At 64.7% G+C, this 57,671-nt stretch carries 44 protein-coding genes and 1 tRNA gene (1 of these 45 running past the window's edge); 25 read left to right on the top strand and 20 right to left on the bottom strand.

Features of this window, described 5'->3' with window-relative positions; all coding sequences use genetic code 11:
- Positions 1-281 precede the first annotated feature (281 nt).
- The 7 genes from D8M36_RS09335 to D8M36_RS09365 all read left to right on the top strand — a co-directional run bounded on the left by D8M36_RS09335 (position 282) and on the right by D8M36_RS09365 (position 14,877).
- A complete protein-coding gene (locus D8M36_RS09335) occupies positions 282-593 on the top strand; it encodes a hypothetical protein (RefSeq protein ID WP_126848466.1) in 312 nt (103 codons plus the stop codon).
- Positions 590-1,891, top strand: coding sequence for a hypothetical protein (locus D8M36_RS09340; RefSeq protein WP_074299423.1), 1,302 nt, complete (start codon positions 590-592; stop codon positions 1,889-1,891). Before D8M36_RS09335 ends, D8M36_RS09340 begins: the two co-directional genes overlap by 4 nt.
- Positions 1,888-2,637, top strand: a complete 750-nt coding sequence (locus D8M36_RS09345; protein WP_074299425.1) for a hypothetical protein — start codon at positions 1,888-1,890, stop codon at positions 2,635-2,637. Before D8M36_RS09340 ends, D8M36_RS09345 begins: the two co-directional genes overlap by 4 nt.
- Positions 2,634-6,659, top strand: a complete 4,026-nt coding sequence (eccCa, locus tag D8M36_RS09350; RefSeq protein WP_126848468.1) for a type VII secretion protein EccCa — start codon at positions 2,634-2,636, stop codon at positions 6,657-6,659. Before D8M36_RS09345 ends, eccCa begins: the two co-directional genes overlap by 4 nt.
- 11 nt (positions 6,660-6,670) lie before the next feature.
- Entirely contained in the window at positions 6,671-7,900 is a 1,230-nt protein-coding gene (locus tag D8M36_RS09355; protein ID WP_126848470.1) for a DUF6177 family protein, read from the top strand.
- Positions 7,901-8,470: 570 nt separating this feature from the next.
- Positions 8,471-11,284, top strand: coding sequence for a PD-(D/E)XK nuclease family protein (locus D8M36_RS09360; RefSeq protein ID WP_126848472.1), 2,814 nt, complete (start codon positions 8,471-8,473; stop codon positions 11,282-11,284).
- Positions 11,281-14,877 carry a UvrD-helicase domain-containing protein gene (locus tag D8M36_RS09365; protein WP_126848473.1) on the top strand — a complete coding sequence of 1,199 codons (3,597 nt, stop codon included), beginning with the start codon at positions 11,281-11,283 and terminating at the stop codon, positions 14,875-14,877. The genes D8M36_RS09360 and D8M36_RS09365 overlap by 4 nt, the downstream gene beginning before the upstream one ends.
- Here D8M36_RS09365 and D8M36_RS09370 read toward each other — a convergent pair.
- Entirely contained in the window at positions 14,874-16,847 is a 1,974-nt protein-coding gene (locus D8M36_RS09370) for a glycogen debranching N-terminal domain-containing protein (RefSeq protein ID WP_126848475.1), read from the bottom strand. The two genes, D8M36_RS09365 and D8M36_RS09370, sit on opposite strands and share 4 nt — an antisense overlap.
- A gap of 90 nt (positions 16,848-16,937) precedes the next feature.
- Positions 16,938-17,963, bottom strand: coding sequence for a hypothetical protein (locus tag D8M36_RS09375; RefSeq protein ID WP_126848476.1), 1,026 nt, complete (start codon positions 17,961-17,963; stop codon positions 16,938-16,940).
- A gap of 78 nt (positions 17,964-18,041) precedes the next feature.
- Here D8M36_RS09375 and D8M36_RS09380 point away from each other — a divergent pair, with 78 nt between their 5' ends.
- The 4 genes from D8M36_RS09380 to D8M36_RS09395 all read left to right on the top strand — a co-directional run bounded on the left by D8M36_RS09380 (position 18,042) and on the right by D8M36_RS09395 (position 24,212).
- A complete protein-coding gene (locus tag D8M36_RS09380; RefSeq protein WP_238638443.1) occupies positions 18,042-21,476 on the top strand; it encodes a DEAD/DEAH box helicase in 3,435 nt (1,144 codons plus the stop codon).
- The gene (locus tag D8M36_RS09385) at positions 21,473-22,327 is read left to right on the top strand and encodes an ADP-dependent NAD(P)H-hydrate dehydratase (protein WP_065247063.1); all 855 of its coding nucleotides are present in this window, start codon (positions 21,473-21,475) and stop codon (positions 22,325-22,327) included. Before D8M36_RS09380 ends, D8M36_RS09385 begins: the two co-directional genes overlap by 4 nt.
- An 82-nt stretch (positions 22,328-22,409) precedes the next feature.
- Positions 22,410-23,426 (top strand): TerC/Alx family metal homeostasis membrane protein, encoded by a 1,017-nt coding sequence (locus tag D8M36_RS09390; protein ID WP_065247064.1) that lies wholly within the window; start codon positions 22,410-22,412, stop codon positions 23,424-23,426.
- A gap of 54 nt (positions 23,427-23,480) precedes the next feature.
- Positions 23,481-24,212 carry a VIT1/CCC1 transporter family protein gene (locus D8M36_RS09395; RefSeq protein WP_070457836.1) on the top strand — a complete coding sequence of 244 codons (732 nt, stop codon included), beginning with the start codon at positions 23,481-23,483 and terminating at the stop codon, positions 24,210-24,212.
- Positions 24,213-24,245: 33 nt separating this feature from the next.
- Here the strand turns inward: D8M36_RS09395 and D8M36_RS09400 are convergent, their stop codons facing one another.
- Positions 24,246-25,178, bottom strand: a complete 933-nt coding sequence (locus D8M36_RS09400; protein WP_070457837.1) for a GlxA family transcriptional regulator — start codon at positions 25,176-25,178, stop codon at positions 24,246-24,248.
- 321 nt (positions 25,179-25,499) lie between these two features.
- On the opposite strand from D8M36_RS09400, the gene D8M36_RS09405 reads away from it, so the two are divergent.
- Positions 25,500-25,943 (top strand): nuclear transport factor 2 family protein, encoded by a 444-nt coding sequence (locus D8M36_RS09405; protein ID WP_065247067.1) that lies wholly within the window; start codon positions 25,500-25,502, stop codon positions 25,941-25,943.
- 60 nt (positions 25,944-26,003) lie between these two features.
- On the opposite strand, the gene gluQRS is transcribed toward D8M36_RS09405, so the two are convergent.
- The 3 genes from gluQRS to D8M36_RS09420 are packed head-to-tail and all read right to left on the bottom strand — an operon-like array spanning position 26,004 to position 28,312.
- Entirely contained in the window at positions 26,004-27,017 is a 1,014-nt protein-coding gene (gluQRS, locus tag D8M36_RS09410) for a tRNA glutamyl-Q(34) synthetase GluQRS (RefSeq protein ID WP_065247068.1), read from the bottom strand.
- A complete protein-coding gene (locus tag D8M36_RS09415) occupies positions 27,004-27,576 on the bottom strand; it encodes a GNAT family N-acetyltransferase (protein WP_065247069.1) in 573 nt (190 codons plus the stop codon). The genes gluQRS and D8M36_RS09415 overlap by 14 nt, the downstream gene beginning before the upstream one ends.
- Complete coding sequence (locus D8M36_RS09420; protein WP_126848480.1) at positions 27,569-28,312, bottom strand: hypothetical protein; 744 nt, start codon at positions 28,310-28,312, stop codon at positions 27,569-27,571. The genes D8M36_RS09415 and D8M36_RS09420 overlap by 8 nt, the downstream gene beginning before the upstream one ends.
- 174 nt (positions 28,313-28,486) lie before the next feature.
- On the opposite strand from D8M36_RS09420, the gene D8M36_RS09425 reads away from it, so the two are divergent.
- On the top strand, positions 28,487-29,023 hold the full coding sequence (locus tag D8M36_RS09425; RefSeq protein ID WP_065247071.1) for a peptidylprolyl isomerase: 537 nt from the start codon (positions 28,487-28,489) through the stop codon (positions 29,021-29,023).
- A gap of 20 nt (positions 29,024-29,043) precedes the next feature.
- Entirely contained in the window at positions 29,044-29,994 is a 951-nt protein-coding gene (locus D8M36_RS09430; RefSeq protein ID WP_126848482.1) for a rhomboid family intramembrane serine protease, read from the top strand.
- Positions 29,995-30,141: 147 nt separating this feature from the next.
- Here D8M36_RS09430 and D8M36_RS09435 read toward each other — a convergent pair whose 3' ends face one another.
- From D8M36_RS09435 to D8M36_RS09445, 3 genes are all read right to left on the bottom strand, one after another.
- Positions 30,142-30,579, bottom strand: a complete 438-nt coding sequence (locus D8M36_RS09435) for a hypothetical protein (RefSeq protein WP_126848484.1) — start codon at positions 30,577-30,579, stop codon at positions 30,142-30,144.
- A 115-nt stretch (positions 30,580-30,694) separates the two neighbouring features.
- Positions 30,695-31,534 (bottom strand): aldo/keto reductase, encoded by an 840-nt coding sequence (locus D8M36_RS09440; protein ID WP_065247074.1) that lies wholly within the window; start codon positions 31,532-31,534, stop codon positions 30,695-30,697.
- A gap of 59 nt (positions 31,535-31,593) precedes the next feature.
- On the bottom strand, positions 31,594-32,469 hold the full coding sequence (locus D8M36_RS09445; RefSeq protein WP_126848486.1) for an aldo/keto reductase: 876 nt from the start codon (positions 32,467-32,469) through the stop codon (positions 31,594-31,596).
- 99 nt (positions 32,470-32,568) lie between these two features.
- Between D8M36_RS09445 and D8M36_RS09450 the strand changes: the two genes are divergently transcribed.
- On the top strand, positions 32,569-34,206 hold the full coding sequence (locus D8M36_RS09450) for an LssY C-terminal domain-containing protein (protein WP_238638444.1): 1,638 nt from the start codon (positions 32,569-32,571) through the stop codon (positions 34,204-34,206).
- A 3-nt stretch (positions 34,207-34,209) separates the two neighbouring features.
- Here the strand turns inward: D8M36_RS09450 and nhaA (D8M36_RS09455) are convergent, their stop codons facing one another.
- The 3 genes from nhaA (D8M36_RS09455) to D8M36_RS09465 form a co-directional block, all read right to left on the bottom strand.
- The gene (gene nhaA / locus D8M36_RS09455; protein WP_126848488.1) at positions 34,210-35,553 is read right to left on the bottom strand and encodes a Na+/H+ antiporter NhaA; all 1,344 of its coding nucleotides are present in this window, start codon (positions 35,551-35,553) and stop codon (positions 34,210-34,212) included.
- 175 nt (positions 35,554-35,728) lie between these two features.
- Entirely contained in the window at positions 35,729-37,111 is a 1,383-nt protein-coding gene (gene nhaA / locus D8M36_RS09460) for a Na+/H+ antiporter NhaA (protein WP_126848490.1), read from the bottom strand.
- Positions 37,112-37,162: 51 nt separating this feature from the next.
- On the bottom strand, positions 37,163-38,503 hold the full coding sequence (locus D8M36_RS09465) for a M20/M25/M40 family metallo-hydrolase (RefSeq protein WP_126848492.1): 1,341 nt from the start codon (positions 38,501-38,503) through the stop codon (positions 37,163-37,165).
- A 117-nt stretch (positions 38,504-38,620) separates the two neighbouring features.
- On the opposite strand from D8M36_RS09465, the gene D8M36_RS09470 reads away from it, so the two are divergent.
- Positions 38,621-39,781 carry a glycerate kinase gene (locus D8M36_RS09470; RefSeq protein WP_274542652.1) on the top strand — a complete coding sequence of 387 codons (1,161 nt, stop codon included), beginning with the start codon at positions 38,621-38,623 and terminating at the stop codon, positions 39,779-39,781.
- Here D8M36_RS09470 and D8M36_RS09475 read toward each other — a convergent pair.
- Genes D8M36_RS09475 through D8M36_RS10495 form a run of 4 tightly spaced genes read right to left on the bottom strand, consistent with a single transcriptional unit; the run spans position 39,778 to position 44,197 of the window.
- The gene (locus tag D8M36_RS09475; RefSeq protein ID WP_126848496.1) at positions 39,778-41,583 is read right to left on the bottom strand and encodes an ABC transporter ATP-binding protein; all 1,806 of its coding nucleotides are present in this window, start codon (positions 41,581-41,583) and stop codon (positions 39,778-39,780) included. The two genes, D8M36_RS09470 and D8M36_RS09475, sit on opposite strands and share 4 nt — an antisense overlap.
- Complete coding sequence (locus D8M36_RS09480) at positions 41,580-43,541, bottom strand: ABC transporter ATP-binding protein (protein ID WP_126848498.1); 1,962 nt, start codon at positions 43,539-43,541, stop codon at positions 41,580-41,582. The genes D8M36_RS09475 and D8M36_RS09480 overlap by 4 nt, the downstream gene beginning before the upstream one ends.
- 48 nt (positions 43,542-43,589) lie before the next feature.
- On the bottom strand, positions 43,590-43,982 hold the full coding sequence (locus tag D8M36_RS09485) for a type II toxin-antitoxin system HicB family antitoxin (RefSeq protein WP_126848500.1): 393 nt from the start codon (positions 43,980-43,982) through the stop codon (positions 43,590-43,592).
- A gap of 5 nt (positions 43,983-43,987) precedes the next feature.
- Positions 43,988-44,197, bottom strand: coding sequence for a type II toxin-antitoxin system HicA family toxin (locus D8M36_RS10495; RefSeq protein ID WP_074299468.1), 210 nt, complete (start codon positions 44,195-44,197; stop codon positions 43,988-43,990).
- A gap of 92 nt (positions 44,198-44,289) precedes the next feature.
- On the opposite strand from D8M36_RS10495, the gene D8M36_RS09495 reads away from it, so the two are divergent.
- Positions 44,290-45,114 carry an alpha/beta hydrolase gene (locus D8M36_RS09495; RefSeq protein WP_126848502.1) on the top strand — a complete coding sequence of 275 codons (825 nt, stop codon included), beginning with the start codon at positions 44,290-44,292 and terminating at the stop codon, positions 45,112-45,114.
- Here D8M36_RS09495 and D8M36_RS09500 read toward each other — a convergent pair.
- Together D8M36_RS09500 and D8M36_RS09505 are read right to left on the bottom strand one after the other, a co-directional pair.
- Entirely contained in the window at positions 45,111-45,614 is a 504-nt protein-coding gene (locus tag D8M36_RS09500) for a hypothetical protein (protein ID WP_126848504.1), read from the bottom strand. The genes D8M36_RS09495 and D8M36_RS09500 overlap by 4 nt on opposite strands.
- A complete protein-coding gene (locus D8M36_RS09505) occupies positions 45,611-46,612 on the bottom strand; it encodes a LysR family transcriptional regulator (protein ID WP_164497591.1) in 1,002 nt (333 codons plus the stop codon). The genes D8M36_RS09500 and D8M36_RS09505 overlap by 4 nt, the downstream gene beginning before the upstream one ends.
- 94 nt (positions 46,613-46,706) lie before the next feature.
- Here D8M36_RS09505 and manA point away from each other — a divergent pair, with 94 nt between their 5' ends.
- The gene (gene manA, locus D8M36_RS09510; protein ID WP_126848508.1) at positions 46,707-47,906 is read left to right on the top strand and encodes a mannose-6-phosphate isomerase, class I; all 1,200 of its coding nucleotides are present in this window, start codon (positions 46,707-46,709) and stop codon (positions 47,904-47,906) included.
- A gap of 18 nt (positions 47,907-47,924) precedes the next feature.
- On the opposite strand, the gene D8M36_RS09515 is transcribed toward manA, so the two are convergent.
- Positions 47,925-49,307: an MATE family efflux transporter gene (locus tag D8M36_RS09515; RefSeq protein ID WP_126848510.1), complete on the bottom strand. Its 1,383-nt coding sequence runs from the start codon at positions 49,305-49,307 to the stop codon at positions 47,925-47,927.
- 120 nt (positions 49,308-49,427) lie between these two features.
- Here D8M36_RS09515 and D8M36_RS09520 point away from each other — a divergent pair.
- The 7 genes from D8M36_RS09520 (at position 49,428) to D8M36_RS09550 (ending at position 56,441) form a co-directional block, all read left to right on the top strand.
- Positions 49,428-49,500 (top strand) — tRNA-Ala (locus D8M36_RS09520).
- A 394-nt stretch (positions 49,501-49,894) separates the two neighbouring features.
- The gene (locus D8M36_RS09525) at positions 49,895-51,595 is read left to right on the top strand and encodes a hypothetical protein (protein ID WP_193877147.1); all 1,701 of its coding nucleotides are present in this window, start codon (positions 49,895-49,897) and stop codon (positions 51,593-51,595) included.
- Between the two features lie 341 nt (positions 51,596-51,936).
- Entirely contained in the window at positions 51,937-53,190 is a 1,254-nt protein-coding gene (locus D8M36_RS09530) for an ATP-binding protein (protein WP_126848512.1), read from the top strand.
- Between the two features lie 233 nt (positions 53,191-53,423).
- Positions 53,424-53,990, top strand: a complete 567-nt coding sequence (locus D8M36_RS09535) for an isochorismatase family protein (RefSeq protein ID WP_126848514.1) — start codon at positions 53,424-53,426, stop codon at positions 53,988-53,990.
- A gap of 41 nt (positions 53,991-54,031) precedes the next feature.
- Positions 54,032-54,556 carry a GNAT family N-acetyltransferase gene (locus D8M36_RS09540; protein ID WP_126848516.1) on the top strand — a complete coding sequence of 175 codons (525 nt, stop codon included), beginning with the start codon at positions 54,032-54,034 and terminating at the stop codon, positions 54,554-54,556.
- Positions 54,557-54,630: 74 nt separating this feature from the next.
- Positions 54,631-55,401, top strand: coding sequence for a DsbA family protein (locus D8M36_RS09545; protein WP_126848518.1), 771 nt, complete (start codon positions 54,631-54,633; stop codon positions 55,399-55,401).
- Between the two features lie 26 nt (positions 55,402-55,427).
- Positions 55,428-56,441, top strand: a complete 1,014-nt coding sequence (locus D8M36_RS09550; protein WP_126848520.1) for a hypothetical protein — start codon at positions 55,428-55,430, stop codon at positions 56,439-56,441.
- 8 nt (positions 56,442-56,449) lie between these two features.
- On the opposite strand, the gene D8M36_RS09555 is transcribed toward D8M36_RS09550, so the two are convergent.
- On the bottom strand, positions 56,450-57,671 hold the 3' portion of the coding sequence (locus D8M36_RS09555) for a pyridoxal phosphate-dependent decarboxylase family protein (RefSeq protein WP_126848521.1). The gene runs 287 nt beyond the window's last position; 1,222 of the gene's 1,509 nt are visible here — the last part of the coding sequence; its start codon lies off the right edge, out of view; the stop codon is at positions 56,450-56,452.

The following is a 57,671-nucleotide window of genomic DNA, read 5'->3' on the forward strand; positions in this document are numbered from 1 at the left end:
ACTTCATAAGTGCACTCCCTTGAAAGTGTTGGTGGGAGTGTGCGAACCACGGCGTCAGAGCGCGTGCGGTTCCCACGCTTCCCCCTTGTGCTGTCCGGGACCCACGTCCCGTTATCTGACCGTTATAGGCAAACATGGGTTTTCCGTTATCGCACCTTAATCTTCTTGATGTTTCCGTGATGTTTCCGTGATGTTCACCTAAGTGGCCTCTCTCAGGGATTGTGTGCACAATGGCACTCGCACATTGACCGCTGACACGCTCAGCAGGGGGTTTGAACTGCGTGTACACCTATGACGATCAGCTTCTCGACGCCGTTAAGGTGCGCCGAAAAAGGCTCGCACAGGCGCTCTTGCATCGATCGGAGAGGCTGCGTCGAACGTGGACGGATGGCCTCGGAACGATGCTCGGAAGCATATTTTTTGCCGTTCTCGCGTGCGCCGTATGCGTGGGCGTGTCGTTCGTGATGAATCTGATCGCAAACGACACCACCTTTAAGAGGCAGCCCACGCAGGGCACCTCGATCACGACCCCCGCCACCCCTCCCACTTCGCCGGCTTCTACACCGCCATCAGCTGATGAGGACAAGCAATGACCCAAAGCCCTTATGTTCGCCTCACGATTCGCGGTAGTGAGCGCGCTGCGGACGTCATCGTCCCCGGCTCGCTCACACCCGCCGACGTGATTCCCGAGTTCGTGGAACTCGTGGGAGAAACGACAAAAGTCTCGGGACTCGGCCTTTTCACGATCCTTGGTGAGCGACTTGAGCAGACCATCCCCGTGGGGGAGCAGGAACTGCTCGACGGCCAGGTTGTCCAAGTGCTACCGCTCGCCGATGCGCCGCTTGAGCCCGTCGTCCACGACGTTGTTGACCGCCTCACCTCGACCGACGTGAGTGGCCTGTGGAACGACAAGACTCGCCCGTGGGTTCTCGGCATTCTCTCCACGAGCCTTCTCCTTCTCTCGCTCTGGTTCATCCCGGGAGCCTTCTCGCAGCCGTGGTGGGCAGTCTCCGGCATGTTCACGCTTACGATCATCGCGGCTGCTCTCCAGATCCACACGCTCGCGTGGCCGCTGTTCGCCGGTTCGCTTCTTCTCACGGTCCTCGGCGGTCTCAATTTCGAGTTCGGGGGCAAGGAAAGCGCGATCTGGTGTCTGAGCGCGTTCGCCTCAACCCTCGCGGTCTTTGCTGTTCTCCGCCGACGCTTCCGGGCGCTCGGGACTGCACTCCTCACCCTCGCCGCGAGCGTAGGCATCTTTATCGTTGCCACGGTGCTCGGTGCGACGGTTGAGCAGGCCGGTGCGATCGTTGCCGTAGTTGCCCTCGCAGCCCTCGGTCTCGTGCCGCGCTTCGCGATGCAGGGCGCAGGCCTCTACACGGTCCAGGACTCGCTTGCGGAAGAAGGCGACGTGAAAGCGAAGCGCGTCGATGTTGCCATTTCCGAGGCCTACGCGACCCTCACGATGACAGTCGTTGTTCTCGCGGTGATCCTCGCGATTTCTCTCGGGCTCGCGTCAGCACTCGTCGTCGATAACACGTTTGCGGCGATCACCGTCGCCGCCGTCGCCATCACCATGGTGTTCCGTACCCGCCACTTCCCGTTTGCTCTTCACCGCGCCGTTCTGTGGGGCGCCGCTATCGTGACCGGCGTGTGCAGCGCGCAAGCGATTGTGGCGGCGAAACCTGACCTTTCGCTCTGGCTCGGCGTGGGGGTCATTGTCGCGGCGATCGCCATCTATACAATCCCGCGCTTCGCCTTCCGTAGCTCCGTGAACTCGGCGCGCGGCCGTCGAATCTCGGGTGTCGTTGAACGTATTTGCACGCTCGTCACCGTGCCCGCGCTCGTGGGAATTTTCGGTGTGTATAGCGAACTGTTGAGGACTTTCCAGTGAACCAAAAAGACCGCGCACTCAAGATCAGCAAACGCAAGGGCGAGGGCGGCGCGCGCCGTGCATTGCGCCGCGTCACGGGCTGGATCGGCAACGACGAAACCCCTACGCGTATCGCACAAGCGCAACGCGATGAGCAGCTGCCCATCACCACTGGGCGACGTATCGCCTTCCTTGGTGCCCACGGGGGCGCTGGTGTCACCTCACTTCTCGTGGCAAGCGCCGGCTACCTCGCGCAAGCACGTGGCGGGTCCGTGACCGTTGCCGGGCTTCGCTCAACAAGCGACCTCTCGTGGTTCCTCGGCGATAATCACCATCAACGTGGCCTGCGCCTCCACGACACCCCGCTCCTGCACACCCGCGAATCCATTGGTGAGATTTCACGTGCGCAGCAGGTGCTCCTCGTGGATTGCGACTCGCACGTGACCGATGAGGAACTGTCGATGCTCATGCCGCACGTCGTCGTGATCGTGGGGCGCCGCACCGTGCAAGGCATCGAGAAAGTGGAAAATATCCGCGAAGCCCTCGGCGACAAGCACGGCACGACCATTCGCCTTCTTCGCGAAACACCCGAGAGTGGCCTCGGCAAGCCGCGCGGCGGTATCCAGCTTGGCGACCTCGTGGTCATTCCGCAGGACCAGCACCTCGCGGGCGATTCCCACGTGCGCATCGAGAACATTTCCGAACCCTCGCGCGTCGCGATCGAGGAGCTCGGCGCGCTCATGATGCAGTTGGCGGTTAGTCGTTGAGTACCCGAATCGTTCATCGCCCCGCCCGCACGTCGCCCTCTGCCCCGGGCGTCACTCGCCACGAGATCGAGCTGCCGCCGGCCCTGCCCGAAAACGACGGTACGGCAAACTTCCTCATGCTCATCCCCATGCTCGGTGCCGCCACGAGTATGACCCTCATGATGCTGTTCAGGGGTTCCGCGCTCGCCGCGATCGGCGCCCTCATGATGATCGTGACCGTTATCGCGTTCATCATCATGTTTATGAGCAACCGCGGTCGCGCGGTCAGGCGTCGGCAGTCCCTGCGCGACCGGTACCTGACCTACCTTGACCGCCAGTCAAGCGAACTTTATGAAGCCGAACAGCATCGCTCCGAGCTTGCCCGTGCAGCCGAGCCTCACCCCGCCGCGCTCTTAAGCCTCGCGCGCTCGACCTCGAGGTTGTGGGAGCGCCGCCGTGATGACCAGGACTTCATGCGCTTGCGCCTCGGAACCGGCTTCGCACCCTCCGTTGAATTTGAACGCGTGGGTGAAGACAACGCGATGAGCCTCGACGACGAATTCATGTCGAGCGAGCTCGACCGCGTTGAAGAACGCTTTTCCACGATGCCCGATGCGCCCGTAACGATCCCGTTCGACTCCGTGGGCAACGTGAGCATCGTGGGCGATCAGCCGTTCTGCCGCCGCATCGCCGTGCTTCTCACGAGCCATGCGGCAGCGCTTTCCTCGCCCGAGGACATCGAGATGGCGCTGACCTACCCCGAAGGCGAGGCTCGCGAATTCTGGTCGTGGATGACGTGGCTGCCGCACATGGCGGATCAGTCGCGAGCGACCCAGCACGGGCCTATTCGCCGTATCGCCAAGGATGAAGAGCAGCTCGCGGAGGTGCTCCGCCCAGAGCTTCACCGCCGCCTCACCGCTGCAGCGCAGCTTCGCCGCAACCTCGGCGGCGGCAATATCTCGGGCACGATGGCCCGCATGTGGATCGTCTCCGACCACCACGGCGAAGACGCGCTCGACATTCCGCTTGGCGACCGCGAGGTGCGTCCCTCGGACGTTGGCCTCACGATGCTGCACCTCCTCGCGAGCCGCGAGCACGAACCGGACGACATCACGCTCCGCATCAGCCCTTCGTCGGTGAAGGCCGACGAAGCAATCGTCGAGCGTTACACGTCGCGCGACCAGGAGCCCGAGCGCCTCACGGTCAAGCTCGACGAGTTCTCGCACGAAGAGGCGAGGGCCCTCGCGCGCTACCTTTCGGGCGTGCGTCTCGCTCCCGACTCGCTCGAGCACGACGAGGCTCAGCAGGCGCTTCGCGCTTCGGATCTTCTCGGCGTAGGGGAGCTCACCAACATCAATCTTGATGAGGCGTGGGCCCCGAGGCCCCGTTCGAGCTTCCTTCGCGTCCAGATCGGTAACGATGATCAGGGCGCGCCTGTCATGCTCGACCTCAAGGAATCGGCGCAGTACGGCATGGGCCCGCACGGCCTCGCGATCGGTGCGACGGGTTCCGGTAAATCGGAGCTTCTTCGAACCCTCGTGCTCGGTCTCGTCACGGGGCATTCCCCCGCCGATGTCAACATGGTTCTCATCGACTACAAGGGTGGTGCGGCCTTCGCACCGTTCGAAAATCTCCCGCACGTCGCGGGCGTCATCACGAACCTCGGTGACGATGCGAACCTCGTGGAGAGGGTCTACGCGAGCCTCGAGGGTGAAGTGAAGCGCCGCCAGCAGCTCCTCAAGGACGCCGGCAGCCTCTCGGACATCACGACCTATCGACGCCGGCAAGCGGCTGAAGGCGGCGAACATATGGAGCCGCTCCCGCACCTTCTCGTGATCATTGACGAGTTCGGTGAGCTCCTCACGGCCCGCCCTGACTTCATCGACCTGTTCCTGTCAATCGGCCGTATCGGCCGTTCGATCGGCGTGCACTTGCTTCTGTCGAGCCAGCGAATCGAGGGCGGCAAGCTTCGCGGTCTCGAAACCTACCTTTCGTACCGCATTGGTCTTCGTACCCTGTCGGCGGCCGAGTCGCGAACCGTGATCGACACGGTCGATGCGTTCTCTCTCCCGCCGCTTCCCGGCTACGGCTACCTCAAGGTTGACACGACGACCTACACGAAGTTCCGTTCGGGTTATGTTTCGGGGCTTTTGCCGACGAACGAGGATGAGATGGAGGTCGAGGACCTCCCGCACGTCTCTCTGATCGACGAGTTCGCGGTTCTCGACACCGATTCGGGCCCCGAAACAAAGGCCACCCCCGGCGGTGCCGACGACGAGGACGAAGAGGGCCCCACGATCCTCTCGACCGTCGTAAGCCAGCTTGAGAAGAAGCCGCGCGTGACGCGCCCCATTTGGCTCGACCCGATCGACACCGTCATCACGCTTGATCAGGTCGCAGGCAAGCCCATGGCAACCCGTCGCGGGCTGCGCCTTCCGAAGGACAAACTCCTTTCGGTACCGATCGGCCTGCTCGATGATCCGGCCCGCCAGTGGCAGGGCAAGTTCAACCTCGACCTCGCGGGCCCCGGCGGTCACGTGTTCGTCGTGGGTGCGCCGCGCTCGGGTAAAACCACGGTGCTCCGCACGGTTGCCGCGTCGCTCGCGCTCACGCACCCCTCGGCCGAAGCGATCGTGTATGGCGTGGATCTTCTTGGCTCGGGTCTTATGGCCATCGAGAAACTTCCGAACGTCGCGGGCGTCGCGACGCGTCAGCAGCGCGAAGCCGTGCGCCGCACGGTGGAAGAGGTGCAGGCGGCTATGCAGGCACGCGAATATCTGTTGCATCAGAGTCACCTTCCCGATCTCGAATCGGTGCGTCGCGCGGCGGGCCTCGATGTTGACCCGAAGCTTATGAGCGAGATTGTGCTTCTCGTGGATGGCTTCGGCCAGTTCAATGAGGAGTTCAACGACCTCGAGGAGAACATTAAGGACATCGTTCGCCGTGGCGCTGGCCTCGGTGTTCACGTGGTCGCGACCGGCTCGCGCCTCAACGACGCGCGCCTGTCGATGCAGACCTACTTCGGTAACCGCCTCGAGCTTCGCCTGACCGATCCCGGCGAGTCGAGTGTGGCGCGTAAACTTTCGGCGACGATTTCCGCTGATCGACCAGGCCAGTTCCTGACGTCGAATAAACTCTTCGGGCAGATTGCTCTTCCCCGTATCGATTCGAAGCCGGATCGAGAAAGTGCCGTTGAGGGGCTCGCTCATCTCGTCGAAACGGTGGCGTCCGCGACGACGGATCGGGCACCGAAGGTGCGTATGCTCCCCTCGGTTGTGACGCCCGACCTCCTTGAGAAGGGGGAATCGAGGAACCTCATCCCGATTGGCCTTTACGAGGGCGACCTCGGCACGGCGCAGCTCGATGTGGAAGGCGCCGATTGGAACATGGTGCTTCTTGGCTCGAACAAGATGGGTCGCACGAGCATGCTCAAGTACATCGCGCGACAGATGATGGAGCGGTGGAGCCCGGAAGAGCTCGTGTTTGCCGTGTTCGATCCGCGCCGCAACCTCGCCGACGTGATCCCTGAGCCGTACCTCGGTGGCTACGCCGCTTCCGCCACTCTCGCCGAGCAGCTCGTCGCCGCGATCATTCCCGAGTTGAAGAAGCGTGTTCCCGGCTCGCCTGAAGCGGCGGAGGCCAAGGACGAAACACATCCGCGCATCGTGCTTCTCGTGGACGACTACGACGTGCTTACGGCTGGCAGCATGAGCCCGCTCCAGGCGCTCCAGCCGTTCCTCGCGATGGGTCCCGAAATCAACCTTTCGGCGATCATCGCACGCCGCGTGGCCGGTGCGTCGCGAGGTCTCTACGAACCGGTATTCAATACCGTGCGAGAGAGTGGCGCGACGGGCTTTATGTTCTCGGGCGACCGCACCGAAGGTCTGCTGCTCGGCGGCGAACGCGCCCGCAGGCTCCCCACGGGCCGCGCGCGCATGTTCCGCACGGGTCAGCCCGGCGAAACGGTGCAGATTGTGTACGACGGCGGGGAAGAGGAAGTCACGCAGGCGCGTGGTTTCGGTAGCTCCCCGGCAAGCAACTGAGAGGTAATGGTATGAACCAGCAGGCCATCGTGCGCCTTCACGGTCCGCGCGAGTGGGATGCCGAGCGTCTTGCCGAGGTCGTGAGTGCCGTATTCACACCGGACCACGAGATCTGGACGACCGATTCGCCCGCGATCGCGATCACGGACGGGACCGAGGCCATCGCTCCCCTGTGGTTTATGCCGGAAGCGGAGTCGCAGCCCGGCTTCTACGCAGCCGAGCTCGTAGGCCCGCGTGCCGAGACGATCGCGTTTGCGAAAGCGTGCGCGCGTGCGTTTTCGGCGAGCGCGAAAGACGTGAGCATCGATGCGGATCTCGTTGACGATGAAGGTTGGTCGAACAGGACCCCGCTCGAGCAGATTCAACGAGGTGCCTACTACGAGGACGACACGCCTCTCGTGCCGCGCGTGATCGACATGCCAGTCGAGGTCGTCGAGTTCAGCCCGTGGATTTCGGCCCTGATCGCGAGCGCGCAGGCCGAGCCTCACTCGCTCATTATCCGCACGCCTGAGTCGACGCGCGTGAGCCCGTACATGCGCCGTATTTTCGAAACTTTCCAGGTGTTGTGGATTCGTGAAACCGCCGATGGCCCCGTCGAAGGCATTATGGGGCTCGGGTACAACTGGAATAGCGAAGGCGTACTTGAGCCGGCTGTGGGGCGCAGCGTTCCGCACTACACCCCGGACGGCTTGCGCATTCGCCTTCAGGTGCTCCATCCCCTTGATGACACGGTCGACGTGGGCGAAGCGAGCGAGCGCCTTCTTGCGGCAACCGTCGGAATCCCGCACGTGAGGGTGGGCCGGACCGAGATCTCTCGTGGCCCGTGGGATAAGAGGCTTGTGGTGAGCACGTCCGCCCAGGCCTCGCCCGAGATGATTACGTGGTGCCTGAGTGGGCCTGACATGCGTGGATCGCTTGACCTCGTGCCGGCGAACGAGGGTGTTCTCGAGGATATTTTCCTTGAGCTTCCCGCCGGAGAATCGAAGCTCAGCAGCGCCGATGCGCGTGCGCTCTGGGAGCAGTTCAAGGAGTTCATGCCGCTTGGTTTCGTTATTGCCGAGGGGCTTGAGGCGACGACGCGCCTCGTGCACGAATCCTCCGAGCATGCGATCAAGGACGACTTGGAGCCGTGGGACGGCGGCTACGGCTACCTCGGCTACCTCGGTGGGAGGCCCGCTGGGGAGAGCGCGGGGGAGGGGTCCGACGCTTCCTCGGCCTCCGATGAGGCTCAGGCCGAATAGTCGATACCCGAGCCCCGGAATCACCGGGCGTTCGGAGGAGATATAGAGAAGCGCCCGTCGGACCCCCTCCGCCGGGCGCTTCTCGTACCGCGGAAATCCCCTCACCGCGGCACCGCCTCACCCGCGCGACGATGTCAGCTGCGGGTGGCGATGGGAACGCCGCTGGGCGGCGCGGGCGTGAGCCCTAGTTCGTGGGGTTAGGGGCGCGGCTGTGTCGCGTTGAGGCCGGTGAGGCACGCGACACGAGCAACGTCACGAATATATAACAGTCGCAGGTCAAGCGCCATCCAGAGACGGTGTTATGGAAAATTGGCCGCTGTGCGCTCGGCCACTACCTCGGGGCCGTGTCCCGTTAGCGTGCGGTTCGCGCCACGGCTCTGCTCCCGTCACGCGTCGTACCCCCGAGGGTGAAGAACAGTAGCAGGGCAGTCACGGGGTCGAAGATGCAGTGCCGTTTTTAGCCCCTGAAAGGTAGGGCTGGGTGGGCGTAGGCCGACGCTTGCCGGTTTAAATGTCTCACCCCCGGGATACCGTTGTGGGTGTAACGGGAAATGGTCGAGAGGGGCCCTCGTGAGGATTCGATTCGGATGGCTGCTAGACGGCGCGGCGTGGGCGCCGCGCGGCATCGGCTCGGCGCGGTCGTGGGATATGGTCGCTGGTCCGCGCGAGCTCGTGGGGGTGCTGCTCACGCGCCTCGGGTTGTTGCATCCGGAAACACCGTACGCCGTGCGCGTTGCCCATATGCGGCGGCTCTTGAGCGAGGTCCAAAACCCGTGGTACGAGCGCTCGTGTGCTCGGGACTCCTGGAATACTGCGCGCGCGATGCTGCGCCTGCGCGATGAAGCGCTCGAGGCCGGGTGGAGGGCCCCTGCGCCAAGTGAGCTGGAGGGGCTGAGTCAGCCACGCCTCAGCGCACTCGCCGCTCTCGAACAAGCCATCACGGTGGGTGTCGAGGGGGTTCCGGGCGCCAACCTCCCCCCGGGTTTTGCCGACGACCTCGCAAGCGTGCACGCCGAACTTGAGGCGATCGTGGATTCGGGCGAGGTGTGGCCACTTGGAATCGAGGTCATCGACTGCTCGGAGGATCCCGAAGCGCTCCCCGGGCGGTGGCCGGCGATTTTTGCACTGCTTGAACGCTGCGGCGTCAAGGTCAACGTCGGGCACGAGCATGCCGGAGTCCCTCACGAGCTCTCGATCGTGCGCGCGCCGCAAGAGCTTTCCGCCGGTGAGGTTGCCGCGCAGATACTCGAGGAAGAATGCGCGGGATCGGCCCCCGTAACTGTCCTTGCGGGTCGCGATACGCTCCCGCTTGATCTCTCGCTTACGCGCCGAGGTCTTCCGCCCGTCGCGCACGCGCCTGAAGCGGCGCCGCGGCTCGCCGCGCAGGTGGTGCCTATTTTCCTCGAGGCAAGCAGCTCGCCCGTGAATGTTCAGGCGCTCGTAGAGTTTCTCAGCGTCGAGGTGCCATGTGAAAAGGCACAGGAGGCAGTGGGGGAGAGGCAAGCGTCGGCTCCAGTACTCCCTCGGAACGTCACGCGCGCACTGCTGCACGCCCTGGGTGAAGAGGCCGGCATTGACACTCGCGACCCAGAATCGGCATTTTCAAAGGCCCTCGAAAAGATTCGGCAGGATGCCGAAAACGGTACGCAGAATCTTGCCATGGTGCGGGAAATGTGCGCCTTCACCGCCGAGGCACCGGGGGAGATCGTGGAGGCGAATGACCTGGAGCGGCGTCTCGCATTCCTGGAAGCACGTGTGGAGCAGATGCCGCGCGCGGCCGGTCCCGCAAAGAGCATTATTCGCCAGCACATCACCACTTTGCGCGATCTCCTGGATCTCACGAAGGCCGAGGGCGTCAACGAGCGTGAGTTGAGGGAACTGGTCGCGGCAGCGGCGCCCCCGGCTCGTTCGGTGCTCGCGCGCCCCTCAGTGACACCGTGGAATACCGCCGTGAACGAAGCTCATGTGGACGCGGGAACGGTGCTGTGGTGGGGTGCCGCCGGGGCGCCGAGCAGGCGTAGTGTCACGTGGGATAAATCTGAAATTCGGGTACTCGAGGAAGGCGGCGCGCGTATTCTCGAGGCGGAAGAACTCGAGGCGCTTGACATGCGTGCGAAGCTGCGCGCGCTCGGCAGCGCGACGAAGCTCATTGCCGTGGCGGCTGATGTTGTGGACGGTGAGCACGCGAGCCTCAACCCTGCGCTCGCGCCGCTCGCGGAAGCCTGGCTCACGGCAAACCCCGATCTCAAAGCGCAGCCCCAAGAGGATTCGGATCCCACCCGCCACCGGGCGATCAGTATCGAGGCGCGCGCATGGGCCGCAACGCGGCTCAAAGCCGGGCTCCTCAACATGCCTGAAGAGCAGAGGTTTATGCCCCCCTCGAGTCTCGCCCGCGAGGTCACTGCCGGCACGCAACTCATGCCGCAAAAACTGTCGTACACCCAGCTCGACATCCTTCATCGCGACGCCCTCGCGTGGGTGTTGCGCTACCCGTTAGGCATCAAACCGGGCAGCGCCGCGAGCGTCCCGAGCGGCAATCGCGCGATCGGCACGCTCGTGCATGCCGTGATCGAGACCCTGGTGAAAGAAAAGCGCGTTCCCGCGAGTTACGAGATCCCCGAAAGTGCAGTCGAAGAGATTTTTGCGCGCCTCGTCCCCCGGTACTCGAGCGACCTCGACCTCCCCGGGAACGAAGCCCTGCGCGCATATGTACTGCGGCGCGCGAAGGCAAGCATCATGATGCTTTTCCGCACGCTCCGCACCGCGGGTATTGGCGTGATCGAGATCGAGCACGCACTCAAGGATGTACCGCTCAACTTTACGGTGGAGAGGCCCGACGCCACCCAGCAGCTCACAGTGCCTCTTTCCGGTTCGATCGACTTTGCCGGTATCGACGAACATGGTGCGCCCGTGCTTCTTGACTTCAAATGGACGAACAGCACGTCGCGATACGCGGGCCTCGTGACCAATAACGAGGCGCTTCAGCTCGCGACGTATGCCTGGGCATATGGAGCGCAAAGAGGCGAAAGGCGCGAGCCGCGCACCGGATATTTCCTGCTGCGTCACGGCGAGTTCGTGACGAACGACCGCGGTCTTGGCGGGCGCGGCGCGAGCAATGAGGCAACCGGAGGAAACCTCGGCCTGTTCGAGAGGTTGCGCGCCACGATCGAGGATGAACTGAGCGCGATCGCCCAGGGGTGCGTCACGAGTGCGCTCGGGGATCTTGCCCTCGAGAACGGTCTTTCGAGCCACGACACCGCTCATAGGAAGGCAGCGGCGGAGCTGACTGAAGAGCGCGCCGAAGCCGGACGTGTCTTCGTGGACCACAACGCCAGCTATAGCGACTACTGCCTGCTGACAGGACTGACGGGAGACTACTCATGACCTTCACGGTTATTACTGCATCGGCAGGATCCGGCAAAACGTACACGCTCACCACGCGCCTCGCCGATGCGCTCGCGGGAGGGGTGCGCACGAGCGAAATCATCGCGACAACCTTCACCACGAAAGCGGCGGCAGAACTGCGCGAACGCCTCCAGGTGCGCCTGATCGAACTCGGTCACGTGGACCAGGCGAACGAGATCGGTTCGGCGCTTATTGGCACGGTTAACTCGATTGCGGGGAGCATCGTTCAGGACTACGCGATTGACATGGGGCTCAGCCCCGAACTTCGCGTGTTGTGCGAGGAAGAAAGCGAACGCCTCCTTACCGCCTCGATCAATCACATGATCGCCGACATCGAGGAGCGCGAGTACGCGTTGCTTGCTCGGCTCGGCTACGACGAGGCACCGGGCCAAAACGCGAATGCGTTTCAGCGAGAGGAATCGTGGGCGAGTGCCGTCGGGGCCATCACGAGGCTCGCGCGCACGAACGGAGTGCAGCCCTCCACTCTCATGCGGAGTGCTGAGGAATCGATCGCCGCATTCCGTGCGATGATCGGCGCCGCAGGTTACGCGATCGGGGGAGATGAGCGTGAAACGTGGCTGCGAGCCTTCGCCTCTTGCCTCAGCGACCTCACCTCGGATCTTGACGCGGCACGCGCGGCCGAGGCACGGGGTGAAGAGTTCACGCGGTGGCCGAGTGACGGCGAACCCGCGAAGCGCCTTTCCTCGACGCTCGGCAACGTTGAAGGCTCGATCGTGACACTCGAACCTCTTTACCGTCGCATGAGCCGCGATGTCGAGGCGGTGCGCTGGAAAGAATGGATGGCACTTGCCGACGTGACGAAAGTGCGCCCGGCTCACGGAGGAAAAAAGCCCGGTGCGCGGCCTGCAGCAGTCTTCGCTCCGCTTGCCGACCTCATCCTCGGCGCGAGCGACGGCGTGGGGTTTCTCGGCAACGAAGCGTTTGTAGCGGACGTCGAGAAACTGATTCGCCTCGCGTTCTCGACTGCGGCGCATGCACTTCACGCATATGCCGAGCACAAGGCCGTTCTTGGGGTGATGGACTTTGCCGACCAGGAAACGCTCGCACTCGACCTCGTGACCCACAACGAGCGCGTGCGCTCCTCGCTGAGGGACCGCTTCCGATTCCTTGCCGTGGACGAGTTCCAGGACACCTCCCCGATCCAACTTGAACTCTTCATGCGCCTCGGCGACCTTGTCGACGACGTTGTGTGGGTTGGCGATCAAAAACAGTCGATCTACGGTTTCCGCGACGCGGCCCCCGAACTCATGGAGAGCGTCGTCGACGCTGTGCGCGAGAAGCGCGGGGGTTTTGCGGGCGGGAGCGTCGAGGCGCTCACGGATTCCTACCGCAGTTCCGAGCCGCCTCTGTCCCTCACAAACGCCCTGTTCACCTCGATTTTCCGAGACATGGAGCCGTCGGCGGTTGCGCTCAACATCCCTAAGAAGCGAGAACGTACGCGGCACGAGGGCGGGGTGGAGCTGTGGAAAGGCCCCGAGAACCTGCCACGCGCGAAAGATTCGGCGCTGCGAAGCTCGATCGCCACCGGAATCCACACGCTTCTCACCTCGGGTACCACCCTCGCCGGCGAGCCCGTGATGCCCGGCGACATTGCTGTTCTCGCCCGAGGTGGCGGATCGCTTTCCACCGTCACCGATGCGCTCGAAAGCCTCGGCATTCCCACAACGGGCGCGGAGCGCAATCTGTGGACAGGTCGCGAAGCGCACTTCATGCGGGCGGGGCTCGCCTCGCTTCTTGACCCGAGCGACACGCTAGCGCTCGCCGAACTCGTGAGCCTCATTCCCGAACACGCGTCGCACGAATGCTGGTTTCAAGAGCTCGGCGCTCTTCCGGACACGCGAGCGCGTGAAACCCGCATGGAGGCGTGGCGCGAGGATCAATCGCTCGCGGCTCTCGAGGCTCTCCGTGCGCGCGCAGCGCAGCTCAGCCCAAGTGAAATCGTGCTTGCCCTCATCGATGCGCTCGAGCTTCCCAGGCGCGCCAAACAGTGGAGCGCAACCGAAGATCGCCTCGCGGTACTCGAAGCCTTCCACGCCCTTGCACGCACCTACGAAGACGACTGCGCAAGCCGCGGCCGCGCGATGGGCCTCGCGGGACTCAAAGCGTTCCTCGAGGAACACGGCGAAGAGCACAAGCTCGCACACAATCCCAACGCCGTCACCGTGAGCACGATCCACGGGGCGAAGGGCCTGCAATGGCCCGTGGTCATCACGGTTGTTCCCGAGAAAGCCAAGGACGCGCGCAATTCGGTGACGGTGAAGCCAAGACCCGCGGAGGAGTTCGATGCCGAGCATCCCCTTGAGGGTCGGGCCCTACGATTTATTCCGATCATCAACGATTCGTTCCCGCCCATGGCGAAGGCGCTCGCGCACAACCCCGATGTCAAGCGCGCCCGCCTCGCGAACCGTGCCGAAGAGGCCCGCATTCACTACGTGGCGCTCACGCGGGCGAAGTATCAGCTCGTCCTCGCGGGCCACAAGGACCTCACCGAAACCCTGTACGCGCATTTCTCTCCAGAGATCCTCGAGGCGGAAATCGCCGAGGAGGCCTCGTGGACGCCCGAACGGGACGAGTCGGCGAAAGCCGTCAAGGAACGCCACGAGGAACGCGATGAGCAGGCCACCTACACGCTCAGTCTCACGGAGGAGTCCGACGGTGCCGCGGCCCTCACCGTGACCGGGGCTCGTGTACCGGTCGGCCTGCCGGGCCAGAGTAAGCCTCCCTGCTCCGCTGATGCTTGCGAGAACGCCAAGGCGGGCAAGTGTGAGTGCCGTGCTCGCGTCTCCACGATCCCCGTGACGGTTCGCCACCACGAGACTCCCGAGGAACTGGAGGAATCCGAGTCGCCTCTCGAGCCGTACCGCCAGGAGCGCAGCCCACTCGCTTCAGCCCCGGTCGCGGCGTCCGCAGGCACGCCGTCAAGCTTCGTTGAGCACGAGAGCGGGCTTCCCGCGAGGTTCGCGGCGAGCGCAGTCGCATCCGTGGGCATCGACGCAAACGTGACGATCCACGCGAAGCTCGGCGCCCCTCTCGTGGGGGAGGGCGGGGAGCATCGCGAACTCGTAGGCGAAGCGGTCCACGCATACCTCGCGACCCCCTATGCGCTGCTTCCCCGTGAGCGCCAGCTCGCCCTCGCGCGAAGGATCACCGAGCGCTGGCTTGGAACAGACCCCCTGCTCAAAGCGAAGGTCACTCCAGAGGTGATCGTTGAGGCAGGCGAGCGGTGGCACGCGTGGTCCGCGCGGGAGTTCCCCGGGCACACCGCCGGCACCGAAGTGCCGGTCGCGTGGTGGAATGCCGACGGCCAAGCCATGGAAGGCTGGATCGACTCGCTGCTCACTCTCGAGAACGGTCACAGCATCGTCGTGGATCACAAAACCAACTCGCGCACCGAACCGGCCGCGGTTCTCGACTACATTCGCCGCGAGTACGTGGGCCAGCTGGCAACCTACCTGAACGCGCTCGAGGAGCGCACGGGGCGCCGCCCCGACTACGCACTCGTGCACCTCCCGCTCAGCGGCTACGTCGTAAAAGTCGAGGTCAAGCCCTAGCTTCGCGCGGGAAGCACCCCGAGAGTTTCGGCAATCGGGATCGCACTCGCCGCAGCCCACGCCTGCGGGCGGCAGCTCGCCGGATAGGGAAGCGGCTGCTGCACGGCAGTCGTCGGATCCCCCGCGAACAGTTCGGGCAGGCGCCACTCAAAACCGCGTGCCGTACGCACGAGCGCCTGCGCGATCTGCTGCGCCTCGCTCGTGAAGCCCGCGCGCATGGCTTGGCGCATGATGAACGCCGTGTCATGGCTCCACACGCTGCCGCCGTGGTAGCGAGTCGGGAAGTAGGCGCCGTTGTCGCTCGAGAGGGTGCGGATGCCGAAGCCCGTGAACATCGTCGAGTCCATGAGCCGATCGATGACGAGGCGCTCTTCGCGCTCATCGAGAAACCCGGTGCCGAGCAGGTGCCCCATGTTGGAGGCGACGCCGTCCACGGGACGCTTCTTGCCGTCGAGCGCGAGGGCAATGTAGGCCCCCTTGCTGTCCTCCACCCAGAACTGGTCGCGGAAGGCCCGCCGGATACCGTCGGACCTCTCCCGCAGCCGCTTGCCCAGCTCGCCCGCGCGCTCGTGCCCCCACTCTTCGAGGAGTCGCGCGGCGAGGAGCCCAGCTTCATAGGCGTAGCCCTGCACCTCGGCGAGGGCAATCGGGCCCTCCGCGATCGTGCCGTCCGCGAAACGCACGGAGTCGCCCGAATCTTTCCAGCCCTGGTTCGCGAGGCCGTGGCCCGATTCGTCGATGTATTCGAGGAACAGGTCGCCGTCGGCGTCGGCGTGATCGAGGAGCCAATCGGCGGCGCGCGCAACGTTGTACGCGAGGTCGCTCACGTCGACCCCAAGGTCGGTGACGTCACCCGCGAGGAGAATCCACAGGGCAGTCGCGTCGATCGTGCCGTAGTAGACGGGCGGGAGGTACGAATCGCCCATGTCCATCCCCACGGCGCGCACTTCGTGAAGGATCTTTCCGGGCTGCTCGGCGGTGTCAATGCTCGTTGTGGAGCCCTGCTGAGTCGCAAGCGTGCGCAGAGTGCTCGCCGCAAGTTCGGGGTGAAGCGGCGCGAGGAAGCTCGCCGCGATGAGGGAGTCGCGCCCGAAAAGCGTGAAGAACCACGGAGCCCCTGCCGCGAGAAACTCCTGGTCAGGGGCGTTTCGGCGGGCGAGGCGCAGGCTCGTGAGGTCCGCGAGGGACTGGCTGAGGAGGGTTCCGACGGTGGCCTGCTCAGCATCGCTTGATTGCTCGAGCGCGAGGCCCGCCCCCAGTGCCGGGGCGTCGACGCCGGTAAACGGCGCACGGTCGTCGCGTGCGCAAAGGTTCCACTCGAACGTCGCGGTCGTGTTGGGCTCGAGGGTCGTGCGCAAGCGGGCGTGGAGAACCTGTGCCTCATCGGCCGACGAGGTGAGCGTTGCGCCCTCACCTTCAATCCTCAGGCGTGCGTGCGTGCCCTCCCGCCAGCTCCACTCGGCGGTGGTGCCGTTAACGCTCGCGGTAGGGGCCGCTACGGCGAGCTTCTCGGCGAGATGCGGGTCTTTGACGGCCGCCATGGAGCTCGCGTCGAGGCCGAGCGCCACGTCGAGCTCGATGGCGACGGGGTGGTCCGCCGCGGAGGTCACGGTGAGAGTTTCGTGAACGCCGTCGATGCTGGCCTCGCGCTCACGCACAAGCCGCACGACGGGATCGACGGGGAGCCCTTCGAGCGAGACGACGTCGGTCAAGCGGAGCTTCTTCGCGCCAAAGGTTTCGAGGCCCACGCTCGAGAGTTCGCCGGCCGGGAGGGTCGTCGGCGCGGCAGCGCCACCGGTGAGTTGCGCCCCGCGCACCGTGACGGCGTAGCTCTTCACAAGTCGATCGTCGGCGAGAAAGAGCCCCTCGGCACCCTCGCCCCGCATCGCGCCACTCGGGGTGGACCATGCGTGAACAGGGGCGGCAAAGACGCCGCAGAGGTCGTGGACGAAGGGTTGGTGGAGGGGCATGGGGTGTCCTTTTGCCGCTTCCGACTCTCAGAGGATCTGTCCTCAACAATTGTGGCGGAACTCGATCTCATACCGCCACAAACGTGGAGGTTAGTTCCCTAGGGCAGCAGCTGCGTCGTTGCCCGTGTCGCGCAAGCGCTCGACCCAGCGCTCGTGGAGCACGCTCGCGGGGCTTTGCTCCTCCTCGGCAATGCCGGGTTCGAGCGGTTCATAGGTGAGGTCCTCATTCACGTCGTCGTCGGCGACATCGAAGCGCAGCACGATGCGCGTGGGAACCCGTTCGCCCGCAGCCTCGAGGTGGTCTTGGAAATCGGCCGTGTTTTCGGTGAGCGGTTCGAGGAGATACTCGACCTGCTCTTCGATCGGGCTTTCGAGCTCGGGGATTGCTTTGCCGAGTTCGTGCGACCGGACGATGGCGCCGTCGATTTCGTATACGGCGTTCACCGAGACGGCTCCGCCGAGGTGGGCAACGACCCATACGCGCTGAAGTGAGTCGTGGCAGTCGGCGAAGCTATAGGCGACCTGCAGGCAGTATGCCGACCACTGGTCGAAAGGTGTCTCGATGGCGGTGGGGTCCGTCGGCTCGAACTCGATCGTGGTGGCGTGAGCGTCCTGGTCGTCGCCGGATTCCTCGGGAAGTGCGGATGCAGAGTCATCGCCGGTCTCGCGTAGTCGCTCTATCCACCGCTCGAGGAGTTCGGTATTGCTCGCCTGCTTTTCTTCGGGAACTCCGGGTTCGAGCGAGTCGTAGGTCATGCTCGCTGTCAGTTCCTCCTGCTTGACGTCGTAGCGCAGCACGATGCGAGTGGGCAGTTCCTCGCCCGCCTCGACGACGGCGTTTCGCAGTGCAACCGAGTTCTCGAGGAGGGGATCGAGAAGTTCTCCCTGCGCGTCGGGGGAGCAGTCGAGTCCAGGGATCGCCTCGTTGAGGTTGTGGGGCTCATAAATGCGGCCCGCGACCTCGTAGGCGGCGTACGGCGTCACCGTCGCACCGAGGTGTGCGATCACCCAGAGTCGGTCGAGTGCCTCGTCGCCGTCGGCGTAGGTGTAAGCGAGTTGCACACAGGCGGGTGCCCACTCTTCGAAGTGCTCTTTGAATGTGGTCTGGTTCACCATGCCTCAAGACTAAACGGTCGCGCCTGGGGGCTTTTGGTGGTCCGACGGCGCTTTCTCCTGGCCTGTACCCTGGAATTTATGGCTTCTTCCGCGCGCACCCCTCAGCAGCCGTTTCCCTTCGTGCCGAAGGCCCTCATCGAACCGATGTTTGGGCGCGTCGTCGTGGAGCGCGCGGTCGATTACGCGAACGACGAGCACATTCGCCTCCCCAATTGGGTGACGACCTCGACCGGCTCGAAGGGCGAGCTCATCGGTGTCGTGCACGGTCGCGGCCCGGATCCCTATCGCGTCCGCGTGTCGCTTCACCGCGTTGACGATGAGGAAAGCGACACCGAGGAGGCGCTTCCCCTGTGGATTCCCGTGCAGTCGACGTGCTCGTGTCCCGTGGTCATGAAATGCGAGCACGGCGCGGCTCTTGCGCTGTGGTCGGGCCGGCAGGCGGAGCAGTGGAGCGAGAGCCGCGAGGCGGAGGTCGAAGCGGAGGCTGAGCAGCCCGCCTCGTGGCTTGAGACCCTCGCGCCGCTCTTGCGGGCGAGCGAGGAAGAGACGGAGGATACGACCCCTCTCGCCCTCGGCTTCGAGCTCAAAGCTGAGCAACTCACGAAGACGAGATTTTCGTGGGGGTATGAACCGTTCACGATGGCTCACCTCGAGGCGGGCAAGAGCGTGTATCTGTCGATCCGCCCGCTGCGCCGCGGCAAGCGCAACAACTGGATCAAGTCGGGGCTGTCGTGGCGCACGTTCGAGTACCGCATGCGTGGGCGCGGTTTCGACCCCGCGCACGCTGACGCCCTGACCAGGATCTTTGCGCTCTCGGAGGCGGATCGCAGCCATACGGCCGCGGTCGAGCAGCTGTGGATCAACCAGTTTCGCTCGCCGATCCTGTGGGAGGCTCTCGCGCGCGCTCGCGAAGCGGGAGTGGCGTTTGTGGGATTGGAGAACGTTGGCGAGGTCCGCCTCGGTGAGGGGGCCGACGTTGGCCTCGACCTGAGTGGCGCCGATGCTCTCACGGTGCGGGCCCTCGCACATATCGACGGCGATCCGAGGCCCGAGGCGCGCATGCTTGGCTCGAACGGCGTCATTGATATCTCCCCAGGCAAGAGCGGTACGTTCAATATTGAGTTTGCGGCAACGTCCGCACCCGTGCCGATGCCGGTGCAGCGCCTCCTTGAAGCCCGGACCCGCATTGACGTGCCAAAGAGTGACCGCGAGGCCTTCTTCGAGAGTGCGCTTCCTCGCCTGAACCGCGTCACGAGCGTCGCGAGTGGCGACGGGAGTGTCGCGATGCCTGCGCCCAAGAAGCCGAGGCTGCAGCTCGAACTCACGTATAGCGGCGCGAATGCCCTTGCTCTGACGTGGTCGTGGCTGTACCCGTCGACGCGCCGCCGCTTCAGCGTGCATGCGCGTGACGGCGCCGACCGCGATCACGACTACGAGGATGAGCTCCTCGCCGAGGTGCGTGAGGTGTGGCCAACGGTCGGCGGCGCACGCCCCGATGACCGCGCCGCCGAAGGCACAGAGAAGCTGAGCGACGTGGACACCGCCCACTTCACGACGCGCGTTCTGCCTGAGCTCGAGGCGATGGACGGCATCGACGTCACGATCTCGGGCACGCGCCATGCCTATCGCGAGCTCGACGGCGCCCCGTCGGTGCGCGTGCGGCAAACCGAGAATCCCGCGAAGAACGACTGGTTCGACTTGGGCTTTGAGGTCACGCTCGAGGGCAGAACGATCCCGTTCCCTTCCCTGTTTGTGGCGCTCGCGAAGGGCCAGTCAACGCTTCTGCTCGAGGACCGCACCTATTTTTCGCTTGAGCATCCCGCATTCGATGCCCTTCGCGCCCTCATCGCCGAGGGGGAGGTCCTCGCGGAGTGGAACCCCGAACGCCAGCAGATCTCGAAGTATCAGGTGGGGTTCTGGGAGGATCTCGCCGACGCCGCAGATGCGACCGAGGCTGCCGACGGTTGGGAAGAAACCGTCGGAAAACTGAAGAACCTCGAGGCCATCCCCCATACGCCCATTCCAGCCGGGCTGCACGCGAAGCTGCGCTCCTACCAGCGTGAGGGCTTCGAGTTCCTTGCGCTGCTGTATTCGCTCGGGCTCGGCGGGATTCTCGCCGATGACATGGGCCTCGGCAAAACCCTCCAGGCGCTCACGCTTATCCAGCACGCGCGAGAGACGGCGAGTGCGGGGGAGGGGAACGGCTCGGTGGTGGTGCACGCGGGGGAGACCTCCGCCCAGGCAAGTGCAGGTCCGACGCCTGCCGACACCCATCGCCCCTTCCTCGTCCTGGCGCCGAGCAGCGTGCTCGGGGTGTGGCAGGCGGAAGCCGAGCGCTTCACGCCCAACCTGAAGGTCGCGCTCGTCGATCGCACGAGGCGCGCCCGAAAAACGGAGCTGCGGCGCGAAATCGAAGGCGCCGATATCGTCGTCACGAGTTACACGATCGCCCGCATCGATTCGGAGGATTTCGCACGCGAACAGTTCGCGGGCCTCATCCTCGACGAGGCCCAATTCGTGAAGAACCGCGCCTCGCGCATCCATCAAGCGGTCAAGCGCATCAAAGCGCCTTTCCGTCTCGCCATTACGGGCACGCCCATGGAGAACTCCCTCGGGGACCTGTGGGCGCTCATGTCGATCGTCGCGCCGGGCGTGCTCGGCCCGCACGTGCAGTTCCGCACCCACTTCACGCAGCCGATCGAATCGGGCGAGCATCCGGAGAAGATGCCCGTGCTTCGTCGTAGGCTCCGCCCGTTCATGCTGCGCCGCACGAAGGAACTCGTCGCGAAGGACCTTCCTCAGAAGCAGGAGCAGGTCGTCAAGGTCGAGCTCGAGGGCGCGCACCGCAGGATCTACGACTCGGTGCTTCAACGCGAGCGCAAGAAGGTCCTCGGCCTGATCGACGACATGGACAAGAACCGCTTCATCGTGTTTCGCTCACTCACACTCTTGCGGATGCTCGCGCTCGATCCCGCGCTCGTGGACGATGGCGGCGATAAGAACGCGCCGTCGACGAAGCTCGCGGTTCTTTTCGAGCGGCTCGATGAAGTCGTTGCCGAGGGGCACCGCGTGCTGGTGTTTTCGCAGTTCACGAGCTTCCTCGCGCGCGTCGCGGAGCAACTGCGCGAGCGGCAGGTCGCCTACCAGTACCTCGATGGTTCGACCCGCGATCGCGCGGACGTCATCCGAGACTTCCGCGAGGGCGATGACCCGGTCTTCCTCATCTCCCTCAAGGCTGGCGGTTTCGGCCTGACGCTCACCGAGGCCGACTACGTGTTTCTCCTCGATCCGTGGTGGAATCCCGCCGCCGAAAACCAGGCGATTGACCGCACGCACCGCATCGGCCAAACGGAGCGCGTCATGGTCTACCGCCTCGTCGCGGCGGATACGATCGAGGACAAGGTTCTCGCGCTCCAGGAGAAGAAACGCGCGCTGTTCGATTCGCTCACCGACGGTGGCGAGGCGTTCAGCGCACAGATCACCGCCGACGACGTCAAGGAGCTCTTCTCGTGACCGGTCTCGCCAACCTCGCCCGCTTCTGGCCCGCGCCTACCGAGCGCGACCACAAGTACACGCGCGGCGTTGTGTGCATGGCGACGGGCAGCGAGCACTACCCGGGCGCGGCGCTCATCGGCTGTGAAGCGGCGGCCCGCTGCGGCGTGGGCATGGTGCGTTACCTCGGGCCCGAAGCCGTCGCGCGCATGGTGATCGCGCGTACACCCGAGGTCGTCCCCGCCGTCGGCCGTGCACAGGCATTCGTGGCTGGCTCCGGATGGGAAGGGCCGGGCCGTCTTGAGGCCGTGCGCGCGTGCATGACGGAAACCTCGCCGGGTGCCCTTCTGGTCGCGGATGCGGGCGCGCTTGGACCCGCCCTGGCGCGTGCGAATTCCGACGGTTTCTCCGCCCGCCTCGTCCTCACCCCTCACGCGGGGGAGGCCGCGAGCCTGCTCGATGGCTGGGACCGTGGTCGCATCGCGTCCTCACCCCGCGAGGCCGCGGAAACCCTCGCCGAGCGCACCGGCGCGACGGTGATCCTCAAGGGGCACACGACGTGGATTGCCGCGCCGGGAGAGGACACTCTCGCGGTCACATCGCCCACGACGCGCCTCGCGACCGCGGGAACGGGCGATGCGCTCGCGGGCATCACCGGGGCGTTGCTGGCGCTCAACCACGCACAGATCGCGCAAGGGCTTGAGCGCGGCGACCGTCGGACGCTCCTTGCGGTGTGCGAAGCCGCTGTGACCCTGCACGCTCACGCCGCGGCCCTCGCAGCGGGTGAGGGCCACGCGCCGATTCTCGCAAGCGACATTGCGCAGGTGATTCCCGACCTCTTCGCTCGACTCTCGTCCAAGGTGAACACGTAGACTAGACACAATCCGAAGACGGGCGCCCCATGATGTGAGGCGCCCTCGTCATTTCCACCGCCCCCAGCCCGAAGGGACCCCGATGGGTGAGATTTCCCTGCAGTTCGAGGTCATTTCGCTGATTGTCCTCGTTGCGATCCTCGTTATCGACCTTCTCCTCGTTCTCAAGCGCCCCCACGTGCCGTCCTTCAAGGAATGCATCGGCTGGGTCGTGTTCTACGTGGCGCTCGCGCTCATCTTCGCCGTCACGCTCTACTTCCTCGCCGGCCACCAGGTCGCGGGACAATTCATCGTGGGCTGGCTCACCGAATACTCGCTCAGTATCGACAACCTCTTCGTGTTCATTGTGATCATGTCGAAGTTTGCTGTGCCGAGGAAATACCAGCAAGAGGTGCTCATGGTGGGCATCATCATCGCGCTCATCGCGCGCGCGATCTTGATTTTGCTCGGCGTCGCCGTGATCAATTCCTTCGCGTGGGTGTTTTACATCTTTGCGATCTTCCTGTTCTACACGGCCTACAAACAGGTCCAGGGCGAGGAAGAGGAGGAGGCCGAGGACGGCTTCGTCATGAAGAACCTTAAAAAGGTCGTCCACGTCCACGATCACTACGACGGGAGTAAGATTCGCACGGTGGTGAACGGCAAGAAGGTCTTCACGCCGATGCTGCTCGTGTTCCTTACGATCGGCCTGACCGACGTGATGTTCGCGTTCGACTCGATCCCGGCGATCCTCGGCATTACGCAGAACCCGTTCATCGTGTTCACGACGAACCTGTTTGCGCTCATGGGGCTTCGCCAGCTGTACTTCCTACTCGGTGGGCTCGTGGACCGCCTCGTGTACCTCCACTACGGCCTCGCGGCGATCCTCGCCTTCATCGGCGTGAAGCTCGTCATTCACGCGGCCCACGAGGCGCCGCTGTGGCCTAAGGATTCAGGCTTTGGTCACTTCGTGCACTCGATCCCCGAGATCCCGATCTGGCTTTCGCTCGCCGTGATCGCCGGCTCGATGATCATCGCGATCATCGCCTCGCTTCTGTGGGCGCCGAAGACGAACGACGATCAACCGGCGGCTGCTGTCGAGGGTGGCGAAGGCCGCTAAGGGTAGGCTTCCCGGTCTAGCGGGCAAGGTTTTTAGCGACATAGCGTGAGAGCTATGAGTAGCTCCACCCCTGCCCCAGAAACCTCCCCCGAAGACACACACGACCGCGCCGCGTCATCGGCGAACCTCAACCGCCTGCGTGCCGGCGTACTCGGCGCAAATGATGGCATCGTGTCCGTCGCCGGCATGGTCGTTGGTGTCGCCGCCGCAACCCCGACCTTCGGCGCTCTCGCGATCGCGGGCGCCGCCGCGCTCAGTGCCGGCGCGCTCTCGATGGCGATGGGCGAGTACGTGTCCGTTTCGACGCAGCGAGACACCGAACGTTCGCTCCTCGAGCGTGAGCGGCAGCGCCTCGCCACGGACCCGGAACGTGAACTCGCCGCCCTCGCGGCCTCTCTCGAGGAGACCGGGATCCCCGAAGACCTTGCGCGCGAAGCCGCCGAACGCATGAGCGCGCACGACGCGCTCGACGCTCACGCCCGCGTGCGCTACGGCATCGAAGAAGAGTCGATCGCCTCGCCCATGGGTGCTGCGTTTGCTTCCCTCATCGCGTTCACGCTCGGCGGCTTGCTTCCGGTCATCGCCGTGCTCGTCACGCCCGTGGCCTTCAAGGTTCCCGCCGTCGTGGCGTCGGTAGTGCTCGCACTCGCCCTCACCGGTTTCATTTCGGCGCGCCTCGGCCAGGCGAAAGCGGGCCGCGCCACGATCCGCACGATTCTCGGCGGTACGGCAGCGATGGCCGTCTCCTACGGCATCGGCACGCTGCTCGGCGTGAGCGTGATCTAGGTGTACTGACCGGAGAGGTTGATCGACCAGTCCTTAGTCAGCGCGGAAGGTGCGCCGGTAGTTCGTGGGAGTCACGTTGATCTCACGACGCAGGTGACGCCGTAGCGTGCTAGCTGTTCCCAAGCCAGTGCGCTGGGCAATGACATCGACTGGCAGGTGGCTGTTCTCCAGCAGGTGTCGGGCGGCAAGGACTCGTTGGTGCAAGATCCATTGCAGGGGGGTCTGTCCCATCTCGGCAACGAAGCGTCGCGCGAGCTGCCGCTCGGACAAGTGCGCCTGGCGCGCCAGGTCGGCGACGGTGAGGCTCTGGTCGAGGTGGTCCACGATCCATGCGGCGAGTTCGGCGAAGCCATGTGTCGTGGGAGCAGCCGCTGGCTCGATGTATTGGGCCTGGCCGCCTGCTCGGTGGGGCGGTACCACCATGCGGCGAGCGATCCGGGTAGCGGCCCGCTCCCCAAAGTCCCTGCGCGCCAGGTGCAGGCACAGGTCGATTCCGGCTGCTACACCGGCGCTGGTGGCGACCTGTCCGTGGTCGACATAGAGCACATCGGGCTGCACCGTGATGTCGGGGTACAGCCGCTGCAACTCCATGGCGTCCTGCCAGTGCGTGGTGGCCGTCAGTCCGTCAAGGAGTCCGGTTGCAGCGAGAGCGAAGGCGCCAGTGCACACCGACGCGACTCTTGTGCCGCGCTGGTGGGCGTCACGGAGCACCTTCAGCGTGCTTTCATGAGGACGGGGATAGGGCCGGTAGCCAGGGATGATGATCGTGTCGGCGTGGGCCAGCGCGTCCAGGTCATGGACGGTGCCGATGCTGAATCCGCTGGAGGTCATTACGTCGTCACCGCCGGGCGTCGACACCGCAAAGGTGTACTCCTCCTCGGCGGGGTGTCCGAAGACCTGAGCAACCGTCGACAGGTCGAAGGCGACCACTCCGGGCAGGGCGAGGGCGACAACATGGTGTGGCATGTAGCAATAATGGCAGGAACTGCGCGTTATACGTCATTCCCGCCACTCGCACTGGGCAGGGCGCCCCGGTAGGTTTGAGTCCATGAGCAAGCGGGTGGTCACGGCAACCGGCGTTTCGGCAGGCTTCGATATGGCCCTCCTCTTCGTCGGACGACTCGCCAGCCCCGAACGCGCCCGACAAGTACAGGACGGCATCGAGTACCACCCGGCGCCGCCCATCTGGCCAACGCCCTTAAACCACTGACACATCCCATTGAGCCACCAAGCCAAGTCTCCGGACATGCCGGGGCGGTTCACATTCCCAGATCGAGGAGTAATCACATGACCGAAACACGCAACCCAATCCCACCGTTCACCGCTGAAACCGCCGCCCGTAAGGTACAGGCCGCCGAGGACGCATGGAACACGCGCGATCCCGAGAAGGTCGCGCAGGCCTACAGTGTGGACACTGTCTGGCGAAACCGTGACCAGACGATCACCGGCCGCGACCAGGTGATCGCCTTCCTCACCACCAAATGGGATCGGGAACTCGACTACCAGCTTCGCAAGAACCTGTGGGCGTTCACCGATGATCAGATCGCCGTGCGATTCCAGTACGAATGGCACGACCATGACGGCCAGTGGTGGCGCTCCTACGGTAACGAACTGTGGCGCTTCGACGCGCACGGCTACATGACCCATCGCGAGGCCAGCATCAACGACCGCCCCATCAGCCAGGAGGAACGACGCATCACCCCAGGCCGGGGCGAACTTCCCACTTGGTGACACTCCGCCGCCCTTCTCGCGATTGATCACCGTCCCCGGTCAGTACATCTAGGCGCCGGCTCACTCGCCGGGAGTGTAGATCCACGGCGCTCGCGGCAAGGCTTCAGGGTCGAAGGCCTCGAGGATGTCGCGGGCGCTTCGGCACCCCGGAAGCCCCAGGGAGTCTCCGATGGTTTCGGCGACGTCCTCGGGGCTTTCCCCTTTGGCGAGGCGATCCCTGAGCGTCACGGCTCCGTCTCGCTTGGCGAGCCTCGCCCCATCGGTGTTGAGGGCGAGCGGGACGTGAATGTAGGAGAGTTGCGCCGACGGATGCGGCGGCGAGGCTGTCCCGGCGACCGTCGGACCCGCGCTGAGCCGATCGGGGTGCGGGAAAAGCCAGGGCGCGGCCTGCGCGAGCAGATCGGTGAGGTAGGCCTGGCGCGGGCTCGAGCTGAGGAGATCATCCCCGCGCACGACCTGGTCGACCCCCGTCTCGATATCGTCGACCACCGCCACGAGGTTGTAGGCGAACATCCCATCGCCGCGCACGAGCACGAAGTCGTCGACATCGCCCACGGTGTGCCCGGCGTACAGGTCGGTGACCTCGTAGGAGTGCGTATCCGCGCGCAGTCGCAGCGACGGTTCCCGATTTAGTGCGCGCATCTTCTCTCGGCCGGCCGTTCGCTCGGCCTCGGTCAGCTCACGGCACGTCCCTGGGTACGCCCCCGGCGGGGCGTGAGGGGCCGACGGCGCCTCGTGAATCTCGCGGCGGGTGCAATAGCACTCGTAGACGAGTCCGCGTTCATCGAGGGCAGCCACGACCCGCTGATACAGGTCAAGTCGCTTCGACTGCCAGGCGACAGGGCCGTCCCAGTCGAGGCCAAGCGCCTCCATGTCCTCGAGTTGCCGTGCGGCGCTTCCCTCTTTCACCCGGTTGAGGTCCTCCATGCGCATGAGGAAATCGCGGCCCGTGCGGCGCGCGAATACCCACGCGAGGATCGCCGTGCGGAGGTTGCCGAGGTGGAGGTCGCCGCTCGGCGAGGGCGCGTAGCGGCCCGCGAAGCCCAAGGGGGAGTGGGAGTCAGGAGTAGTCATGGAGATCGAGGAGGTAGACGACATGCGCGCCCGTTTCGGTTGGGTCGCTTTCGGTGGAAAGGGTGAAGCCGAGGCGTTCGGCGAGGCGACGCGCGGGGAGGTTCTGATCCGCGGTAATAAATGCGGCTTCGCGCGGGGCGTCGCGGAGGGAGGCGACAGCACGCAGACTCTGAGCGAGGGCGGCCGTGGCAAGACCCGTGCCCCATGCCTCGGGTGCGAGCCTCACGTAGGTGTTGGCGACCCAGCGCTCGCCGAGCGGCATGCCCGAGAGGCCTGCGACACCGAGGAACGTTCCCGCTCCTCGAGTGCGAATCGCGTGGTAGCCGTAGCCGTCTCGCTCGTGCGAGGCGATCCACACACCGAGAACGCGCTGCATCTGGTCGACGGTCTCAAGTGGACCGATCGAGTCGAGCTCGAACGCGCGTGGATCGGAGTGGAGGAGCCACAGCTCAGGGAGGTCCTCGGTGCTCAACGGTGCGAGGACGTGCGAGAGAGCCCCGCTCCCACGGAGTGCGTGGGGAACGGGGCTCTCGCTGCTCAGAGGCGAAGTGTCACTCACCCTTGTGGGTGTTTTCCTTCTCGCCATCGGCGAGCGACTCGGGAACGTCGCCAGCCTCGGCTGCGGCCACCGAATCGGAAACCTCGGTCGAATCCTCTTCGCTCACGCCTGCGGCGGGGTAGTGCGAGCGAGCGAAGTCAGCCGGCGGAGCCCACGGATCCTCGACGGGGCGGGTCTTCTGCCACGCGAGGTAGCCGGCGGTGCCGGCAACAGCGGCAATGCCGAGCACAACGAGGACGGTGCCCACCTTCGACTTCTTCTTGTCGGCCACGGGGCTCGTGGTAGCGGCGGTACGGATTTCCGGAGCGCCCTTCTCCCACTCGGCGCGAGCGGCATCGACGGCGGCGGCAACAGCTGCGCCGAGGGTCGTGTTCGCGGCGTCCGCCGTGCGGCGAGCGCGGGGGAGGTAGTCGGCCTCAAAATCGCTACGGAACTTGAGTGCGCGGGGGCCGACGTTGCGGTCGAATTCATCGGAAAGACGGCCCGAAAGCCCGCTCACGCGTGCCTGGCCGGCGTTGAGGCCCTTGCGCACGCGCTTTTCCACCTCGGGGGCGTAGTCGCCGTAGAACTTCTCGGCGCGCTTACGCGCCCCCTTCGAAGCCTCGTTGAACAGCGGACCGGCGTTATCGAGCGCCTTGCGCCACGTGCTCTGGGCGTGCTTCGCCTGCTTCTTGGCGTTCTTTGCGTGCTTCTTCGCGGCCTTCTTGGCCTCGCGCTTGGAATTGGTGAAAGCCATCGCTGACCCTTTCGTTCGTGCGCCGGAAACCCCGGCGGCGGTCTGGAAGTGCGGGTGGTGGCCACGCCGCGATGTCTCAAGCCTACTAGCGGTACATCGGCGGATCACAGTTTCTATGCAGAATGGGTGAGCGCCGTTCAGCGGTTTTCAGCGAGGGTATGGGAGGATCGAGGCATGTTTGCAACGCTTCACACTAATCACGGCGATATCCGCCTCGAACTGTTCCCCAACCACGCCCCCAAGACCGTCGCGAACTTCGTTGAGCTCGCCAAGGGTGAGCGCGAATTCACGAATCCGGTGACGGGCGACAAGGAAAAGCGCCCCTACTACGACGGCGTGATCTTCCACCGCATCATCGATGGCTTCATGATTCAGGGCGGCGACCCGACCGGCACCGGTACGGGCGGCCCCGGCTACAACTTCGACGATGAAATCTCGGAAAAGAACTTCAACGAGCCCTACGTGCTCGCCATGGCGAACGCCGGTAAGCGCATGAACGCCATCACGGGCCGCCCCTCGGGCACGAACGGCTCGCAGTTCTTCATCACCGTTGCCCCCACCCAGTACCTCCACGGCAAGCACACCGTGTTCGGCGAGGTCGCTGACGACGAGTCGAAGAAAGTCGTTGACGAGATTGCCAAGGTCGACACCGACATGCGTGACCGTCCGCTCGAGGATGTCGTCATCACCTCGGTGACCATCGAGGACTAACCCGCAGGGTTTCACCGTCAATGTCCCAGAGCTACGGAAAAGGAGCCGATCCGAAGCCGGGCGGGGGCGAGCCGGACTACACGAGTAGTGCGGCCCCCGTGTGCCCGCGCCACCCGGATCGGCCCTCTCTTATCCGCTGCCAGCGCTGCGACCGCCCCGCGTGCGTCGAATGCCAGCGCAGGGCCGCCGTAGGCATCCAATGCGTCGACTGCGTGAGCGAGGCCGAACACAGTCAGCGTCAGAGCATGCCGCGAACCGTTGTGGGAGCCGAGCCCGTGCGCACCCTCCCCGTCGTGACGTACACGATCATGGGGCTGTGCGCCGTGATCTTCGCACTCCAGTTCATCGGGCTTGATCACACACTCTCGCAGTGGTTCATGTTCGCGCCGTTCCGCTCGCTCGCGATGCCGTGGACTTTCCTCACGAGCGGCTTCCTCCACGGGGGAATCGCACACGTGGGGTTGAATCTCTACGCGCTGTGGGCCGTTGGGCAGTATCTTGAGCGCGCGCTCGGGCACTGGCGATACCTCGCGGTGTTCCTCGTGAGCGTGCTCGGCGGGCACACCGCCGTGCTGCTTCTGTCAAGCATCGGCACGGATTCGTGGTTCACGGGCACGGTAGGCGCTTCGGGCGGTCTTTTCGGCATGTTCGGCGCGCTCCTGATCCTCCAACGCCGGCTCGGTGCGGAGAGCACGCAGGTTCTTATCCTTATCGTGCTCAACTTCGTGATTGGCTTCATTTACCCGGGTATCTCGTGGCAGGGCCACCTTGGAGGCCTCGTTGTGGGGGCAGCAGCCGTCGGCCTGTTCTTCGCAACCCGACCCACCGCCGAACCTGGCGCGGATCGCGTTGCTGTCGCGAAAAAATCGGCGCTCATTCACGGCGGCGTGATCGCGGGAATCGTCGTGTTGCTGATCGCCGCGTGCGCGGTGAAATGGTGGTTCGCGGCGCAGACGGCTTACCTCGCCTAGGGTTACTCCAGCCACCACCGCACAACTGAGTTATCCACAACGTTGTTCACGGTTGGGGAGAACTACAAGGGTGTCATTCACGCGTGAACAGCACCGATGCCCCGCCCACACGGGCGGGGCTTTCGCGTATGCGGTTGGGGCGAGCCCTTAGAGCGCGCGGTGTGCCTCGTGTTCGCGTGCAACCTCGGCTTCGGCGGCGGCCACGCGCTCGCTCCACACCTCGCGGAGAGATTCGAGGGCCTCGTGCGAGGGGGCCTGCTCCACATCGAGTTCAAGAATGGTTGCGCCCTCATCCTCCATGAGGGTGGCCTGCACGATGATGCGAGCGTTCACGAGCGGGCTGTCGTACTGCACGCGAATGCGGTGCCCGAGCGCCGAGCCGAGCACCTTGCCGATGATCTGGCGGTTCTTACCGGGATTCTTGACGAGTGGGCCACCCACCATGAGCGGGATCGACGGCAGACCCAGCCAGGCGGGAAGCCACTGCTGGGTCATGCGGTCCCACGCCTCGTCTTGTGAAAGCGCGAACTGGCCGCGTGCGCGGAATGTGTAATCGGTGCGGGAAAGGGTGCGTGCGTCACTCATGCCTCCAAAATAGGAAGGCCCGCGCCCCCTGGGAAGAGGGCGCGGGCAGGATCCGCACAGTGTTCGGGAACTTGTTACCTTCCGCTTAACGGAACGAAACTTCGCCTCCGACGGTTTACTTGAAATCCGCCGTGGCCGGGTCCGGGCCGCCGCGGCCATCGGCACGCGAAAGAGCGTTGATCTTCTCGATCTCCTCGCCGCTGAGCGTGAGACCAAGCGACTCCCAGTTTTCGGCGATGCGCGAAGGCGTGACCGATTTCGGGATGGCGATCGTGCCGAGCTGGCGGTGCCACGCGAGGATCACCTGGGCGATGCTGGCGTCGTGGGCTTTCGCGATGGTCTCGAGGGCGGGGTCGCTCAGAACGTCTCCGCCCTGGCCAAGCGGACCCCACGCCTCGGTGGCAACGCCGTACTTGGTGTTGGCAACGCGCAGCTCCGCCTGGTTGAAGTAGGGGTGAAGCTCAACCTGGTTGAGAACCGGGGTCACGCCGCTCGTTTCGATGAGATCCTCGAGATTTTCCGCGGGGAAGTTCGAGACACCAATCGACGTGATGCGGCCCTGCTTCTGGAGCTCAATGAACGCCTTCCACGTGTCGTTGTAGAGGCCGAAGCTCGGGCATGCCCAGTGGATGAGGTACAGGTCGAGCACCTCGAGGCCGAGCTTGCCCATGGACTCGTCGAACGCGCGCATCGTCTCGTCGTAGCCCTGGTTCGCGTTCCACAGCTTCGTGGTGATGAAAAGATCCTTCGGGTCGATGCCCGCGGCATCAATACCCTGGCGCACACCCTCCTCGTTGCCGTACACGGCTGCGGTATCGATGTGGCGGTAGCCGGTCTCAATGGCGGCCTTGACGGCAGCGGCGGTCTCGTCGTTCGGGACCTTGAACACGCCGAAGCCGAGCTGCGGGATCTGCTTCCCGTCGTTTAGGGTCGTGAGTGGACTTTCGTAGGCCATGGTTGTCTCCTTACAGTTGGCGCTCACACTTTTCTTGGCCTGCGTGAAATTCGTGGTGCTTAGCCCTTGTAGCCTGCTCCCCGCACCATCGTTTCGGGGTCGAAACCGGTGCGCCCGGCCTCCCCGCGATCGAGGGTCGCGATCGCCTCGAGGTCCTCGGGCGTGAGGCGAACATCCAGTGCAGCGAAGTTTTCGCGGATGCGGCTCGGCGTGACAGATTTCGGAATGGCGATCGTGCCGAGCGCGAGGTGCCACGCGAGGACCACTTGCGCGGGCGTCGCCCCACGGTGCTCGGCAATGTCGCGAAGAATCGGCTCGTCGAAGAGGCCCTTGGCTCGGTGAAGCGGTGCCCACGCCTGGCTCAGCACGCCGCGTTCGCGGTTGGCTTCGCGAAGCTCTGCTTGAGCGAAGTAGGGATTGAGTTCGATCTGGTTGAGAACCGGCGCAACGCCCGTCGCGGCCGTGAGCTCGTCGATGCGGCGTGCGGGAAAGTTTGCCACGCCGATCGAGGTGGCGAGGCCCTCCTCGCGGAGCCTGATGAGTTCCTCCCACGTCTCGACCGTGAGGCCGTTCATGGGCATGGGCCAATGGATGAGGTAGAGGTCCACGTAGTCGAGACCGAGCCGCTCGAGGCTCTCTTCACAAGCGCGGCGGGTCTTCTCACGACCGTGGTCGTCGTTCCACACCTTCGTCGTGACGAAGAGGTCGGAACGCGCAAGACCCGAGTGGCGCACGGCCCGCCCCACGCCCTCCTCGTTGTCGTAGAGCTTCGCCGTGTCGATGTGCCGGTAGCCGGCCTCGAACGCGCATTCGATGGCGGCTTCGACCTCGTCGTTCGGGGTTTTGTACACCCCGAAGCCGAGCTGGGGGATCGTCCTGCCGTCGCTCAGTGTGAGCAGGGGGCTTGCAGTAGCGGCATCGCTCGCGGAGGTCATCTCATCCTTCTTCCTAAAGCCTCGCACCAGCCTATAAACCTCCATCGGGTGGTCCCTGAATCATCACGATGGTGAAGCTACGCCCGTACAATGAGCGTCATGGAGGCTTACGGGGCGCGTGCACGCGCGGAGGCGCGGCAACCGTCGGATCCCCTCTCCCTTCCCGAAAAGCCGCGTATGGTGCCCCGCCCGCCGCATACGAAACGCACCCGGTTTGCGAAGTGGAAGCGGCCCGTTCCCCTCACGTACCCCACGTACGACCACGCGGCGGGCCACGGCCACGACCGCCCGCGCCTCGAGATTTATCCGCGACTCGATGCCGTGTTCGTGCTGCTCGCGACCGTGCTTTCGCTCGTACTCGCCTATGTGTTTCTTCGCCAGGGCCTTACGACCAATCCGAGCCGCCTCATTAACCTGCTCGTGTTCTGGCTCGTGTTCACCTACGCCGCACTCCCGCGCATTCACCAGGCGCTCACGGCCGTCTACGTTCCCGATTACTTCATGGGACGCACGCGCACAGCAGACGGGCTGCTCGGTGACCCCGTCAACCTTGCTTTTGAAGGATCGGCTGAAGATATCCACGTGGCGATGCGCAAGGCCGGATGGGTGCTCGCGGAAGAAAACACCCTGCACAGTGCACGCCGCACCGTGGTCGCGTTCCTCTTGAGGCGCTCGTATCCGAGAGCGCCCGTGAGCTCGCTCTTCCTCTTCGGCAGGCGCCATGAGTTTGCCTATCAGCAGGAGGTGGGCGGTACAACGCTCAGGCGCCATCACATTCGCTTTTGGCGCGTGCCACACAAGTGGGTCATGCCGGGCGGGCACCGTGTCACGTGGCTCGCCGCCGCCACCTACGACCGTGGCGTGGGGCTTTCGCGATTCACGCTCCAGGTCACGCACAAGATCGATGAAAACACCGACGTTGAACGCAACTACGTGGTCGATACGCTTCTGCACGCCGATCACGCGATCCCGGTCGGCGTGATCAAGGACTATTCGACCTCGTACCACCACGTGAATGGCGGCGGCGACCCGCTGCGTACCGACGGCCACCTACCCGTTGTTGACGTGACGGGTGCCGAGGCCCGCTCGACCGGTTCCACCGCCGTGATTCAGCCGCGCAACCGCGCGACGGGCATCTTCTACTTGCGTGGCCGCTCGCTTCGCCCCGGCGAGCTCATGCAATCGCTCGAGCGCGAATGGCACGGCGCACGCGAGGATTTCCTCCAGGCGATTCGTAACTTCGGCGACCACCACCTCCCGCCCCCCTCGATCGGGTTTGTGGGGCTCATGATCGCTCTTGAAACGATCGCGGTTCTGGGGCTGTGGTGGCTCGTGTGGGCGAAGGGTTCGGGCGCAACGGTGGCCGACGGCGTCACGCGCGCTCTTGGTTTCGAGCGTCTCGGTGATGCTCCGCTTGTGCCTCTCACCGTGCTCGTCGCGGGGCAGATTGTGCTCTTCCTGCTCATGATCGGCCGCAATCGATGGGCGAGGCTCGGCCTCATGGCGCTGCTCGCATTCGATTCTCTGACGCGCATCAGCGTGGCGGCACTTGAACCGGCGGGGGCGGCGAGTGCCTCCGAGCTTCTCGGCGTTGGACTGAGCACCCTCGCGCTTCTCACTCTCACGTCGGATGCGGCCCGCATCTGGGTGCATACGGACCGCATCGCGTATTACGCCGCGCGCGAGAGCGCGAACGATGAAGGTTCCTCCTGCGGCGAGGATCCCGCCCGAGCCTGAGGCTTACGGCGTGCGCGCGGAGTCGTCGGAGAACACGTCGGGGATGCCGTCACGGTTGGCATCGACCTTCTCGCGTTCGGCGATCTTCGCGTAGCGTGCGTTGCGCGGTGCGAGGATGGCCGCGCCGGCGATCGCGGCGAGCACCGAGGCGGTGAGCACGCCAACTTTCGCCCAATCGTGCGCGGGGTTGGACACATCGAAGCTGAGCTCGGCCACGAGGAGCGACACGGTGAAGCCGATGCCCGCGAGCGCTGCGACGCCCGTGAGGTCGATCCACCTAATATCAGGGTCGAGGCTGGCGCCGCGGAGGCGGGTCACGAGGAAGGTCGTGCCCACAATGCCGAGCATCTTGCCCACAACGAGGCCCACGATGATGCCGAGCGCAACGCTCGACGTCCAGGCCTCGGTGAGGCCGCTCAGGCCTCCCACGGCGACGCCCGCGCTGAAGAACGCGAAGATCGGCACGGCGATGCCCGAAGAAAGCGGACGGAAGCGGTGCTCGAACGTCTCGGCAAGTGAGTAGCGCTCGCCGTACTTCGAGAGGGGGTTCACGGGGATCATGAACGCGAGGGCCACACCGGCGATGGTGGCGTGAATGCCGGAGTTGTAGAAGAGCGCCCACACGATGAGGCCGAGCGGGAGCAACACGAACCATGCGGCGCTGTAGTGCTTTTTGAAGAGCGCCTCGGCCTTGTTGGCGACGAGCCAGTAAAGCGCGAGGGGGATGAGCGCGAACGCGAGGTAGTGGAGCTTGAGGTCGCTCGAGTAGAACACGGCGATGATCGTGATGGCGATGAGGTCATCGACGATCGCGAGGGTGAGAAGGAAGGTGCGCAGTGCGGCGGGAAGTTTTGACCCAACAATGGCGAGAACGGCGACGGCGAAGGCGATGTCGGTCGCGGCGGGGATCGCCCAACCATCGAGAGTTTCGGGGTTCGCGGCGTTGAAAGCCGTGTACAGCAGGGCCGGGAGCGCCACGCCACCAACGGCTGCCGCGACGGGCACAAACGCGCGGCGTGGATCGCGCAGATCCCCCTTTGTGAGCTCCATCTTGAGCTCAAGCCCCACGAGGAAGAAGAAAATCGCGAGGAGGCCATCGGCTGCCCAGTGCGCGAGAGAAAGGTCGAGGTCGAGCCAGCTCGTGGAGAAGCCGACGTGCATGTCGCGAAGCGAGAAGTAGGCGTCGGCGGCGGGGGAGTTCGCGAGGATGAGCGCGAGAATGGTGGCGCCTACGAGGATGAGGCCGCCCGTGGTTTCGGCCGTGAGAATTTTTTCGATGCGCGTCAGTTCGCGATAGGTGCCGCGCGCGAGAATCGTGTCGGTGCGGCTTTGATGGTTGCTCGTCATGGGGAGAGTCCTTGGGGGCTCGGCGGGCATTATCAACGGGCCGCGGTCTCGGCCGCGAGGCCCGTGCCGACCAGACTTCCCGGCACACCAAAAACCGAGTGTACATGCCGTTTCATTGCGCATGCGAAAGGGGCCCAGGTCGTGTGACCCGGGCCCCATTCATGTGCGGGGTGCGCTACTGCTGAGGTGAGCGCGAAGTGTCGTCGGAGAACACGTCGGGGATGCCGTCCTTGTTCTCGTCGCGCGATTCGAGCTCGGCGATCTTCTTGTAGTGATTATTGCGAGGCAGCAGAATGAGTGCGCCCACGACTGCCGCGAGCAGGGAGGCGGTGAGCACACCGATCTTCGCGTCTTCCACGAGCGGGCTCGTGGGGTCGAAGCTCAACTCCGCGACGAGGAGCGACACGGTGAAGCCAATACCGGCGATGGCGGACATGCCGATGAGGTCGATCCATTTGATCTCGTCGTCCAGGTTCGCCTTCGTCAGCTTCGTGACGAGGAAGGTTGTGCCGGTAATACCGATCATCTTGCCGCATACGAGACCGAGGATCACGCCGAGGGCCACGGTTGTGGTCCATGCGTCGAACAGGCCGCTGAGGCCGCCCACGGCAACGCCCGCGCTAAAGAACGCGAACACGGGAACGGCAACACCTGTGGAGAATGGGCGGAGCCTGTGCTCGAGGGTTTCGGCGAGCGAATGCTGCTGGCCGTAGGCGCTGCGTGCGTGGACGGGCACGCAGAACGCGAGCACAACGCCCGCGATGGTGGCGTGGACGCCCGAGTTGTAGAACAAGATCCACGTGATGACCGCGAGCGGGAAGAGAATCATCCACGCCGCCGAGTAGTGCTTCTTGAACAGCCATTCGGCCTTGTAGGCAACGAGCGCGTAGATCGCGATCACGGGCAGGGCTGCAAGGAGGTAGAGCAGGTTCGTTTCTTCGGCGTAGAAGATCGCAATGATGAGAATCGCGATCAGGTCGTCAACAACGGCGAGCGTGAGAAGGAACGTGCGCAGCGCCGCGGGCAGCTTCGAGCCGATGAGGGTGAGCACGGCCACGGCGAAGGCAATGTCGGTCGCGGCAGGAATCGCCCAACCGTGGTGGGAGGCTTCGGGGCCGGCGAGGTTGACGAGCGTATAGATCACCGCGGGGACAGCCACGCCACCGGCGGCCGCGAGCATGGGGACAAGCGCGAGCTTCGGGTCGCGCAAGTCACCGCGAATGAATTCGTGCTTGAGCTCGAGGCCCACGAGGAAGAAGAAGACGGCAAGGAGACCGTCGGCGGCCCAGTGCGCGATCGAGAGGTTGAGGTTGAGCCAGCCGAGGTCAAAACCGAGATGCGCATCGCGCACACTGAAGTACAGATCCGAAAGGGGGGAGTTTGCGCAGATGAGCGCGAGGATGGTGGCGATGACGAGGGCAACACCACCCGCAGATTCTTTCGTCAGGATTTGTTCAACGCGGCTGTATTCGCGGAAGGTTCCCTGCTCAAGAATTTTCTTGGGCGTGCCCGGCTTGGGTGCGGGGAGGTCGCGATCCGACGCCTGCTTGCTATTCACTGCGTGCTACTCCAATGGGTTGATCGTCGTGAAGGATTCGGGTTTGTGGTCTTAGTTGCTCAGGCGCTCGAGAAGCGCGAGGAAGAACGCTTCACACTTGTCGAGTTGGTCGAGGGCAACGTATTCGTTCGCGCCGTGTGCCTGGGCGATATCGCCGGGGCCGATGACGACGGCGCTCATGCCCGCAGCTTCGTAAATGCCGGACTCGGTTCCGTAGGTGACTTTCGTGGGGCTGATGGTCACGCCGAGTTCACGCGCGAGCTGTGCGGCCTCGCCCTCGGTTCCGCAGTCGAGCGGGTAGAGAAGCGTGCGGATCGTGAGGCTCGCGCCCACGTTTTTCGCTTGCTCGGAATCGGCCGGATCGGCGGGAACTGCTTTTTTCATTTCCTCGTCGAGTTCGGCGATCTTCGCCTGGATGCGGCGGGCGATCGCGATCGCGTCGTCGCTCGGGAGGGCGCGGTATTCGAAAAGAAGGTGCGCGTGCGCTCCAACCGTGTTGATCGCGTTGCCGCCGTCGAAGCGGTTGACGCCGCCCGTGATGTGGGGGACGAGGAAGGCGGAATCGCTCGGGCCTTCGGCGATACCGCGGTCGATGATCTCTTCGTGGAACCAGGTGGTGAACATCGCCGCGTAGCGGTTCGCGTTGAGGCCGCGGGGGAGGAGGCTCGAGTGGGCGGCGATGCCCCGGAAGTCGGCCTCGAAGGAGTTCATGGACTTGTGGGCGGTGATGACGTCCATCATCGTAGGCTCGCCAACGTAGGCAATCCGTGGTGCGATCTCGAGCGTGTCAAGTTGCTTGACGAGTTCGCGCGCACCGTTGCAGCTCGTTTCTTCGTCCCATGTCGCGGCGAGGTACACGGGTTCCGTGAGGTCGGCGGCGAGGAAACGATCGGCGAGGGCCGTGAAGGTGGCGATGTAGCCTTTCATGTCGGCCGTGCCGCGGCCGTAGAGTTTGCCGTCGCGCTCGGTCGGCTCGAAAGGTGGGCTTACCCACTCTTGTCCCGTGACGGGTACGCAGTCCGTGTGGCCCGCGATGAGGATGCCTCGGCGTGCGGCGTCGCTCGCGTGTGCAGGCGTGCTCTCGCCCTCGAGTCGATCCACGCCGCCGCGCCCCGTGCCGTAGTCGCTACCGAGCACGTCCTTTGCTGCCCGGTCGGTGCTGTCGCCAGCGCTTTCCCCCTTCGCGGGGAATACGGCAACGAGGTTCGCATCGAGACCGTCCTCTTCGCGGAACACGTGGGTCGTCACGCCCTTGCTCGCAAAGATCCGCTGCAGCAGTGTGATCGTCTCGAGGTTCCCGGTGTGGGAGGTGCTGTCGATTCGCACGAGAGCCTCGAGGATGTCGCGGGGGCTCCTGGGCAGGTTCAACTCGGGGGTCTCAGTCTGGGGCATAATTCCACGTTACCCCCTTGACGGTGTCCACGGGAGAGGCGGTAGTTTCACTGTGAGAGAGCTGTCGAGGAAAATCCAGGTTGTCAAGGCTCGGGAGCAGGGAGGCTCACCGTGAGGGTGGTAATCGCGCCCGATTCCTTTAAGGAGTCGATGAGCGCCAGGGACGCCGCGGAAGCGATCGCTCGTGGGGTGTGCACAGTTTTTCCCGGAGTGGCGTGCACGCTCATTCCCGTGTCCGACGGTGGCGAGGGATTCACCGCTTCCCTCTCCTCCGCTCTCGAGGCCACCCGCCACCCCATCACCGTCGCCGATGCCCTCGGCCGCCCCGTGAGCGCGGAGCTTGCCCTTGCCTTGGAAGTGGAGCCGCCCACCGCCGCCCTCGAGATGGCGAGCGCCGCGGGCCTCATGCACCTCACGCCCGATGAGCGAGACCCGTGGAGCGCGAATACGCGTGGCGTGGGGGAGCTCATTGCGTACGCCCTCGACCGGATCGGCGAGGGTGGCCGCCTCATCATCGGCATCGGCGGGTCCGCCACGAACGATGGTGGGGTGGGCATGCTCGGGGCGCTCGGCGTGCGCTTTTTTGATTCCGACGGTTGCCCCCTTCACCCCGCTCCCTCGTCACTCGCGGGAAGGCTCGCACGTATCGATGTGAGCGGCCTCGATCCCCGGCTTTCGCGGGTCAGCATCGAGGTTGCGTGCGATGTCACGAACCCGCTTCGCGGCGAGAGCGGTGCAAGCGCCGTGTTCGCGCCGCAAAAAGGGGCAACGCCCGAGATGGTGGCGAGGCTCGACGATTTCCTGGGCGAACTCGTGGAGGCCGCGGAAGCGTCGGACCCCGCCCTTCGGGCCCGCTCACACGCACGCGAACCCGGTGCCGGAGCAGCCGGAGGGCTCGGCTGGGCCCTCAAGGCGTTCCTCGGCGCGCGATTCGAGCCGGGCTTCGACCTCGTCGCGCGCACGGTGGGGCTAGAGCAGGTGATCGAGGGCGCCGATCTGGTCATCACGGGCGAGGGGTCGATCGATGCGCAGACCCTGAGCGGCAAGGCACCCGCCGGCGTCGCTGCTCTCGCACGGCGCCACGGCGTGCCGTGCGTGGCGTTTGCGGGGCGCGTAGGCGAGGGCGCCGAGGTGCTTTACGCTCATGGTGTGAGCGCTCTCGTACCGATCGTGCAGGGAGTGACGACTCTCGAAGAGGCCCTCAATGACGGTCCGCGCAACCTCGAGCGTGCAGCGGCAACCTCGATGCGGCTCATGAGGCTCGGGAAGGAGTTTTAGAGCGAATCCTGCCACGCCTGATAGAGGGCAGCGAAGCGGCCACCCTTCCCGATGAGCGCCGCGGGTGTGTCGTCCTCCACCACGACGCCATCATGCAGCACGAGCACGCGGTCGGCGATCATCACGGTCGAAAGGCGGTGCGCGATGATGAGTGCCGTGCGGTTGCCGAGGAGCTTCGTGAGGCCCTCTTGCACGAGGCGCTCGCTCGGAAGGTCGAGCGAACTTGTCGCTTCGTCGAGGATGAGCACGTTCGGGTTCGCGAGGAACGCCCTCGCGAACGAGATGAGCTGGCGCTGGCCTGCGGACACACGGCCGCCACGCTTGCTCACGTCCGTGTCGTAGCCGTAGGGGAGGGCTTCGATGAACTCGTGGGCGCCGATCGCTTTCGCCGCGCGGATGATTTCCTCGCGGCTTGCGCCGGGACGCCCGAGCTCGATGTTGTCGGCAACGGTGCCGCTGAACAGGTAGGCCTCTTGCGTCACCATCACGACATTGCGCGTGAGTTCCTCGCTCGTGAGGTCGCGAAGATCTACGCCGTCGAGCTCAACCCTGCCTTCCGTAACGTCGTAGAAACGCGAAACGAGTTTCGCGATCGTCGACTTACCCGCACCCGTTTGCCCCACGAGCGCGACGGTCTGGCCCGCGGGAATCGTGAGGTCGAGGGGCTTGAGCACGAGCGGGCCATCCTCGCTATAGCGAAATTCGGCATCCGTGAACTCGATGGCGCCCCGGCCGCTCGCGATGGATTTCGCGTGCGCGGCGTCCGGGTCGGCAACCGTCGGAACCTCCCACAAAAGCGCACTGATCTTCTCCAGTGCCGCCGTTGCCGACTGGAACGAGTTGTAAAAGTTTGCGATCTCATCGACCGGCTGGAAGAAGCGCCGCGCATACAGCACGAGGGCGAGGAGCACGCCCACGCTCAAATCGCCCGAAAGAACGCGGAAGCCACCGACGACCAGCACTGCCGCGACCGTGACATTCGCGAGCAAGCGCAGGGCAGGCTGGTAGATGCCGAACACGGAGATCGAGTTGAGGGTCGCGCGGCGGTAGTTTTCCGCGAGTGCCCGGTACTCGCGCGAGTTCGCTTCCTCCTTGCGGAAGGCCTTGACGGCGCGGATGCCGTTCATCGCTTCGACAAACTGCACGATGAGCGCAGCCGAGTGGGTGCGCATGCCGCGATACGCGATCCGCGAGCGCACCTGGAACCACACAGTTAGCGCAATGCAGGGGATGAGAAGCACGAGCATGATGAGGCCCGTGGGCCAGTCCATTGCCACGATCGAGGCGGCGGTGAGAACCATCGAGAGGCTCGAGCCGATGAGGATCGGCACGCCAAACTCGAGAAGCTCGCGCAGGGCCTCCATGTCGGACGTTTGGCGAGAGACGATACGCCCGGAGGTGTAACGCTCGTGGAACTCGAGGGAAAGGCGCTGCGTGTGCCGGAAAACGCGGCGGCGCAGCTCGAGGAGAAGTCGCTGGCCGACCACCGAGGACTGGCGCGTGAAGACGAACGTGAGAAGCGCCGCGAGGATTGCACACGCCGCGTGGAGGCCAGCCGCGCCGAGTGCGGGCAGCGCGTCGCCCTCGATGAGGGCGGGAAGACCGTGGTCGATGCCCCACGCGAGGATCGCGGGCCCGGCCACGACTGCGGCCTGCGCGAGCACCACCATGATGGCGACCAGCGCGATCGAGGCTTTCTCGGGTGCGAGAAGTTCCCGAAGAAGGGCGAATGAACGCTGGCGCGAGGCACGGTTTTCTTCCTTCGTGAACTCGTGGTTTTCGTCGGTGACAACCTGACTCATCGCGCACCTCCCTTCTCTTCGGCCGCGGCGCGAATCTCGGCAACCTCGAGGCTTCCCGTCTCCGTTGCCACGCGCGTGAGGTTCCGGTTGCCGCGTGCCTCCTCTTCCTGGTTCGCGATCACGTAGCGGTAGCGTTCACTCGTGGCCATGAGCTCGGTGTGCGTGCCCACGGCCGTGACGCGGCCATCCTCGAGGAGCGCCACGCGGTCCGCGAGGGCTACCGTCGAGGTGCGGTGCGCGACGATGAGCGTGGTCGTGTGGGAGAGAACCTCGCGCAACCGCTCCGTGACGCGTTCTTCCGTTTTCGTATCGAGCGCGGAGAGCGGATCGTCGAGCAAGAGCACCGTGGGCTTCGCCGCGATCGCGCGTGCGAGGGCGAGGCGCTGGCGCTGCCCGCCCGAAAGGCTCATACCCTCCTCGCCGATGTGGGTGTCGACGCCCTCGGGAAGCTCGTAGGCGTAGCGCGCGTCGGCGGTGTCGAGGGCGAGGTCGAGCGCCTCGTCAAGCTCGGCACTGCGCGTGGAGGTGCGCGTCAATGGGGGCACGGTGCCGTCGGAACCAAAAAGCCGGTTCGAAAACTCCACGGTTCCGACGGTTCTTTCGTACCCGGGAGCCCCAAGCAGCACGTTGTCGCGAACGGAATCGCTGAAAAGCGTCGCATCCTCGAACGCGAAGGCCGTCATGCTGTGGAGGGTGTCGAGGGGGATGTCGCGCACGTCGTAGCCGTCGATCGTGACCTGGCCTGATGTGACGTCGTAGAGGCGTGGCACGAGCTGGAGCAGGGTGGATTTGCCGGAGCCCGTGATCCCCACGAGCGCCATCGTCTCGCCCGGCTCGACCTCGAGGCTCACGCCGTCGAGGAGGTCGGGCATGTGCGCCGGCGAATCGGAGTAGCGAAAGTGGACGTCGTGGAGAGCGAGCCGTCCCTCGAATGTGCGTCCGGGTTCGACTCTTGGGTGATCGGGGTCGGTGATCGTGTTCGCGGCGTCCATGACTTCGAAGTAGCGGTCGAGGGCCGTGTTCGTGTTGATGAGCATGCCAAAGAGCTGGCCGAGCATGCGCACGGGACCCGTGACGAGCACGGCCGTCACGAAGTAGGCGCTGAGCTGGCCGAGGTTCATGTGGCCGTGGGCCGTGAGGTAAATGCCGAGCAGGAGGCTCACCGAGGTGGCGATCTCCGGGAGGCCATACATGAGCATGTCGAAGCGGGCGATGGCCGTGGCCTTTTTGACCTCGGTGCCGCGCAGTTCGTTGGCCTGATGCGTGAACTGTTCGAGGGCCGTGGGGCCGCGCCCGAAGGCCTTGAGCACGCGAATGCCCTGAACCGACTGCTCGATTGTGGTGGCGAGATCGCCGTTTTGATCCTGAGAGAGGCGCGAGAGAGTGGAAAATTGGCGGTTGAACCGGAACGAAAAAATTCCAATCGGGATCGCCGCGGCAATAAAGACGAGGGCGAGAATCCAGCTCGAGCGAAGGAGCAGGATGATGCCTACGATCACGGTGACCGCGGTGGTCACGCCCATGATCACGCCGAAGGCGATCCACCGCCGAATGAGGTTCGTGTCGCTCATCGCGCGCGAGAGAAGCTGCCCGGAGCTCCACCTATCGTGGAAGGCGACGGGCATGTGCTGGATTTTGTCGTAGAGATCCGTGCGCATGTCACGTTCGATTCCGGTTGCGGGCACGAGGGCGAACACGCGGCGAAGGAAAAGCAGGAGCGCTTCGAAGATGCCGAGCGCGAGAACGGTGGCGCCCGCGGTCCACACGGCCGCGGCGGTTCCGCCTTCAACGAGATCGGAATTCACGAGGCGCTCGAGCACCTGCGGAATCATGAGGCCGAGAACTGCGCTGCCGATCGCGCACACGAGACCGAGCATGAGACGGACGCGTATGGGCCGAACGATTCGCCACAACCGGATCATCGGATGCGTGTGCGAGGGCGCGGAATCTTTGTGCATGGCCCGCACGATTTTACCGGCGACTGCCGGTTTATGTGGGCTGTTTCACTACGTGGAAGCGGTCTGTTTCTCGAGCTGGGCGATGCGCTGATACGAAAGGCCGAGTGCCTCCGCGGTGTCGCGTTGGCTCATGCCGCTTGCGCGCAAGGTGCGGACGGCAGCGCGTGAGAGGCGGGCCGCCTCGGCGGAAGTCTTTCGAGACTCTTCCTCAAGGTCGCGGGCTTTTTGCCACGTCGAGCTCACGTTGCGCGGAAGCTGGATCGAGAGATCGACGGTCACCTTTGATTCGTCGACATCGAGGTAAAGGCCGATGGCCTCGGCTGCGACGGCGCGGGCATCCTTGAGGTTGCGTGTTTGAGTCGCGATATCGAGGGCCGGAATCTCGACAACCCACCATCGACCTTCGCGGCGAACAAGGACGTGAAATGGCGAAGCCACCATGAGTGCTACCTCCACTCTTTCGGTGCTTGGGAGCCGAGCGTTCGTGCGATGCTTCGAATGACGCCCGGTGAAATTTCTGGATGAGGTGGAAGGATGATCGGGGAAGGGTTTGAGGGGTGCTTCCACTTCTCGTGCGAGCCACGCGTACTGTCATGTCTCCACCCTCGTGCCCGAAGCACCTTGGCAGCGTCGCGGTACTTTATTGGCTTGACCATAGGGTAAATCTAGTGCCCCTTGATGTTCAAGACTAGCGCCCCTAGTCAAATGTGGATCAGTGTGAGTGTGGAGCGGCGACTACGCTAGAGCCATGATTCACTCACGCATGGATTTTCACTCGCCCGCACTCGGGATGGGCACGAGCGCGGTGGTGCTTTACCCGCAGCAAACCGACGGCCAGATCGGTATGGCGGGAGGCATCACTCTCGACGAGAGCGGCGAGCCACGCGTGCCCGTGCTGTACCTCCTGCACGGCCTGAGTGACGACTGCACGGGCTGGACGCGCCGCACGAGCATCGAGCGCTACGCCTCCGCGAAGGGGATCTGCGTGGTGATGCCCGAGGTGCGCCGCTCGTTCTACGCCGACGAAGTGCTTGGTGAAAAGTACTGGACGTACGTGAGCGAGGAGCTTCCCGCGCTCATCAACCAGACCTTCCGCATTTCGACGGCTCGCGAAGACACGTTCGTTGCTGGCCTCTCCATGGGCGGCTTCGGCGCGATGAAGCTTGCCCTCAACCACCCCGAGCGCTTCGCTGCGGCAGGTTCATTCTCGGGTGCGCTCGCGGTCGCGGAACGCGACTACACCGAGTTCGGGCATGCGATGCCCGCCCGCATATGGGGCCAGGGCCTCACGCCCGAGGCGGGCAGCGTGTACGAGCCGTACTTCGAGGGCGTTGAGCAGGGCGCGTTTCCCGCGATTGACGACCTCAACGCGCTCGCGCGGAAGGCCGAGCCGGGCTCGCTTCCGCGGCTCTGGATCGGGTGCGGAACCGAAGATTTCCTGCTTGAGGAAACGCGTGCTTTCGTGAGGGCGCTCGAAGAGCGCGGTCATGCCCACGAGGTGACATACACACCCGGGGCCCACGAATGGACCGTGTGGGACGAGTACGTGCGCCGCTTCCTCGAGTGGATCTAGTGCTCTGGCGTTTCGCCGGAGTCCTTGGCGCTCTCGGGGCTCGTGCTATCGAGTGCGTCGAACACCTGCCCCGATGTCGCGTTTTCCAGAACCCGCTCGCCGATGAGAGCGATCGGGAGCGCCGCGAAACCGCCGTGTTGCTGCGCGAACGCCCACGCCTCGGTGTCGTGGTGGTAGTTGACCCACGTCGTGCGCGGATCGGTGGGCTGAAGCGCGATCTGGATTTGGGCGCTGTGCTTATCGGCGGGTGACCACACGATGATCGCGTGGTCCGAGGCGCGGCGCGTGAGTGCGTCGAGCCACGGGGTGTGCTGACCCTTGCGGGCGGGGGAGACCCACCACGCGAAGAACAGGGTGGGCACGAGGATGATCGTCATCGTGATCCACCACCCGTAGTACGCACAGATCGCCGCGGCGATCGCCCCCACGAGCAGAAACATGGCCGTGCGCAGCCACAACCGGATCGCGGGCGGGTTTGAGTGAGAGCCGCGCGTGCTCATGACTGCGTCTCCTCGCGCGCGTTGTTCTCAATATCCGCGAGGGCATCGAGATTGTCGATGTCCTCGGTATCGAGGTGCACATGGGCGTGCGTGAGCGTGCACCCGTGGGCGTTCGCGTTATGGCGAAGCGTGTTCACGAAGGCCGCGATCGCGGGGATCTTGAGCGCGCCGGGGCGGTTGACGATGCCGATCACGCGGTTGTCGAGCTCTTTCACTTCCTTGATGACGACCGTGTCGTTCGGGTAGGCCTCAAGCGCGATCTCGGGAAGGAGGGCGACCACGCCCGTGTTGTGCCCCACGAGGCGTTGGGCCACCGTCGAATCGTCCGTGCAGTACCGAATATCGGGTGTGAAGCCCGCGACCTGCGCGTGGTGGTGGAGGTTCGCGCTGCACCTATCGCAGCCGGCAACCCACGCCTCGCCGTTCAAATCCTTCATGCTGATGTCGTCCCGCTTCGCGAGAGGATGCCCCTTTGGGAGAATGAGCCGCACCGGGTCGGCGAGGATCGGCGTCCACTCGAGCGCTTCGTGCTCGTCGGGTGGGGTTTGCGAGTAGCGGAAAATCATCGCGACGTCGAAGTTATTGCCGCGCACGCCTTCGAGTGCCTCGGGCGGCTCGCATTCGGTGAAGCCCAGTTCTATGCCGGGGTAGTCCTTTTCCATGCGGGCGAGGGTTGGAGGTAGCAGCATCGCGGCGGCCGAAGGAAAAGCCGCGCAGCGCACGAGGCCCTTCTTGAGGGCGGCGAGGTCGTTCATTTCGGTCTCCGCTGCCTCGAGGTTCGCCGCAATCGCGGCAGCGTGCACGGCGAGGCGCGCGCCGGCCTCGGTGGGGGTGACGCCGCCCGAGCCGCGCACGACGAGCTGCATGCCCGTATCTTTTTCGAGGGCAGCGATGTGCTGGGACACGGCGGGCTGGGTCCAGCCAAGCTCACGCGCCGCGGCGCCGATCGAGCCATTGGTGACCACTCTGTTGAAGATCACGAGTCTGCGAGGATCCATACGCCCGAGTCTACAGGCCTCCAAAGGGTTTCTTATGGGGTGTGTGCTACGTCTAGGATTGATTCTCGTAACAGGTTCACTCGGGAGGCACCGGATGCGGCGACTCAGCGGCCATCTCCAGCGCTATGCGTGGGGCTCGCCCACGCACCTTCCTGAATTCCTTTCGGTTGAGGCCGACGGCACCCCGTGGGCGGAACTGTGGTTCGGAGCCCACCCGCTTGCGCCCGCAACTCTCTCGGCGAGTGGCGAGGCCCTCAACGAAGCGATTGCCGTTCACCCGGAAAGCATGCTCGGTGAACCCGTCACGCGCGCCTTTGGAAACGCCCTCCCGTTCCTCCTCAAGCTCATCGCGCCGAAGGAACCGCTCTCGCTCCAGGTGCACCCCACGCGAGAGCATGCGCGCGAATGCTTTGCCGCCGAAAACGCCGCGGGCCTCGCGCTCGATTCGCCCGAGCGCAACTATCGCGATGCAAACCATAAGCCCGAAATGGTACTCGCCCTCGAACCCTTCGAGGCGCTGTGCGGCTTCCGCACCCCGCGCAAGGCCGCTTCGATTCTCGAGGGGCTCGAGGCTCCGCTCGCGAAGCGCATACTCGCCTTGCTTGAGGCCCAGCCGAGCGCGCACGGTATGCGGGCAGCGTTCCGCATGCTGGTGGCCCCCACGATGCGCCCCGATCCGCGCGAGATCGTTGCGCTCGCCGAGGAATGCGCCGCGCGCCTGCGGGCACGCACCTCGCCCTCGCCACGCATCGACCGCGCCGTGGCGCTCCTCAACGAGAAGTACCCCGGCGACCCGGGTGTTGCCGCGACTCTCCTGCTCAACCCCGTATCGCTTAAGCCGGGCGAGGCGATGTTCGTTCCGGCAGGCGCCCTCCACTCCTACCTGAGCGGCTTCGCGGTCGAGATCATGGCGTCGAGCGACAACGTGCTGCGCGCGGGGATTACACCCAAGAAAGTCGATGCCGACGAACTCCTTCAGTGCGTGTCCGTGAGCGCCGCCCCGCCGATTCGCATTGCGCCCGAGCGACTCAACGAGGTCACGAGCGCATACTTCGCCCCGATCGACGACTTCGAGCTCTCAAGCTTCACGAGCGAATCCCGCAATGATTCGTCAGCCCAAACGTTCGTGGGCACGGGCCCGCGCATCGTCGTGTGCCTCGACGGGCCCCTTACGCTCGGCACCTCCGCGGGCAGCGACACACTTGAGCGCGGCGAGGCCGTTTTTATTGCCGCGCACGAAGGCGCGCTCACGGTGCGTGGGCACGGCCGGCTCGTGCAAGCGAGCGTGCCGTAGGCCAGTTCCGACGCTCGCCTACGCCTCGGCGCCCTCGTGTTCATCAAGGTGCATCCACGCGTCACTTCGGCCGCGCCACCAGAGCGTCGCGGCGCGCGAGGCCAGGAACACGAACGTGAAGATCGCCCACAGGAGCGCCAGTGCGAACGGGGAATCGGCGGGAAGTAGGCCGGCGTCGGACACCCACCAGAGCCCGAGGGCGAACGGGAGATACGCACCCATCGTGACGAGCCCGGCGAGCCCGAGATAGCGAGCGTCGCCCGCGCCCATGTAGACCCCGTCGAGCACAAAAACGTACCCGGCGAGTGGCTGCGCGACGAGCAAAACCACGAGTGCCCACGTGAGTGAGCGCTGCACCGCGGGATCGGGCGTGAACACCTGGGGGAGCACGAACGACGCGAGAAGGAGCACGGCGGCGACGGCGAGCCCGCCGACGAAAGACCAGCGCACGAGCGTACGCGTCACGGACTCGACGCTCTTGCGGTCGCCCGCCCCGAGATGCTTACCGGTGAGGGCTTGCGCCGCGATCGCGAGGGAATCGAGGGCGAGGGCCGTGAGGGAGAAAACGGAGTTCATGAGTTGATGCGCGGCGAGCGTGACCTCGCCGAGCTTGATCGCGATGGCCGTGGCCGTGAGGAGCACGACGCGCATGGTGACCGAGCGGATGAACAGCCAGCGCCCTTCTTTCCACGCGGAGCTCACGCCCGAGAAGTTCGGGGCGAGGCTCACCGAGCGGCGTCGGGCCCCGCGCACGATGATCCCGATGTACCACGCCGCCATGCCCCACTGGCAGATGAGCGTGCCGATCGCCGAGCCCGCGATACCGAGATCAAGGCCGAAGATCAGCGCCCAGTTGATGGGCACATTGAGCACCGCGCCCACGCCCGCGATGATGAGCGTGATGCGCGTGTCTTGGAGACCGCGCACGAGCCCGAGGGCGGCCTGGATCATGAGCATCGCTGGAAGGCCCGCAGCGGAAATGCGCAGGTAGGTGGCCGCCTCGTGCGCGACCTCCGCTCGGGGCCCGAAGAAGCCGATCACGACGTCCGCGCCGAAGCCCAGCACGAGCGCGCACCCGAGGCCGATGAGAGCCGCGAGCCACGTGGCATCGATGCCCTTCGTGAGCGCTTTCGTGAGGTCACCCGCCCCCACGGCGCGGGCAACCGCTGCCGTTGTGGAATACGCGAGGAAGATCGCGAGGCCCACGACCGTTGTGAGGATCGTCGAGGCGATCGAGAGGCCGGCAAGAGCTGCAGTGGACACGTGCCCCACGAACGCCGAATCCACGAGAATAAAGAGCGGCTCGGCCACGAGCGCGCCGAGGGCCGGAATCGCAAGTGCAAGGATTGCGCGCGCATCGGTTCGGGGCTGAGGCGAATCGGTGGGGGCAGAAGAACTCACGCGTCGATGCTACGGTGCGCATCCGCGCGCACTCGAGCGCCAGGCGCACCAAACGTGACGAGGAAGTCACGGCCTCAATTCGATGAGCGCTGCTTCGTGCGGTAAAGTGGATCCGGTTCAGGGGCTATAGCTCAGTTGGTAGAGCGTTTCGTTCGCAATGAAAAGGTCAGGGGTTCGATTCCCCTTAGCTCCACAACAACCCTGTACAACGATGGCGGCTCCTTCTAGGGCCGCCATCGTTTCGTTTGGGCAGTGTGAGCGGTTATCCTCCCCTCTGGCAGACCGTCTGGGTGTTGCCGGTTCAGTTCTATATGCACTTGTGCGAAATCCACCTCGCCCCAGCGTGGCGCAATCTGTCCCAAGCCGCGAAGCAGCGCCGCGTCGCATTGCACTTTTGCGCCTTCCCGACGAGGCTGACCGAGCGCATTGAGGGGACACCTCAACCCCTTTGAGCGCCCAAGAACAGTAGCTCTCGGCCCCCTGGCGTGTCCGCTCTGAGACAGAGTCGTCCCAGGCTTGGTCGGCGGTGGGTGCGATACTGGGCTTGAGCGCCGGTGGGATAGTCCTGGGCGAGAGGGAGAGAGCACATGGGCGAGCGCGACAAGTCCGGCGGCGACGAAGCCGTTGACTGGCCAACCGAGGAAGACGGTCAGACCGGGTCTGACACACTTGAACTCGCTGTGTCCACGACCCTCGTCGAGGTGACGCCAGGCGTCGCAGTCGTATTCGGCGAAGTCCCCGACGGTCTTGAACTCATCAGCCTTGACATGGTGCCGTCCTTCGACCGCGCTCAGCTGTCGACCGCTCTCGGTTCATTCGGCAACGCAGGCACGATCGTCGGGAACGTCGCGGAGGCTGTGTCGAGCGCGCAAGGCCTCTTCCGCGTCAACGATGCGACGCTGTCTCTGCTGAAGAGCGGCGGTCAGATGGCCGCGAAGGACGGTGCCCAGCTCGGGGCGATCTTCAAGAACGGTGAACTGGTCGCGCAGGCGCGATTCATCCCCCAGACGATGACGGCCGCCACCGCGATCGCAGCCATCGGCCCGGCCGTCGCCATGATCGCCCTCCAGATGCAGCTCGGTGAGATTTCGGGCCTCGTCCGCTCCAACATTCAGCTTACGACGCAGACGCTCAAGGCCATCCGAAACGAGCAATGGGCAGAGCTTGAAGGGCTAGCGGAGTCCGTCGATGAGGCAGTCAAGGAGACCCGCGAACTCGGCTCCGTTACGGATTCTGTATGGGAGCCCATTGCTCCCAGTGGTCCCAACATCCGCAAGCAGTTGAAGCTATACCGCAAGAATGTGGCGGACCATGTCCAGGAACTCGGGAAGTTGGACGGTCGTGCTCGCCGCCAGCACCTCGAATCCAACGCCGAAGCAATCGTCTTCGATACCTACGCGCTCCTCAGCTCGCTCAAGACTCACGCGGAGTACCAAACTGTCCGGGCTGCCCTCGCCAGAACACGAGGCACCAACGATGAGAGTGAAGCGCAGCTCTTCGACCGAATCGTCGGGAACACCCCCGTCGAGATCGAAGAGTCGCTCTCTGAAATCCGCTCGTTGACCAAGTCACTCGTGCGTGAGTTGCGGATCATCGCCGAACTCCCCGGTCGCGCCACCGTGCCTCTCACGAAGAAGAGGAAGGATGCAAAGGCGTCCCAGCTCACTTGCAGGCAGCTCCTGGAAGCCATAGAACCCTTGGCCGACCTACTCCAGCCAGCAGCTGAGATGCGAGCGGTACCGGTGGCCGTGTGCGCACCCGAGGGGCTCGACCTGGATCCCTACCTGCGTATCCTCAGGTGGTTCCTTGAGGATGGTGAGACGCTTCGCAGCGTGGCTTTCCCGCACGAAGTGGGGACACACCCCTTCACCGGATTCGGGTCAGCTATTCTCGCCAAACGGATTGACGCGACCTGGGAGACGCTTGTGCCAAGCAAGATCAGCGCAGTCGTTGAGCAGTTCGCATCGAGCACTCTCGTGGCGGTCACCGATCGTCGGATTATCACAGCCGATCCGAGAGACCTCCTGCGGAAAGGTGAACTAGGCCCGGTCTACTTACTGAGCGACGTGAAGTTCGTGCGCTTTCGCTCCAATCGCGAAGTTGTCGTCCGGTCGAGTATCGACATGCTCACCGAGCAGCAGGACGTCCACTGGATGTTCCCGGACGCCGCCGTGCACGAGGACATCGACAGCTTTGCGGCAGTCCTCGCCGAGGCTGGGCACCCCACGATCCCGGCACCGGCAGCGATCGAGCAGCCCTCGCAGACGAGCCGTATCGCGGAAGACTAGTTCTCCAGCCGCGAGTTCGGTTGTCGTGGTCCAAGTAGGGAGATCAGGAGGTGATCGCCCGAGACTCGGAGTTCGACACAGACCTCCAAGGCTCCAGCAGTGTGACGAGAGAATCGAAACTTGCCCCGCCTGATGGCGGGGCAGTTTTGTTTCTGTGGTGACGTGGGCTGGGGCATCCTGAGTCATCCCAGCCTCTCAGGAGCCCCTGTTTCGTCAGGAGGCGGCTGCCCTCTGCGTCAAGGACGCGCAGATCCGTATCGTCACAGGCCAGCACCGACCCGCAAGCCGTCCGCGCTCGACGAAGCGTCGACTTCACGGGTGACCAATTATAGAGTTGAGACATGACGGATTATCGATCTCGCGTCGTGGATGGTGAGCTGATGGCGCGCATGGCGGCCATGGGGGCGGTGCTCGTCGACGGACCCAAGGCGGTCGGGAAGACGAGGACCGCTGAACAGGTCGCGCGCACGGTGCTCCGCATGGACGTTGATCGGGCCGCTCGTGCCGCACTGGAGGTAGCGCCCGGGCAACTGTTCACCAATCCGACCCCCATCGTGTTCGATGAGTGGCAGGAGACCCCGGAGCTGTGGAACCTGGTGCGCCGTGCAGTCGACGATCATGACGGGAAGGGCCTTTATGTCTTGACCGGCTCGTCCCGCCCCCGGGACGATGTGAAGACGCACTCTGGCGCCGGACGGATCGCCCGACTGCGGATGCGTCCCATGAGCCTGTTCGAAACAGGGCACTCCACCGGCGAAGTCAGTCTGCGGCGACTGCTGGAGGGGGAGGATCCCGCCGGGGCAGGCGCGGGGTTGGCCGTGGGAGACCTGCTGGAGCGCATCGTCATTGGCGGCTGGCCTGACCTACTGGATGTCAGTGAGCACGAGGCGTCGCTGTGGCTGCGAGACTATCTGCGCGCCGTCGCGGAGGTGGATGTTCCTGGACTCGGACCCCGCCGGAACCCTGGCAATGTGGAAAGGCTTCTTTCAGCGCTCGGACGTGGCGCTGCAACGCCTCTGAAACTCTCTTCCCTGGCTGTGGATGTGGGCGGTGCCCGGGGTCGTGTCGCCGCCGAGACCCTGACCAACTACCTCGACGCTCTGGACCGACTCATGTTGATCGAACCGATTCCGGCGTGGCGTCCCCACATGCGTTCGCGGACGCGACTGCGTGCCGCGGCCATCCACCACTTTGTCGATCCTTCATTGGGCACGGCCGCATTGGGGGTCGGGAGCGATGATCTGCGTCGGGACTTGAGCGCCGCTGGCCTCCACTTCGAGTCGCTCGTGATGCGCGACCTCCGCGTCTACGGACAACCGTTGGGCGCCACGCTGTCATCATGGCGTGATTCCCAGACCGGGCTCGAGGTTGATGCGGTGCTTGAATTGCCCGACGGTCGATGGGCGGGCATCGAGGTCAAGTTGGGCGAGGCCGCGGCGGATGCGGCAGCGGACTCGCTCTTGCGCATGGCCGCCAAGATTGATCACGATCGCCACGGCGCGCCTGTCGCCCTCCTGGTGGTGACAGGCGGTCGCTATGCCTACAAGCGTCCCGACGGCGTCTGTGTCGTACCGATCACCGCACTGGGGCCTTGAGTGTTGCCACCCCGCAGACGAGTTTCGACAAGCCTTCCGCTAGGTCCACTGGAAAGGAAAGACCCCAGGCAGCGCCAGGCGTGTGGCGTGCCTGGGGTTTTCGCATGCGCTGTCATCCCCCGTGCCTCGACCGAGAGTATTCATTGGGTCACTTCCCAGCTATGCGCAGTTACTTTTTGTCGTGTGAGGCCCAAGCGAACTTCGACCGTGCAGCCGCAGGAAGGATCGAGCGGATGAGCACTCTTAAAGGCCGCAAAGAGACTGCGCTTGTGGTGGTCGATGCCCAGACGGGTGTTCTTTCCTCCTGTCACGACCGGGACGCCGTTGTCGACCGAATCAACGACCTGGTGACTTCGGCGAGGGAGGCTGGGGCCCCTGTGGTCTGGGTGCAGCATTGCAGCGACGAATTTCCAGAAGGCAGCGACGTGTGGCTAGTGGCCGCCGAGCTTCAACCCGAACAAAGCGAGCCACGAGTCCTCAAGCGCTACGGCGACTCATTCGAAGACACGACCCTCGAGGCTGAGCTTGCGAAACTCGATGCCGGCAAAATTATCGTGTGTGGTGCAATGACGGACGCCTGCATCCGTTGCACGATCCACGGGGGTCTCGCTCGTGGCTACGACGTCACCCTCGTCTCGGACGCGCACACGACCGAGGACATGCGACAGTGGGGCGCCCCTATCGGGCCAGAAGAGGCCATTGCTTATCTCAACATGGCGTGGTCACACACGTCCGCCCCTGGTCGTGATGTCGAGGTGATCGCCGCGGCAGCGATCGATTTTGTCGGCCCTGCGGCATAGTCGGCAGTCGCTCAACAACCGCGAGAAAGGAGCAATCCTCAATGCTCGTGGTTCGCTCCCTCGATTCGACCGATAGCGACGAGATTCTTCGCGTTCTCCGGGATGACGGCGGCTACGCGATGCGCGTCAACGGCGAGCAAGCCGATTCCCGCACTGCGACCTCGCTCCTGAACGACAAACCGCCCGAGGTGGGCGCCGATGATCACCACGTTATGGGTCTGTTGGTCGACGACGAACTCGCGGGAGTCGCCTCGTTTGTCGTGGGGTGGCCGTCTCCGGACATCACGTATCTCGGCCTTCTTCAGCTGCGCACAAGCCATCAAGGTCGTGGGTTCGCCCGTGCCTTTCACCAAGTACTTCGCGCCGAGTTTCCGGGGCGGTGGCGTCTCACGGTTGTTGACACCAACGCCGAGGTCCTCCCGTTTTGGGAGCGCCTTGGGTACGCGCGCACGGGGGAAACGAAAGAGTGGATCAGTGATTCGGGCCTTCGCCACGAAGCTATCGTCATGGAACTTCCAGCTTTACGTGAGCGCGGCGCTCCGCTCCCCCCGCCGCTCACATCGTGAACACTTTTCACGATTTTTGTCTCAGGTCCCATGAGTCCCCGTCCTTCCCGGGGTGGAGCCGTCACAATAGGCCCATGACCAGTCACAAAAACTCGCGTGAATTGAAGCCTCTCATGACGACCCGCCGCGGCGTGCTTGCTGCGGGTGGTGTTGCCGCCACGCTGCTGCTTGCGGCGTGTGGAAACTCAGAAAGCAAGGAAGGCAAGCAAGCGTCGGATTCTGGCGCTTCCGACGCTGCCCCCGCCCTGCCGTCGCCCACGCAGAGCGCTGCCGTGAGCGTGCCGTTCGACGAATCGAAGCCCTACCTCGAGTTCAACCCGGATTCCGAGGGGCCCGTTGTCGAGCTGCTCGTGGATTACCGCTGCCCTCACTGCAAGCTCTTTGCCGAAGCGCAGGATGAGGACATTCGCGAACTCGTCGAGAAGGGATACATCACCTATCGCGTCTACCCGCGCCCGATGCTCGACAAGCGCACGGGGCTCACGTTCTCGAACGACACGGCGAGCGCTGTCGTCGCTTCGTGGGTCGAGGATCCGAAGCTGTTCTGGGACGTGAACGAGGCAATGTTCGCCCTTCAGCCGGAATCGCCCGAGGATCACACTCCCGACACTGCCGAGGTGGCCGAGGCTGCCGTCAAGGCCGGTGCGAGCGAAGAGGTCAAGAAGGCAGTTCTCGACGAGAAGTACCGCGAATTCGTGGCGACCGTCGAAGAGGTTGGCCAAGAACGAGAGGTCGGTACCCCGACCGTGTACATCGACGGCGAGGAGTGGATGGGCGACGGCGAGCAGCCGGGAACGCTCAAGGTCGAACTCGTGAAGGCGATTGCCGCGAAGGCAAAGAAGTAAAAATCTACGATTGATAGCCTGCAGCTATGGAGAAGCAAGCCGCGCACGAATGCGATGCCGGCTCGCTTTTCACATGGCACGTGCCGCTGTTTGCGGTGGCCGATCGGCGGGCTTTTGCGCGTGAGCGGCGTGCGCGCGTGGACTCATGGTGTGCGGGGCAAGCGTCGGATTCCTTTGAAAGGCGCGCGGTCGAGCTCGTGACCGCGCCCGAGGCGCCCTCGGCAGCGCTCTGCCATGCCGCCCTTGAACGATTCGCTTCCGCCCCGGGGTTTTCTGGTCCTGACCAGCATCTTCGCGCCGCCTTGCTGCAGCGCTTTGCGCTCTCGGCAGTGGACCCGGGCGGGGCGCGCGGGGGCCGGCGGGCACATGTTTTTGGTCCGACGGAGGCCTACGCTGCCGCCGCGGAAGCATTTTCGTGGTGTGAGGCCGCGCGAGAGAGCGGCGGCGTTGCCAGCATTCCCGATGTCGTGGTCGAGCTGGGGCTGACTCTCGTGCGCACGGCGCTCGTCGCGGGCATGACGAATGAGGTGGAAGCGCCGCTTGCGGCTATTGCGGCAAATGCCTCCCGTGCTCACGGCGTGCACGTGCGCTTTCACGCCTGGTCGTCGATCGCGATTACCCAGCTCGCGCTCGGGAATCCCGGTGAAGCGCTCATCCCCGTCAATCGCGCGAAAATTCTTGCCGACCGCGCTCGTGACCTCGCGGGGCAGTGGCACGCCGAGCGGGTACGCGCACAGGCCCTCAGCATGGCGGGGCGTGAGCGCGCCGAGAGCGCCGCGTATGCCGAGGTTGCGCGTCTCGCCGAGCGCGTTGCCGACGATCTCGACAGCACACCTGATTTGCGACGCGATGCCACCGTTTCGGCGCTCCACGCTCGCGCCCATGTGCTCGCCCACATGATCGACGAAGGCCGAGACTCTGCCGCGTCCCGCGAGAGTGAGGCGATGCTGCGCCGCATTGCCCGGGCTCGGGCAGCGGGTGATGCCGATGAAACGGCGCTCGCCGAATTCGAGAGCCTTGCGCTCGCGGACTCGCGCTGAGAGGGGCGTTAGGCCATCGTGTCGCGCAAGACCGCGATTACGCGGTCTGCTTCCGTATCGGGGTTCACGAACACAAGCCGCAGCACGGTCTCGCCGCTGTGCTTTGTGGGGATGCACAGGATTACGCCGTCGCGGGCCATGCGCTGCGACCACGCGTGATACTGCTCGTCGGTCCAACCGGGGCGGCGGAACACGAGAACGCTGAGTTCGGGCTCGATCACCATCTCGAGGTGCTCGATATCGTCGATGCCGCGACGCACCGCGCGTGAAGTGGAGAGGCACTTTTCGATCGCCTCGGAGTACTTCGCCGTGCCGTGCGTGAGCAGCGAGTACCACAGCGGGAGGCCGCGCGTGCGACGCGAAAGGTGGGCCGCGAGATCGCTCGGGTTGGCGTCGGACCTCACGATCGAATCCAGGTATTCGGCGTGCTGAGAGTGCGCGCGGTAGGCGGGGCTCGGATCCCGGTATACGAGTGCACAGCAGTCATAGGGGGCAAACAGCCACTTGTGCGGGTCGACGATGAAGGAATCGGCTTCCTCGATCCCGTCGAAGCGGGGGCGCGCGCTTGGGGCCGCGAGGGCGGCGCCGCCGTAGGCGCCGTCGATGTGCACCCACACGCCGCGCGCGTGCGCGACTTCGACGACGGAGCGAATATCGTCGACGATGCCGGCGTTCGTGGTGCCGCCCGAGGCAACAACCGCGAAGACGCCCGGGTTCTCGTCGAGGGCGCGGGCGAGGTTGGGGCCGCTCAAATGGCCGCGTTCATCCACGGGGACGGTGACGACTTCGACGTCGAGGAGGCGCGCTGCACTGCGGATCGACGAGTGGGCGCTGCTCGCGCAGGCAACCTTGAAGCCCGTCGTGGGGCGACCGTCGATAAACACGCCACTCGAGGCCCATTCTTCGCGGGCCTTCTCGCGTGCCGTCGCGAGCGCGGAGAGGTTGCCGCTTGTGCCTCCCGAGACGAAGGCGCCAGCGGATTCTTCTGGCCAACCGAGCAGGTCCATGAGCCACCGCAGCACCTGGTTCTCGGCCCAGATAGCGCCGGCGCCGGCCTCCCAGACGCCACCGAACACGTTGGCGGCGCTCACGACGTTGTCGAAGGCCACGGCCGCGCGCGTGGGGGCACCGGGAATGTAAGCGAGGTTCATGGGGTCATCGGCGGCGCGGGTCGCCGGGATGAGAATGTTCTCGTAGATCTCGAGGGCTCGATCGGCGCCGATGCCCTCT

This window comes from Dermabacter sp. HSID17554 (genome assembly GCF_003989295.1).
Classification (GTDB): domain Bacteria; phylum Actinomycetota; class Actinomycetes; order Actinomycetales; family Dermabacteraceae; genus Dermabacter; species Dermabacter vaginalis.

Coding starts and splice junctions, on each gene's coding strand:
- D8M36_RS09340 (WP_074299423.1), top strand. CDS start 590: ATGACCCAAAGCCCTTATGTTCGCCTCACGATTCGCGGTAGTGAGCGC.
- D8M36_RS09440 (WP_065247074.1), bottom strand. CDS start 31,534: ATGGCCTACGAAAGTCCACTCACGACCCTAAACGACGGGAAGCAGATC.
- D8M36_RS09435 (WP_126848484.1), bottom strand. CDS start 30,579: ATGAGTGACGCACGCACCCTTTCCCGCACCGATTACACATTCCGCGCA.
- D8M36_RS09450 (WP_238638444.1), top strand. CDS start 32,569: ATGGAGGCTTACGGGGCGCGTGCACGCGCGGAGGCGCGGCAACCGTCG.
- D8M36_RS09505 (WP_164497591.1), bottom strand. CDS start 46,612: ATGGATCCTCGCAGACTCGTGATCTTCAACAGAGTGGTCACCAATGGC.
- D8M36_RS09430 (WP_126848482.1), top strand. CDS start 29,044: ATGTCCCAGAGCTACGGAAAAGGAGCCGATCCGAAGCCGGGCGGGGGC.
- D8M36_RS09445 (WP_126848486.1), bottom strand. CDS start 32,469: ATGACCTCCGCGAGCGATGCCGCTACTGCAAGCCCCCTGCTCACACTG.
- D8M36_RS09365 (WP_126848473.1), top strand. CDS start 11,281: ATGACCTTCACGGTTATTACTGCATCGGCAGGATCCGGCAAAACGTAC.
- D8M36_RS09355 (WP_126848470.1), top strand. CDS start 6,671: ATGAACCAGCAGGCCATCGTGCGCCTTCACGGTCCGCGCGAGTGGGAT.
- D8M36_RS09375 (WP_126848476.1), bottom strand. CDS start 17,963: ATGGTGAACCAGACCACATTCAAAGAGCACTTCGAAGAGTGGGCACCC.
- D8M36_RS09530 (WP_126848512.1), top strand. CDS start 51,937: ATGACGGATTATCGATCTCGCGTCGTGGATGGTGAGCTGATGGCGCGC.
- D8M36_RS09485 (WP_126848500.1), bottom strand. CDS start 43,982: ATGGTGGCTTCGCCATTTCACGTCCTTGTTCGCCGCGAAGGTCGATGG.
- D8M36_RS09370 (WP_126848475.1), bottom strand. CDS start 16,847: ATGCCCCTCCACCAACCCTTCGTCCACGACCTCTGCGGCGTCTTTGCC.
- D8M36_RS09395 (WP_070457836.1), top strand. CDS start 23,481: ATGAGTAGCTCCACCCCTGCCCCAGAAACCTCCCCCGAAGACACACAC.
- D8M36_RS09545 (WP_126848518.1), top strand. CDS start 54,631: ATGACCAGTCACAAAAACTCGCGTGAATTGAAGCCTCTCATGACGACC.
- D8M36_RS09480 (WP_126848498.1), bottom strand. CDS start 43,541: ATGCACAAAGATTCCGCGCCCTCGCACACGCATCCGATGATCCGGTTG.
- D8M36_RS09540 (WP_126848516.1), top strand. CDS start 54,032: ATGCTCGTGGTTCGCTCCCTCGATTCGACCGATAGCGACGAGATTCTT.
- D8M36_RS09420 (WP_126848480.1), bottom strand. CDS start 28,312: ATGGCTTTCACCAATTCCAAGCGCGAGGCCAAGAAGGCCGCGAAGAAG.
- D8M36_RS09405 (WP_065247067.1), top strand. CDS start 25,500: ATGACCGAAACACGCAACCCAATCCCACCGTTCACCGCTGAAACCGCC.
- D8M36_RS09425 (WP_065247071.1), top strand. CDS start 28,487: ATGTTTGCAACGCTTCACACTAATCACGGCGATATCCGCCTCGAACTG.
- D8M36_RS09390 (WP_065247064.1), top strand. CDS start 22,410: ATGGGTGAGATTTCCCTGCAGTTCGAGGTCATTTCGCTGATTGTCCTC.
- manA (WP_126848508.1), top strand. CDS start 46,707: ATGCGGCGACTCAGCGGCCATCTCCAGCGCTATGCGTGGGGCTCGCCC.
- D8M36_RS09495 (WP_126848502.1), top strand. CDS start 44,290: ATGATTCACTCACGCATGGATTTTCACTCGCCCGCACTCGGGATGGGC.
- D8M36_RS09475 (WP_126848496.1), bottom strand. CDS start 41,583: ATGAGTCAGGTTGTCACCGACGAAAACCACGAGTTCACGAAGGAAGAA.
- D8M36_RS09525 (WP_193877147.1), top strand. CDS start 49,895: ATGGGCGAGCGCGACAAGTCCGGCGGCGACGAAGCCGTTGACTGGCCA.
- D8M36_RS09465 (WP_126848492.1), bottom strand. CDS start 38,503: ATGCCCCAGACTGAGACCCCCGAGTTGAACCTGCCCAGGAGCCCCCGC.
- D8M36_RS09500 (WP_126848504.1), bottom strand. CDS start 45,614: ATGAGCACGCGCGGCTCTCACTCAAACCCGCCCGCGATCCGGTTGTGG.
- D8M36_RS10495 (WP_074299468.1), bottom strand. CDS start 44,197: ATGGTCAAGCCAATAAAGTACCGCGACGCTGCCAAGGTGCTTCGGGCA.
- D8M36_RS09380 (WP_238638443.1), top strand. CDS start 18,042: ATGGCTTCTTCCGCGCGCACCCCTCAGCAGCCGTTTCCCTTCGTGCCG.
- D8M36_RS09400 (WP_070457837.1), bottom strand. CDS start 25,178: ATGCCACACCATGTTGTCGCCCTCGCCCTGCCCGGAGTGGTCGCCTTC.
- D8M36_RS09535 (WP_126848514.1), top strand. CDS start 53,424: ATGAGCACTCTTAAAGGCCGCAAAGAGACTGCGCTTGTGGTGGTCGAT.
- nhaA (WP_126848488.1), bottom strand. CDS start 35,553: ATGACGAGCAACCATCAAAGCCGCACCGACACGATTCTCGCGCGCGGC.
- gluQRS (WP_065247068.1), bottom strand. CDS start 27,017: ATGACTACTCCTGACTCCCACTCCCCCTTGGGCTTCGCGGGCCGCTAC.
- D8M36_RS09550 (WP_126848520.1), top strand. CDS start 55,428: ATGGAGAAGCAAGCCGCGCACGAATGCGATGCCGGCTCGCTTTTCACA.